We start from the raw sequence: 56,071 nt of genomic DNA, 5'->3' as shown, positions 1-56,071 counted from the left end.
AACCGATATCGACATAGACCTGCGGGTAGCTGAAAAGCAGCGCGCGCATCCGCTCGGCCATCGGGTATCCCGCATGCATCACCGAGACGCGCAGCCTGGGATGCTGCACGAGGACGGGCTCGAGCAGCAAGGGATCGCCGAGGCTGACGCGATATTCGCCGTCGGCGTAAGGCTGGCCCGGCTCGCCCGGTCCAAGGTGGATGGCGACCGGCACGTCGAGTTCTTCGGCCAGCGCCCATATCGGTTCCAGCCGCGGATCACTTGGCGAGACGCCTTCATATTGCGCCATGATCTCGCCGATGACCTGCAATTTCCCCAGGGAATGGAGCGTGCGGAGATCGGCGATCGAGCGAACACCAACATGGCTCGATCCCGATGTGCCGGGCAGCCGGTAATCGACCGCCTGGATGATACGCTTCGGCGCCGCTTGCGCCCAGCGGCCGACCATCTGCGGCTCGCCGCTGACCACGCCGTAGATGTTGAACCGCTCCATCGCCGCGATCGTATCGCGCATGACCTGATCGTCGGTGACGGCGGGCTGGATCGGATTGGGGCACGGCGCAGTGTCGAACGACATCCCCTCATAGACACCGGCTGAGTTGTCCGATCTCGGCATGATCTCGAAAGGCGCGCACATCGGCGGCGGATTCTGTCCCGAATACTCCGCCGCCCGGGCATGAAGATGCATGTCGATGATCGGCTCTGGCGCCTGTTGAGCATAGGCAGGAACCGGCAAGAGGATTGCCATGAAGAGCAGCTGGCGCATCGGCACTTTCCCTTGCTGATGACTGTGAAAGACCAGCTGCGGGTGAAACATGCCTGATGCTCACTTGTCGACCCCATGCCGGATCTCGTCGCCAGCCATGATGTCCGCATAGCTGTCCCCGGGTTCGTCGGGGTGACGGGCGCAAGGACGCGTCAGGCCTCGATCGCTGGTAGCTTGTCCTTCCACGGCCGCGCGGTTTCGAGCTGCGCGGCGAGGTGGAAGGGCAGGGCTTCGTCGCCGATCACCGGACGCAGACGATGCGATCGGTCATTGCACTTCGGGGTGGCAGTGCGTCAACGAATGTGCATTTTTTCAAACGATGATGCGGTCAACCTGGGCTTGCAGGCGCGGTCCAACCACCAAAATGGCGGGAATGACGATCGCATAGGCTGTTGCCCAGGAACGTAGCCAGGTCGCCACAAAATCCTCTGGAAAGCCAAGGTTGATGGCGAGCAGGGAAAACGAGATAATTCCTGTCGTTACGATGCCCATGAGGAGGGCGAACGCGATTTTCCGCTTCACTTGAACGTTCATTTTTCATCTCCCCGAAATTGTGCTGATCCCGCGTCGATCACTGCCCCGACAAATGCGTCCGGCGCTTCCTGGGGCAGGTTGTGGCCGATGCCGCCATTGATCGTACGATGCGCATATCGGCCGGAAAATTTCTTCGCATAGGTCTCCGGCTTGGGATGCGGGGCGCCGTTGGCATCGCCTTCCAGTGTGATTGTCGGTATGGTGATGGCCGGAAACGTCGCAAGCCGTCGCTCCAGCACGTCGTTTTCGGGTTCGCCTCTGCTCAGCCCGAGCCGCCAACGGTAATTGTCGACGACGATGGCAACATGGTCCGGATTTTCGAGCGCGCGTGCCGTGCGGTCGAATGTGGCATCATCGAAATGCCAGGTCGGCGACGCCGTCCGCCATATCAGCTTCGCAAACTCGGTCCGGTTCGCATCATATCCGGCCCGGCCCCGTTCGGTGGCGAAATAATATTGATACCACCAGGAAAGCTCGGCCGCCGGCGGTAAGGGCATCATGTTCGCCTCTTGGCTGCCGATGAGATAACCGCTTACCGACACAAGCGCCGTGCAACGTTCCGGCCAGAGTGCCGCAAGGATGCAGGCGGTGCGGGCGCCCCAGTCGCAGCCGGCGACGATCGTTTTGTCGATGCCAAGCGCATCCAGCAGGGCGATCGCGTCTGTTGCAAAGACGGATTGCTGGCCGTTCCGGGGCGTGTCCCTGGAAAGGAGGTTCGTTGTCCCGAAGCCGCGCAGATAGGGCACGATCACTCGATAGCCAGCTGCTGCCAGTGCAGGCGCCACAGCTTCATAGCTGTGAATGTCATAGGGCCAGCCATGCAACAGAAGAACTGGCTGCCCATCGCCTGGACCCTGCTCGACGAACCCGACATCGAGCCTCCCGGCATGGATTTGCTTGATCGGGCCAAAACCGGCGGCGGCAGGCGGTGGGCTGGCGAGAGCCGGAACCCGGCTGGATCCCCATGCCATACCGGCGGCGGCTGCAGTCGAGCTGAGAAAATTCCGCCGATTGAGTAAGTTCGGATATGGCATGGGATATCTCCAGTCCTGCGCCGATCAGGCGAGGTTGATCTCGACATCGATATTGCCGCGGGTCGCTTTCGAATAGGGGCAGGTCTGATGCGCCATATCGACGATCGCCTGCGCGGTTTCGCGATCGACGCCGGGCAGGCTGACATTGAGACGCGCCTGAAGCAGATAGGCATCGCCGGCCATTCCGAGATCGACCTCAGCATCGATCGCAAGATCGGCGGGGAGCTTTACATCGAGCTTCTTGGCGGCGAGACCCATGGCGCCTTCGAAGCAGGCGGACCAGCCTGCGGCGAACAGTTGCTCGGGATTGGTGCCGTTGCCTGGCCCACCCGGACTGGAGAGCTTCACATCGAGCCTGCCGTCCGAGCTTGCCGACTTGCCGTCCCGGCCTCCGGTGGTGTGGGTCTTGGCGGTGTAGAGGATTTTATCGGGCTTGTTCATGATCTTGTTCCTTTGATGCGTAATGATCGTTTGCTCAGCGCTTCTCGCGCAAGGGACGGAAGGCGGCGCGGATTTCGGCAGCGAACAGTTCAGGTTGTTCCCAGGCGGCGAAATGCCCGCCCTTGTCGACTTCGTTCCAGTAGATCAGCTTTTTGAAGCTCTTCTCGCCCCAGCTGCGCGGGGCGCGATAGATCTCGCCCGGGAACACGGTCACCGCGACCGGCACCTTACTGATCTCGATCGCGTTGAACGGACCGCCTTCGCCTTGCGCGGCATCCCAATAGCTGCGCGACGACGAGGTTCCCGTATTTGTCAGCCAATAAAGGGTGATGTTGTCGAGGATCTCGTCGCGGGTCAGCACGCTCTCGGGATTGCCGCCGCTATGCGTCCAGGTCGCGATCTTTTCATAGAGGAAGGCCGCGAGACCGACCGGCGAGTCCGACAGGCCATAGCCGAGCGTTTGCGGCCGCGTGTTCATCATCTCGGCATATCCGAAGCCCTTGCCATAGAAGGTCTCGAGGCCGGCATATGCCACTTTCTCTTCGGGCGAGTAGCTCGCGGGAACCGGCTGCTTGGCGCGGACGAGCTTGAGAACATCCGGTGGCACGGTGCCCGGCATGTTGGTGTGGATGCCAAGCAGACCTTGGGGCGCCTGTACGGCCATCACCTGCGAAATGATCGCACCCCAGTCACCGCCCTGCGACACATAATTCTTGTATCCAAGGCGCTTCATCAGCACGTCCCAGGCGCGCGCCACCCGCGCTGGATCCCATGCCTCGGTCGGTTTCCCGGAGAAGCCATAGCCCGGATAGGTGGGCATGATCAGGTCGAAGGCGTCCTCGGCCTTGCCGCCATGCGCGGTCGGATCGGTCAGCGGTCCGACTGTTTTCAACAGTTCGAACGGTGAGCCCGGCCAGCCGTGCGTCATCAGCAGCGGCATCGCACCCTTATGCTTCGAGCGAATGTGGATGAACTGGATGTCGACGCCGTCGATCGTCGTAATGAACTGCGGCACGGCGTTGAGGCGGGCTTCGCCTTTGCGCCAGTCATAGTCACTGCCCCAATAGCGAACGAGCGGTTCAAGGCGGGCGAGCTGCACGCCCTGCGATGCGTCGGCAACCTTTTCGCGGTCGGGCCAGCGCGTCTCTGCGATGCGCCGCCGAAGATCCGTCAGCGCTTCTTCGGGGATGGCGATATGGAAGGGACGGATGGACTCGTCTTGGGGTGCCACGGCGCCCGCAGCGGCCGTGGTCGCGGTTGCCGAACCAGCGCTATTGGCAAGGCTGGGGCCGGCGTGAAGTGCCATGCCTGACGCTGCGACCGAAAGGGCCGTGGCGGAAAGCAGGCGGCGAAGGGACGTTGAGTTCGCAGCGGACATCATCATCATTCTCCTGTTTGGGCGTGAAGAGGTTGGTTTAGGCTGCGACGGCGGTCCGATAACGGTCGGCCGGTTTGGTCAGCGACAGATTGGGAAGCATGGCGACCCTTGCCGCCTCGAACGCATCCCAGGCGGCAATGTCGGGAAGCGCGGGGATGGTGACGGTCTCGCCGAGGTCGAGTCCGGCCAGCGCGGCGTCGACCATTGCATCGGCCGACATCACGATCTCCGCAGGAACGCCGGAAAGCGGCACGCCGGACAGATCCCAGAACTCGGTCGCGGTGGCGCCGGGCAAAACGACCTGGACGCGGACGCCCTTGTCTGCGAGTTCCGCGTGCAGCGACGCCGTGAGGGCGACAACGAACGCCTTCGTCGCACCATAAACGCCGTTGAGCATGAATTCGGGCGCGATTGCGACAGTCGATGCGATGTTGATGATCGTACCGCTGCCCACCGCTGCAAACCGCTGCGCAACGGCGTAAGTCAGCCGGGCGAGCGCGGTGGCGTTGATGTCGATCATCGCTTCCATCTGGTCGACATCCGCCTGCCACGTCGGGACCGGGGCGCCGATGCCGGCATTGTTCACCAACATCGTGATGCGGCGGTCGTTGATGAGGCGCGCTTCGATCAGGCGCAGTTCGCCAGGGTTGGAAAGGTCGGCCGGCAGGGTATCGACATTACGGCCGGTGGCTTCGCGTATCCCCTTCGCGACCTGATCGAGCTTGGCGGCGCTGCGCGCCACCAGGATCAGGTCATAGCCCCGTCGTGACAGGCGGTCGGCATAGATCGCTCCGATTCCGGTGGAGGCACCGGTGATGAGGGCAATGCCCTTTGCTTCGTTCATCGCTCTTCCTTTCAAGAAGGTTGGGATGCCGACCGACCGATGCGATCGGGGCGACCAGAACGATTTAGAGGGTTGGGAGAATGCCGGTAGGAAGGGAAAGCGAGAGCAAGCCTCTCATTCCGCGCATGTCGGTCAGGGGCAGCCCAGTCCCGTGCACGCCGCGCGCAGGCGCGGCGAGGCCCAATCGATGAAGGCGCGCACCTTGAGCGGAAGCAGGCCTTGGCGCGGGTAGACGATATGGATGGGGCGAGGCTCGCCATCAAAATCCGGAAGGAGGCGTATGAGCGTGCCCGATTGGATATGCTCCGACACCTGATAATCGAAGAGGCGCGCGACACCCACGCCGCTGAGCACGGCCGCGAGATTTCCGGCGGCGCTGTTCACTGCAACCCGCGCACGCGGCATGCACATCAGATCCTCACCGTCTACGCGATAACCCCAGAACATGGGGAGCGGGCCGAATAGGATCCCGTCGTGGCCGGGGAGGTCTCCCGGAGTGGTCGGTGTTCCGCGCCGCCCGAGATAGGCGGGGCTGGCGCAAGTGATCAGGCGAAACTCCCCCGCCTTGACCGCGAACAGCGCGCTGTCGGGCAGATGGCCGAGCCGGATCGCGACGTCGACATGCTCGTCGACCATATGCACCAGCCGGTCGGAGGTTATGAGATTGAGCGTGACCTCGGGATATTCTTCCATGAAGGCGAGCGCGATGGGGATCACATGGCGCACACCGAATTCGATCGGCATGGTGATCGACAGTTCGCCGCGCGGCGTCTGATACTCCCCTGATGCTCGGCGCTCGGTTTCTTCCAGATCGGCAATAATGCGTCGGGCTGCCTCGACATAGTCGCGCCCTGCGTCTGTAAGTTGAATGTTACGGCTCGTCCTCACGAGCAAATTGGTTCCAAGATAGCGCTCGAGTTCGGCGACCTTGCGGCTGACACTGGGAAGCGGTGAGCCCAACGCGCGGCTTCCCGCTGACAGGCTGCCGGCATCGACGACCGCCAGAATCACCCGCATGGCGTCGAGCCGATCCATCTGCCCCTCTCCCGCGTCGACAGATGCGTAGCTGACTTTGGCTGATCAACATAGCGCCATGCTCGGGCCTGGGCCTTCGCGTTGTACGGAGAAACGGTCCACCGCGGCCCTGCTCGACACGCTAGAGGTCCGCTTGTGCGCGTTTCGGCCTGAAAGCCGACAGTCTGCAACCGGACCGGAAGTTTCCATCATAGATGCCCCCCGGGTTCGCCGGTGTGACGGATGCGAGGACGCGTCAGACCTCGATCGCTGGAAGCCTGTCCTTCCACGGTCGCGCGGTTTCGAGCTGCGCGGCGAGGCGGAAGAGCAGGGCTTCGTCGCCGAAACGGGCCATGAACTGGGTGCCGATCGGCAGGCCGGCGGCGCTGTGGAATAGCGGCACGGTCATTGCCGGGACGCCGGTGATGTTCGCCAGCGCGGAATAAGGTGCGAAGCTGGTTGACAGCGTCCGGACGTCCGCGGCGGTACCGTCCAGCGTGCCCAACGGCGCCGGCGGTTGCGCCAGCGCCGGGCTCAGCATGATCGGATACCGCGTCTGAAAGGCGGCAAGATCGCGGCTCGCTTTCTGGAAATATTGGGTCGCGCGCAGATAGTCGGCGGCGTCGACCGACTGTCCCGCTTCGACCAGTGCCGCGACATGCGGTTCGAGCTCGCCGTCCGCAGGCGCCCGGCCGAGTTGCTGTGCGCGGGCATCGACGAGCGCGCGGACGAGCGTGGCGGCCACCACTGACGAGGCAGCGGCGAGCAGTCGCCGATCGATCGGTAGGGCAGCGGGCTCGACATGGTGGCCGAGCGCTTCGCACAGCGCGGCGGCATCCTGCGCGGCGGCGCGGCAATCGGCGTGGACGGCGCCGTCATCGGGCAGATCGATGATCAGCGCGATACGGATATGGCCGGGATCGGCCCCGACTTCGCTCAGCCAGGGGCGCGCGGGCGGCGCGATGCCATAGGGCGCGCCCAGATCGGGGCCCGCCGATATGTCGAGCAAGGCGGCGCTGTCGCGAACCGAGCGACTGACGGCATGCGCCGTGCCGAGGCCCGCGCTCGATTCGCCGCGTTCCGGCCCCATCGGCATCCGGCCACGCGTCGGTTTCAGCCCGAACAGGCCGCAACAGGATGCCGGGATGCGGATCGATCCGCCGCTGTCGCTGGCATGCGCCATCGGCACGATGCCCGCCGCGACCGCCGCCGCGGCGCCACCGCTCGATCCGCCTGCCGTCCGCGAAAGATCCCATGGATTGCGCGTCGGCGCGGAGGCGGCGGGTTCGGTCGTCACGCTATAGCCGAGCTCGGGCGTGGCGCTTTTGGCGAAGATCGCGAAACCGGCACGGCGATAGCGTTCGAACAGTTCCGAACTTTGCGACGGCACATCGCCGGCCCAGAAACGCGATCCGTTCGCGGTCGGCTCGCCAGCATAGGCCATATAGAGGTCCTTCAGCACGAAGGGGACGCCGTGGAACGGGCCGTCGGGCAGGCCGGCGGCGATATCCGCGCGGGCCCGCGCCTCGAACAGATGGTTGAGCGCATGGATCCGCGGATTGACCGCCGCGGTCCGCGCCAGCGCGGCGTCGAGCAATTCGCTTGCCGAGACCTGTCTGTCCGCGACCAGCTTCGCCAGCCCGAGCGCGTCGTGCGCGACATAATCATCGTTGGTCATGATGGGCTCCGCATCGTGTTTTCATTTGGAAACAGCGCGCAATGAACGATACAGGACGGGTTCTGCTCGTTTCTGAACGCTGAGAGGATTGGCATGACGACGTCGCTCGCGCCCGCTACGATCGGCGCCCGGCTGAAGGCGCTGCGTAAACGCGAAGGCTGGACGCTGACCGAAGTCGCGGCGCGCACCGGTATCTCGCAGGGCACATTGTCCAAGCTCGAGAACGGGCTGACCAAGCTCAATTTCTCGAGCGTGGTGAAGCTTGCGAGCGGGCTCAATCTCCCGGTCACCGCCTTCACCAACCCCGAGCCCCATGTCGAGGTCAGCGGCTCGCGCCGCGCGGTGACGCGCGCCGGGACCGGCCCGCGCTTCCAGGCGCAGGACATCGAATATGAAGTGCTGGCCGACGGCCTGGCCGGCATGAACAAGGTGTTCCTGCGCGCGCGGATCAAGCAGCATCCCGATCGCGAGCCCGTCGAATTCCGCCGTCACCCGGGGCAGGAATTCATCTACGTCCTCAGCGGCGAGTTCGAGCTCCAGACCGAGGCCTATGCCCCCATCCGCCTGCGCGAAGGCGACAGCGTCGTTTTCGATTCCAGCATGGGCCATCGCTATGTCTCGATCAGCGAACCCGATACGATCCTGCTGATCGAGATGGAGGTCGCGAGCTATCCGACGGTAATCGAGGATCTGATCATCTGAGGCGCGGGACGTCCGCAATGGGGGAAGGCGGTGGTCGCATATGCGGTTCATTCGGCACCTCCCTCAGAGAATATTTTCGTAATCGAAACTTGACCGAATGGCAAGATTGCCGCAGATAATTCGCGCAATCCTGCTTCATTTCGACAGCCGTGCCCGAAGATTATTCCGAATCGATATTCGGAAACCGGGCGGTGAAAGGGTCATCATGGATATCGAAGCGCTTCACGCCGAAACCATCATCGTCGATGCCGTCTGCCCGATCACCTATGAGAAAAGATACGTCGACTGGTATCGCGAAGGCGGCGTCACCGTGGTCACGCCCACCGTGGCCTGGGTGCAGAATGCCGATTATGCGTTCAAGGCGATCGCGGGATGGCACGCCTTTGTCGCCAGCCGCGCGGACATGCGCCTGATCCGCAGCGCGGCCGATATCGTTGCGGCGAAGCAGGCCGGAGAGACCGGCATTCTCCTGCATTTCCAGGGCACCGATCCGATCGAGGACAATCTGGAGCTTATCCCCATTTATGGCGAACTCGGCGTCAAGGTGATCCAGCTCTGCTATAATCGCCGCAATCGCGTCGGCGACGGCGGCAGCGAACGGACCGATTCCGGGCTCAGCTATTTCGGCCTCGAACTGATCGCCGCGCTCAACGATGCGAAGATCGTCGTCGATTGCGCGCATACCGGCGCGCGTACCACGCTGGAGGCGATCGAAGCCTCGCGGTCTCCGGTCGTGATCTCGCACGGCAACGCCGCCGCGATCCACCCGTCGAACCGCAACGTCTCCGATGAGGTGATCAAGGCGATCGGCGCGAATGGCGGGTTGATCGGCGCGGTCGGCTTCCCCGCCTTCGTCAACGATTCCGAACGCCCGACGCTCGATCATTTCATCGATCACATCGTCCATATCGCCGATCTGGTCGGGATCGATCATGTCGGCCTGGGCATCGACTACGCATCGATGCAATGGCCGATCGTCAGCGACGAGGCCGCAGTCGCGATCTATGATCAGGCGATCGCAGCCGGGATCTGGCGCGCCGATACCTATCCCAAGCCGCCATATTATTATCCGGCCGGCATCGAGACCCCGCGGACGATGATCAATCTCACCCGGCGCCTGGCCGAGCGCGACTTCGACACGGTGTCGATCCGGAAGATCCTGGGCGGCAACTGGATGCGGATCTACGAAACCGTCTGGGAGGGCTGAGGATTCGTCTGGAGTCTGATCCAGCGAGATCAACTCATCTTGTCATTCCCGCGAACGCGGGAATCCAGCTTTTCCGTGAAGCATCAGAAAGAAGAAGAAGCGGGATTCCTGCTTTCGCGGGAATGACAAGATGGTGGTGTTTCTACTCAGATGGATCAAACTCCGGAGCATTTTGAAGTCAGGCGCAGACCTTAGCCCCGCCGCACATACAGGAAACTGCCGGATTCAATTCTGCCGGCGGAGATGCAGCAGCGGATATGGACGGCCGGCATCGTCGAGCGGCGAGCGGTCGAAACGGACAAAGCCCAGATGTTCGTAAAAGGCGAGGGCGCCTGCATTCTGCTCGTTGACGTCGACGGTGATGCTGTCGGCGCCGCGCGCCGCATGATCGGTCAGCGCCCGCCCGATGCCGCGGCCATGCTGGCCGGGCGCCACGAACAGCGCATCGATATGCGGTCCGGACAGCCCCATGAACGCGGCGGGCAGGCCCGCATCGTCGTCGACCACCCAGAGCGGCGCGGTGGCGACATAGGGGCGCACCTCCAATGCGATCGCATCCAAGTCTCCGGGCGTCAGGAAATCATGCGTCGCCTTCACCGCATCGTGCCAGATCTCGAACAGCCGGTCGGCGTCGGCGGGGGTGGATAGTCTCGGGCGCATAGGCGCTCATAAACGGGCGATATCGCGAAAGGCAATGGCGATGCACCGGGTTGTCCGCAAACCGGTCCACAGCTTTATCCACAGCCTGAGGGCCTGTCCGGAGTGGCAGGATCTGGAGTTTGATCCGTCTGCGTCGAAACACCACCCACCATGCCATTCCCGCGAAGGCGCACTGCTGTCCGGGATTTTATTCGGGATGCGCGATGGCGGGAATTTCTCCTCTCCATCGAAGATGGGGAGGGGGACCGCCGGCCAACGGCCGGTGGTGGAGGGGAACTGCGATGCTGATGCCACGCACGGTTTTCGGCGGCGTTATCTCGCAATTTCTGCTGGTTGCGGCGGGGAATGACGCATCGAAATTCCCCTCCACCACGCCGCTTCGCGTCGTGGTCCCCCTCCCCACGCTGCGCGCAGGGAGGAGAGGCTTTGCCGTATCAGCCAATCCAGCTGGACAGACTCTAACGCCCCGTCGCGCTTTCCAGGCAGCGGCCCATGCCACAGGCCAGCGATCGATCCATCGCCACGCGGACCTTCTCGATCATCGGGCAGGTGGCGCCGGGCTGCGGCGTCAGCCTGACGGTGTGGCCCGCCGCATCGGCGAGGTTCAGCGTGTCGCGGAGGCGTTCGTGCGAAGTGATCGTGCCGTTCCACAGGATGCGGTCATGCTGGTCTAGGATGATGGTGTCGGTATTGGCCGGCGCGGGTGCCGGCTTGCCGCTGGATGCGGCGATCCAGTCGGCCCGCGGCCCCGGGCATGGCGTGCCACCGCCACATGCCGACAGGGTCAGCGGGACAAGCGCGATGGCGAGCAGGCGGGGAGGGGTGATCATCGGGCTATGCCACCGCGGATTCGAGGATACGGATCGTGCCCGCGGTCGCGTCGATCTCGGCGCGGATGCCCACGGGAATGCTGAACTGGTTGGGGATATGGCCGATCAGCGCGCCCTGGAACGCCGGTACGCCGAGCGGTTCGAGATGCTGCTTGAGCACTTCCGACAGGCTGAACCCGCCATAATTGCCGCCCGAAGATCGGCAATCGGTGCATTGGCCGAAAACGACGCCGGCGACGCGACCGAGTATGCCGGACAGCGCAAGCTGGGTCAGCATGCGGTCGATCCGGTATTCGGCCTCGCCGATATCTTCCAGGAACAGGATCGCGCCGTCGAAATCGGGCAGATAGGGCGTGCCCATCAGCGCGGCGAGCACGGTCAGATTGCCGCCGAGCAGGCGGCCGCTCGCCTTGCCGGGGCGGAAGGTGCGGATCCGCCCGCTGCGCTGGACGAGGCGGTCGTCGGTCCCTTCGGGTGTCTGATAGACCGGCGTCGCGCCGTCATAGACGAGGCTCCGGAACGCATCCCAGGACAGCTTGCCCCAGGAGCTTGCGGCATTGGGGCCGTGGATCGTGGTGAAACCGGCGCGCGCGGCAAAGGCCAGGTGCAAGGCGGTGATGTCGCTGAAGCCGACGAGCAGCTTCGGATTGGCGCGGATCAGCTTGTAATCGAGATAGGGCAGGATGCGGGCGCATCCCCAGCCGCCGCGCACCGCGAAGACCGCGCGTACGCTGTCATCGGCATACATGGCGTTGACGTCGGCGGCGCGCGCCTTGTCTTCGCCGGCGAGATAGCCGTAGCGCGCCGCCAGATGCGGCGCCGGCTTGGGAACGAGCCCCATCGCCTTCACCGTGTCGACGACGAGCTGCAGGTCGAATTCGTCATCGGTGAAGCCCGCGGGTTCGATCAGGCCGACGGTGTCGCCCTGCCGCAATCGGGGCGGTTTGCGGGTGGCTGGCGGGGCGGCGGTAAGGGATTGCGGCAGGGCAAGCGCGGCGGAGAATGCGCTGAGGCCCTGGATGGCGGTTCGTCTGTCGATCATTCCCAGGGCCATAGCAGCGTTGACCGGATGCCGCGACACCCGACCAATTCTTTGGCATGTGCATCTCCGCCGCCGGCTTCGCACGGCGATCGTTTTTTTCGATCGCCGTGCGAAGAAATGCCGTCCGCGCGTCTAATGGGATACGGCCGTCTGCGAGAGGCTCATGTGATGCCGGGTGAAAGTGCGATGCCAGGGGAAAATGCCGAGCCGGGCGAACATGCCGGGCAGGGTGAAAGCGCGCGCGACGTCATCGAATTCAGCCGCGAATATCGGCCGGCGCTGATGGCGTTCTTCCTGCGCCGGATCGCCGATCATGCCGAGGCCGAGGATCTGACGCAGGAAGTGTTCACGCGGCTGGCGAGCCATCCCGATATGACGGTGCAGTCGGGCAGCGCCTATCTGTTCCAGACCGCTGCGAACCTGCTGCGCGATCGGTCCCGCCGCGCGAAAGTGCGGACCGAATATCGGCAGATGCTGGGTGAGGGCGATGCGATCGGCGTCGATCCGCTCGATCCGTTCCGCATTGCGGCCGGCCGCGATTCGATCGTCGCGATGCGCCAGGCCCTGGGCGAACTCGACGAAACGACCGAAGCGATCTTCGCACTCTACCGGCTGGAGCATATGAGCAAGGACGTGATCGCCGATACGTTCGGTATCGCGGTGCGCACGGTCGAGAAGCATCTGACCAAAGCGATGGTGCTGCTGACCGAGCGATTTGGAGACGATCGATGAGCATCTCCGTCGTCCCCACGGATCGCCAGGCGCGGCTGGAAGACGCGAGCGCATGGTGCCTGCGGCTGTCCGAGGGCGCGCTGTCGATCGACGAGCAAAGCGCCTTCGATGCATGGATCGATGCAGATCCCGACAATCTCGACGCCTTCGAGCGATCGGTGCGCGTCTGGCAGCGTTTCGGCGCGGCCGCCACCGCGCCCGAGTTCATCGAAGTCCGCGAGCGTGCGCTGGCGACCTATCGAAAGCGGAACCGGGCGCGCTGGGCGGTCCGGTCGGGACCGCGACGGGCGTTCTGGGGGATTGCGGCCTGTCTGGTTCTCGCCTTTGTCGCGAGCGTGCTGTGGTTGCAGAGCCAGCCCGACATTTATCGCACGGCGGTGGGCGAGCGCCGGATCGTCGTGCTTGCCGACGGTTCGCGCATCTCGCTCGATGCCGCCACCCGCGTCGATGTCCGGCTCGAAAAGGATCGGCGCGTGCTGGTCCTGCGCCAGGGGCGCGCGAAGTTCGACGTCGCCCACGATCCGGCCCGCCCGTTCAGCGTTACGGCGGCCGACAAGCTGGTGGTCGCGACGGGCACCTCGTTCAGCGTCGAATTGCTGCGCCGGCAGATGCATGTCGTGCTTTATGAGGGGCAGGTCGCGGTGCTCGAGCAGCGCGATCGCGGCGCCATGCCGGTGCCGGTTGCGCTCAAAGGGGCAAATGGCGCCGCGGACCGGCTGCTCAAGCCCGGTGGAGAGCTGGTCTCCAATCTCGCCCAGTCGACTGCGTCGGTCGCCGCGACCGACGTGGCGCGATCGCTGTCCTGGGAAGTTGGGCAGCTGACCTTTATCGACGAGCCGCTTGCCAGCGCGGTCGAGCGCGTCAATCGCTATTCCGCGCGCAGGATAGAGCTGGCCGATCCGAAGGCGGGTGCGCTCGAAATCAACGGCGTGTTCAACACCGGCGATGTCGATGCCTTTGTCGTCGGCGTTCGCGAGACTCTGCCGGTCCGCATCGCCGGCCGTGACGGCGCGATCACGATCGCTTCATCGGATCGCTGAGCCGCTTTCAGAAAATTTCGCGTCCGGCGGGCGGAGATTGGCGGATGATGCGTCTAATCCCCAACGGCCGGGTTCGCCGGGCATGATTGGGGGATTATACGGGTATGTCGCGTCACATTTTTCTCTGGGCGGTTTCCGGGGCGGTTCTGGCGACGGCAATGGCCGCGCCCGCTTGTGCGGCAGCGCAGCAGCAACAGCAGCAGACCTATTCCTTCGACATTCCCGCACAGGATCTTGCATCGGCGCTACGCACGTTCGCGCGCACCTCGCGCCAGCAGGTGACGTTCAGCGGCACGATGGTCCGCGGCCGCAAAAGTGCGACGCTGAAGGGCAATCACGCGGTCGACCGCGCGCTCGACATCCTGCTGTCGGGTACGGGGTTCAAGATCCGCCGCGCCGATCGCGGCGTGCTGGTGCTGGTCGCGCCGCAGCCGGCTCGAGTCAGCGCCGCGGCGCCTGTCGCGCAGGAAGTGCCCGCCAGCGTTCCGACCGATGATGCCGGAGACGACGCTCCGAACGCCGAGATCCTGGTCACCGGTTCACGCATCGACCGCGCGGGTTTCAGCGCGCCGACGCCGACCACGGTCGTCAGCGGTGCCGATCTGCGCATCGGCAATCGGCCGAGCATCGCGCAAGTGCTCAACGATCTGCCCCAGTTTCGTGCCAGCACCTCACCGGTCACCAATTTCTCGGGCACGGCATCGGGATCTTCGCCCGCCGATCTTCGCGGCCTTGGCAGCACGCGCACGCTGACCCTGCTCAACGGCCGCCGCTTCACCGGCGCGGGTGACCTCAACACCGTGCCGCAGGCGCTGGTCCAGCGCGTCGAGGTCGTGACAGGTGGCGCCTCCGCCGCCTGGGGCTCGGGCGCGGTCGGTGGTGTCGTCAATATCCTGCTCAACGAAACGCTCGACGGGCTGACGCTCGGCGCGACGGCCGGTGTTTCGTCGCGCGGGGATGCCGAGCGTTACGGGTTCGAAGGCAGCTTCGGCACCAGCTTCGCCGGTGGTGCCGGCCATTTCATGATCGGCGCCCAATATCTGGACGACAAGGGCGTGCTCGACCGCGATTCCCGCCGCAATCTGGGCAGCACCACACTCTACACGAATCCTAACGGCTCTGCGCACACCTATGTCATCGCGCGCGACGTCAACTATGCCGATGCCAGCGTCGGCGGCCTGATCATGTCGGGTGTCCTTGCCGGCCAGACCTTCAACAATGACGGGACGCTGCGCCCGTTTCGCTTCGGTACCAAGGGAAAGCCCAGCGATTCGGTGATGATCGGCGGCGAGGGCACCAGCCTGCGCGACGAAACCGCGCTCGCCGCGCCGCATGAGCGGATCAACGTCTATGCGCGCGCCAGCTTCGAAGTGGGCGATGCGAAGCTCTGGATCGACGGCAGCTATTCGCGCATGTCGGCGCAATATCCCTTCTACGCCGAGAGCAACCGCAACAACATCACGGTCTCGCGCGACAATCCCTTTCTGCCGCAGGCGGTCCGCAACCAGTTGATCGCCGCGGGCCAGACGAGCTTCGTGATGGGGCGCGTGTTCGAGGATTATGGCTACCGCACCTTTGGCTATGTGCGCGACACGATCGACGCGGCGATCGGCATCGACGGGTCGTTCGGCGACGGCAAATGGCGCTACAGCGCCTATTACGGCCATGGCGAACTGGGCGACGATCGCGGCTATCTCAACCAAAAGGTCGCGACCAATTTTGCGCGCGCGATCGATGTGGTGGCGAACCCGGTCGGCGGCGCCCCGATCTGCCGCATTGCACTGACCGATCCGAATACGGCCTGCCGCCCGCTCAATATCTTCGGCGAAGGCAATGCCGATCCGGCGGCGGTCGCCTATGCCTTTTCGAACGCGGCGCATGTCAAGAACACCACCAAGCTCGACACGGCGGGCGTCAGCCTGCGCGGCGATCCCTTCTCGCTCTGGGCGGGGCCGGTCTCGATCGCGGTCGGTGCTGAGGCGCGCTGGGAATCGATCACGTCGAGCGGTCTCGATCCGCTCTCGGCGGCGCGTGCTTTCACCACCTTCAACTTCTCGAACCTCGAAGGCGCTTTCAACGTCAAGGAAGGGTTCGGCGAGGTCGCGATCCCGTTGCTCGATCAGGATTTCAGCAAGCTCGAATTCAGCGCCGCCGCCCGCTACAGCCATTACAGCAATACCGGCAGCGTCTGGTCGTGGAAGCTGGGTATCACCGATCGGATCTTCGAAGATCTGCTGATCCGCGTCTCGCGCTCGCGTGACATCCGTTCGGGCAGCCTGTCGGAACTGTTCACGCTGCGTACGACGACGCGCTCGACCATCGCAGATCCGGTCACCAAATCGTCGTACGAAATCATCACCTATGGCGGCGGCAATTCGGTGCTCGACCCTGAGATCGGCCAGACGACCACGATTGGCGCTACATATTCGCCGTCCTTCATTCCGGGGTTGAACCTGTCGGTCGATTATTTCGATATCAGCATCAAGGGCGCGATCGCCACGCTTGGCGGGCAGGACATCGTCAGCCGATGCTTCAACGGCAATACGGCATTGTGCGGCCAGATCGTGCGCGGCGGGCCGAACAATAGTGTGACCGAAGTCTATGCCACTTTCGTCAACCTTGCCGAATACAAGACGCACGGCGTTGATTTCGAGGCATCCTATTCGCTGCCGATGGAGACTATCTCGTCGTCGATGCCGGGCTCGCTGCGCTTCCGCGCGCTGGCGACCTATGTGCCCAGCCTGACGACCTATGACGGCATCACGAAGATTGAATATGTCGGCGATGTCGGTGAGGCGGTGCCCTTCGGCACGCCGAAATGGCGCGGATCGTTCAGCGTCGCCTATAATGACGAGGCGTTCAGCGCCGATGCCCGCCTGCGCTATGTCGGCGGTGGCGTGTGGAATCATCAGCTCGATATCGCGAACAACGCGATCTCGGCGCGGACCTATCTCGACATCGGCGCGCAGGTGAAGGTGGACGGTTTCACGCTGTTCGGCAGCATCAGCAACGTCTTCGATCGCGATCCGCCGCTCACCACCACGGGGCAGGTCCATTACGACCAGATGGGCCGCTATTTCACGGCCGGGGCAAAAGTGAAGTTCTGACGCGGATGAGCGCGGCCTGATCACGTCAGGCCGCGCTCATTGGAACACTCGATCGCATGTCTCGTTGAAGCCGGCAAAGCCGGGCGGAAACGTCCGGCTCTGGCTTGAGGAGAAACATGCCATGGAAGCGCAGGAACTGCATCGCGGTCGGCTGATCGACCATATCCAGCTCGTCGTCGCCGATCTGCCCGCCAGCCGCCGCTTCTACGAAGCGATCTTCGCCGCACTCGATGTGCCTATCGGCGGCAGCGCCGACGATTATTTCTGGGTGGATGAATTGTTCGTCTCGACCGCCGACAGCGCCGCCGCGCAGGGCCGGCTCACCGGGCGTCACCATCTGGCGTTTCAGGCGATCGATCGCGCCATGGTGGATGCGTTCCACGCGACCGGGCTGGCGCATGGCGGCAAGGACAATGGCGCGCCCGGCGACCGACCTTATCACCCCGGCTATTATGCGGCTTTCCTGATCGACCCCGACGGCAACAATATCGAAGCCGTTTATCACGGCGAGGCCGAGCGGAGCACCCCTTCGATCACGATCCGCTTCGACGCCTGAGGGAGGTCTGACCGGACGGCGGCCGCCTGTCTATTTGCTGAGCGCGAAAGGGATCGCGCGACCGATCTGCGAGGGCAGGACCGAGAAATGATCTTCCTCGGGGAACTGGTCGTAGCGGACTTTGAGCCCCTTGTCGGTCAGGATCCTGGCCATGTCGCGGGCATTGTCGACCATATGGTTTTCGCGGTTGTGCGCGCTGGTCATATAGGTTTCGACGCTTTCGCCGCCGAGCGCCCTGGGATCCTTTGTGACCGAGGCACGAAGGCTCGCCTCCATTTCAGCGACATAGGCGTCGGTCTTGTACTCCTCGAGTTCGCCGATGCCGATATAGATGCGGGCGGCGCGCTGTGCCGGGCTAGGGGACAGCGCCAGCGCTTCCTTGATCAGCGCGGCATCGTGCCACCAGATCGATGGGCTCAGCGCCAGATAGGTCTGGAACCAGTCGGGATGATTGATCAGCGTGCGCAGGGTGAAAAGGCCGCCCAGTGAATGGCCGGCGAGTGCCTGGCGGTTGCGATCGATCGGGAAGCGCTTCTCGATATCGGGTTTCACCCGTTCCTGGACGAAGCGGATCATCGCCTCATACCCGCCGCTGTCCTTGGGGATTACCTTGCTGACAGGGCGAGGCAGGTCCGATCGGGTGGTCAGGTCGTGCGGCCGACGCTTCATGTCGAACGCGCCGTCGATGGGATAACCGATGCCGACCACCACCGCAGGTTCCACCTTGCTGCGCAGGCCGAAATCCAGATTGGTGCGGATCACCTCCGCCGCCATCGGCGTCCAGGCATTGCCGTCCATGATGTAGATCACCGGATAGCCCGCCTTGGGCGCCGGGCCTGCCGGCGGTGCGACGATGATGCGATAGCTCAACCCTTCGGCCGAGGTCAGATCGTGCGATGCGATCGGCAGGAAAGGCTTGTTTGCCTGGGACGGCGTGTTGGCGAGCAATGGGCTCGTCGCGGCGGACGTTGCCGCCAGGAGCAGCGCAACGGATGAGATAGATCTCATGACTGGTCTCCGGAAAATCCTGGGAAGCCGCGCGCTCATTTGCGCAGCGCGAACGGAACGGCGCGGCCGAATTCGGACGGCAACACCGAGAAATGGTCCTCTTCGGGGAACAGGTCGAACGTGACCGTCACGCCCTTGTCGCCAAGCGCCTTCGCCATTGCGCGGGCATTGTCGACCATATGCTGTTCCCGGCTGCGCATCATGGCGACGAAGCCTTCGACATTCACATCGCCCAGGGCCTTCGGGTCCTTCGCAACCATGGTACGGGCCGTCGCCTCCACTTCCGCCAGATATTTGGCCGTCGCATATTCCTCGAGTTCGCCGACGCCGATATAAACCCGTGCACGGCGCTGCGCCGGACTTGGCGACAGCGCCGCCGCCTCCTTGAGCAGCAGGGCATTGTTCCACCAGATCGACGGGCTGAGCGCGAGATAGGTCTGGAACCAGTCCGGATGATTCATCAGCGTGCGCAATGCGAACAGACCGCCCAGCGAATGGCCCGCCAGCGTCTGGCGCGTCTTGTCGATCGTGAAGCGTTTCTCGATATCGGGTTTCACCCGATCCTGGATGAAGCGGATCATCGCCTCATAGCCGCCGATCGTGCCGCTGCGCGCATCCGACGGCACCGGTGATGGCGTCGTCAGGTCGACATCGCGCCGCTTCATGTCGAAGGTCCCGTCGATCGGATAGCCGATGCCGACCACCACCGCCGGTTCCACCTTCGCCCGCGTGCCGAAGTCGAGATTGGTGCGGATCACTTCCGACACGAAGGGCGCCCAGGCATTGCCGTCCACCACATAGATGACCGGATAGCCAGCCGCCGGCGAGGGACCGGCCGGCGGCGGGACGATCATCCGGTAGGTGAGTCCCTCGGCCGATTTCAGATCGTGCACGGGGATTGGCAGGAACGGCTCATCGGCGTGCGCCGGCGTCACCGCTGCCAGACCCGCCGCCAGGGCAAATGTCAGGAATCGGATGGATTTCATGCCTTTTCTCCAGAAAATCTTGCCTGCCGGCATGGGTGCCGCCGCGCCACCCGAGGAAGAGCCGGCACTCATTTGCGCAGCGCGAACGGAACGGCGCGGCCGAACTCCGACGCCAGCACCGAGAAATGATCCTCTTCCGGGAAGAAATCGAAATGTACGTCGAGCCCCTTTTCACCGAGGATCTTCGCCATCTGCCGGGCATTGTCGACCATCTTGCCCGAGCTTTTGCGGACTTCCGCCATATAGGCTTCGACGCTCATACCACCGAGCGAGGCAGGATCGGCAGCGGCTTTGGCACGCAAGCCGGCCTCCATCGCCTGAAGAAATTGCGGCGTATAATATTGCTCGAGCTGGCCGATGCCGAGATAGACGCGCGCCTTGCGCTGGGGGGAGGACGCACCCAAGGCCGCCGCTTCCTTCAGCAACGCGGAATTGTTCCACCAGATCGACGGGCTGAGGGCCAGATAATTCTGGAACCAGTCGGGATGGTTCATCAGCGTGCGCAGAGTGAACAGCCCGCCCAGCGAATGACCCGCCAGCGTCTGGCGCGCGCGATCGATCCGGAAGCGCTTCTCGATATCGGGTTTCACCCGATCCTGGATGAAGCGGATCATGTCCTCATAGCCGCCGATCTCGCCGCCGCGCGAATCCGAGGGCGCAGAAGACGGCGTCGTCAGATCCCAGGTGCGCCGTGTCAGATCGAAAGCACCGTCGATGGGATAACCGATACCGACGACCACCGCCGGCTCCACCTTGGCCTGTGTCCCGAAATCCAGATTGGTGCGGATCACCTCCGACGCCATCATCGTCCAGGCATTGCCGTCCACGATATAGATCACCGGATATCCCGCCGCCGGCGCGGGGCCGGCGGGCGGGGCAGTGATGATGCGATAGGTCAATCCCTCGGCGGAGGTCTGATCATGCGTCGCCGCCGGCAGGAACGGCTTGTCCGCCTGCGCGACGGCGGGCACCGACAGCGCCGCCGCCATGCAGAGCGCGATGAGCGAGAAGACTCTCATGTTCGGTCTCCCTCCGCACCCATCAGAATTTCACGTCGAGCGCGAGGCCGAAGGTGCGCGGCATCATCAGGATGCCGCGATTGTCGAGGCCCATCGATGCCAACTTGTGGCTGTCGGTCACGTTGCGGATATAGGCGCGCGCCGTCCAGCGATCGTTGGAGATCGATGCGTTCAGATCGCCGATGGCATAGCCGGGAATGCGCATGTTCGTCGGATCGTCGCGGAACTCCGACCAGCTGTGGCTGGACCAGCGGATGCCGCCACCCAAATGCAGATCCCAGTCGCCGCCCAGCGGTACCGCATAATCCGCCAGGAACGATCCGCTCCACGATGGTGTGGCCGGCGCTCGATCGCCCGCCCGCGCACCGACATCGGGTAGGTCCTGGCGAAGCTTCAGGCCGAAATAGGCCGCGGTCGCGGTCAGTGTCAGGTTCCGCACCGGGCGCAGCGTGCCGGTGAATTCCAGGCCGCCGCCATTCGCCTTGCCGCCATTGGTCGTGAAGCCGAACACCCCATCGGGCGTCTGGCCGAACACGAACATGTCGGTCCAGTTCAGATAATAGACGGTCATGTCGATCGATGCGCGATCGTCGAGGAAATCGGCGCGCACGCCGGCTTCGTACGAGATCATGCTGTCATTGTCGTAACCGGCGGGTACGCCCGGCCAGCTGTTGTTGGGATTGGTGCTGCCGGCGCGGAAACCGGTCGCGATGCGCGCGAACATCATCAAATCGTCGCTGGCGATATAGCGGGTGCCGAGCGACCAGGTCGTCGCGCTGTTCTTCGTGCGCGACGAATCGCTCGTCTCGCCGGTTGGGAAGAATACGCTTTCCCCGCGACTGTTGAACCTGTCGGAAATCCACGAGTGGCGGATCCCGCCCGACACGTCCCACTTGTCGGTGATCTTGTAAGTCGCGTTGGCGAACAGCGACTTGTCGGTATAGCGGGCATCGATGTACGAATTGAAGATCGGCGGCAGGCTGGTGATCGGCGATCCGTCCGCATTTTGCGGGATGGTGAGCGCCTTTCCGTTGGTCTTCTCGACCGTATAATAACCGCCGACGACCCAGGTGAGCGGCTGATCGGCCGACGAGGCGAGCCGGATTTCCTGCGTATATTTCCTGGTCTGGTTGGGTGCATCGAAGACGCCGAGCGCGTCGGTGATGGCGCCCCCGGTATAGCCCGCGACGAAATCGCGCACGAAGAAAGTATAGTCCGCCGTGAAGCTTCGCACGACTTTCGAATAGCCGCTGACCGAGGTCAGGTTGACCGGCCCGAAATCATAGCGCGCGGTGAGCGAACCGAGTTCGAAATCCTGCGCGGTCGGCTGTGCGACCGGCGAGAAATTGACGTAGTCGCCGTAGAGCGGCGTTGCCGTGCCGGGCACGAGCTGGGTCATGGCGCGATCGCCGGATTCGAATTTGGTCTTCATCCACTGGGCGTCGATCGTGAAATCGTCGCTGGGTGTCAGCCGGGCCGCGATGCGCACGCCGTGCTGCTTCACCCAGTTGGTGCCTTTGTCCCCGGTCGCGATATTGGTCTGGAAACCGGGTGTCTCCTGATAGAAGCCGCTGACGCGCAGGCCGAGCAGGCCGGGCACGACCGGCACGTTGACCGCGGCCCGCGCGCCGAGCCCGATGCCCTCGCCGCCGTCGACCGCGGTGCCCTCCACGCCGGCGGCGGCGGAGAAATCGTCCACATCTCCGCTCCTGGTGACGTATTTGATCAGGCCGCCGATCGTGCTGTCGCCATACAGCGTGCCCTGCGGACCGCGCAGCACTTCCACCCGATCCACGTCATAGGGAAACAGGTCGATCGCCTTGAAGGTGGCCGCGCCATTGGCGCCGTGCACCGTGGTCGGGATGTCGTCGATATAGATGGCAGTGCCCGAAATCGGTGAATTCGATTGGGAAACGCCGCGGATGTTGAACCGGCTTTCACCGGCCGCGCCGCTGGTGCCCGGCTGATAGGTCAGGCCCGGAATATAGCCGGCGATGTCGGAGAAACGGGTCGCGCCCTGACGCTCCATCATGTCGCCGGTCACCGCGCTGATCGAGATCGGCACGTCGCGCAGCTTTTCCTCGCGCTTCTGCGCGGTGACGATGATCTCGTCAGATGCCCCGGCGTCCGTGCCATTGTCCTGCGCGAATGCCGCATTGCTGGTCATCGCCAACGCCGCAAGCGAAAGACCTGTGAACCATTTGGACTTCATTGCTCAATCCCCCCTGATGAAGTGAATGCGGCCAAGCCCGGTTCGTCCGGGGCGTGTTGCCTTGAGCGCAGTCTTCCGCAGCTCAGAACTCAAGAATATGGGGGTAGATCGTTGATGTGTTTTAGCTGAGCTAAACGATCTGAGCGCGATCGAACCATATGCCGCCGCCAAACACCAACGCCGCGAAAAGCGCCTCGCTTGGGGCCTTTCGCGGCGTCATGATGTGCCGGTGCGGATGATGGCGTTGCGCCGGACCTACTTGCCCAGCACGATGTCCGCGATGCTCCAGAGGCTTTGGCCGGCGGCGCCATCGGTGTTGGCGAGCACCACGATCGTCGTGCGGCGGTCCGGGAAGGTATAGAGGCCGCTGGCGAAGCCGTTGATCGCACCGCCATGACCGATCACGCGGCGGCCGTCGCGCGTGCCCAAGGCGAGGCCCAGGCCATAGTCCATCGGCGGATTGCCCTTGGCGTCGGGCTTGCGCGCTTGGCTGGTCGTCCGACCGTCGTTGAGCCTGGCGGGTTCTGTCATCACCGTCAGGCTTTCGGGCTTCAGCAATTTTCCGCCGAACAGTGCCTGATGCCAGCGCAGCATGTCGGTCGCGGTGGAACGGATGCCCCCGGCACCGCCCGAAATGCTGACCGACAATGCCTCGGCATTGGCCAGCTTGCCGTTGCGCAGGCCATAACCCTTGGCGCGGCGTGGCACGATCGTGATCTCGTCGTCATAGGCGGTGTCGACCAGCCCCAGCGGTTTCACGATCATCTCGTCCAGCGCGACCGCATAGGGCTTGCCCGTCAATTTCTCGACCAGCGCGCCCGCCATCACATAAGCGGAATTATTATAACGATAATCGGTGCCGACCGGGAAATCGGTGAGATTGTCCTGTGCGGCGATGCCGGCGACCAGTTCCGGCATGGTATGAGCGCGCCACATACGTACGCCCAATGGGCTCTTCGCCCCCCAAAATGCCTCATCGGTATAGCCGTGGATGCCCGAAGTATGGTTGAGCAGGTGGCGAACCGTGATCCCATCCGCATGTGGAAAATCGGGGAAATATTTGCTGATCGGATCGCTGAGCGACAATTGGCCGCGCTCGACGAGCATCAGCAGCATCGCGGACGTAAATTGCTTGGTGATCGAACCGATGCGGAAGATCGTGTCGGGCTTCACCGCCTGGCCGTCTTCCAGATCGGCCATGCCATAGCCTTTGACCAGGGCGATCCTGCCATCCTTCATCACGCCCACCACGGCGCCGGCCAGCTTGCCCTTGGCAAGCTCGTCCGCCAACACCTTGTCGATGGCTTTGCCATCGACCGCCACCGCAGCCGTGCGGGTTGCGCCCTGATGGGCGGCCGGCGTGGCGCTGCTCTGCGCGAAGGCTGTGCCGCCGGCAGCCGTCAGCGCCACAGCCGAAAGACCCGCAAACCATTTCGATTTCATCATCCAATCCCCGCTTCCTGATCTCGACACGCTCGTCGCGTTCGCGTGCCTGCAGCTTCCAGCTTTCCGCAGGACGAGGCTCAGGAATATGGGTGCAGATCGATAATGTGCTTTAGCGGAGCTAAACGATCCACCCGACCGGCGACTTCGCTACTTCCTTTTGGCCGCCGCTTCCGCCTGAACCGATCCCTGACCCGGCAGCACGACGGCGCCGTCATCGCCCAGCGTCACCGACACCACCGGCGCCTCCGTGCTGCCATCGGCATGATCGAGCGTCAGCGTCGCCGCTTTGGCGCCGGCGCTCTTGTTGCGGAGGATCGCGGTCACGCTCGCCCAGCCCTTGCCGGTCTGGAGCACGCCCAGCCTGTCGGCGGTCCAGACCCGGCCGGTCTTCGCATCGGTCAGCTTGACCGTGCCGGTGGCATGGCGCTGGCCGCTGCCCTGCGCGGCCTGAAAGCTGACCGTGTAATCGGCCGATTTCGCGGTCGCGGTGACCGAGCGTGCGTCGGTGGCCGGGTTCATCGGCCGGCTCGGCATATGGGTGTCGCGCAGCAATAGCGCGCCCGATTTGAGGCCTGTCGCGGCACCGTCGGACAGGGCGGTGACGCCGTTGACGATGACATGGCGGATGCCGTCCGATTTGAGCGTCGGCGCGTCGAAGGTGGCATGATCGCGCACCGTCTTCGGATCGAACAGAGTCACGTCGGCGCGCATGCCCGGCGCGATGCGACCACGATCGACCATGCCGATGACGGCGGCGGGCAGCGCGGTCATCTTGCGCACCGCATCCTCCAGCGTGATCGCGCCCACGTCGCGGGCATAATGGCCGAGCACCTTGGGGAAGCTGCCATAATAGCGCGGATGGCCACGATTGGGGATCGCCGCCCCGCAATCGCAGGCGACCGCGGTGTCGGGATATTTGAGGAAGGTGATCACATCGTCTTCCAGCCCGAAGGTCATGTTGGCGGTGATGAAGGGATCGCGCTCCAGCGTGCGGAGCACCGCTTCGCCGGCGCCGACCTTCTCCTCAGCCATGATGTCGGTCAGCCGCTTGTTGATGCCCGGAAGCGAAATGCCTTCCGCGCCGCCCAGCCGCGTCGCCATCGCATATTCCGCAGCCTGGACCAGTTGCGGCCTGAGTTTGGGATCCTTGAAGCGGGCGAGCATTGCGTCGCTCCCGCCATCGGCCGCCCAGCCGGGGACGAGGAACGCCTGGAGCGCGGTCTGGCCGGCGAGATAGGGATAGATGTCGATCGCAGTCCAGGTGCCGCGTGCGGTGGCGGCGGACACCATCTTGAGCACATTGGGGGCGTTGCCGCGTTCCTTGCCCGCGCTCTTGATATGGGTGATGACCGGCGTCAGCCCGGCTTGCTCAGCGACCGAAACCGTTTCTTCCATACCCTTGAACGAGCTGAGATTATCCTCGGGGCGCAGCCGGTCATGATTGGGGAAGTTGGTCCGCCAGGGCTTGGCGACCGAAACGATGCTGATCACTTCCTCGGGCTTGGCATAATAGGTCGGGCGATAGTCCAGCCCCGATGCCACGCCCCAGGCGCCGGCCTTCAGATTGGTCTCCAGCCCCGCGCGCATTGCGGAAATCTGTGCGTCGGTCGGCCGCTGATCGCGCTCCCCCATCGCGTTTTCCCAGATCGCGTTGAAACCGACATATGCGCCGATATTCTCGGCGAGCCCGTTGGACGCATAGGTCCGAAGCTGGCCGGCTATGTCGATCTCTCCGCTGCCATCGGCATTGATGATCTCGGTGGTGACGCCTTGCGTCAGCATGTTGACCGCGGTCGAGACCGCGTCGGGTTCGGCATGGCTATGCAGGTTGATAAAGCCGGGGGCGACGACCAGCCCCTTGGCGTCGATCGTCTTCGCAGCGCGTGCGGGGCCGACATCGCCGACCGCGACGATATGCCCATCGGCGATCGCGACATCGCCCGGATAACCGGGCAGGCCGCTGCCGTCGACGATGGTACCGCCGCGAATGACGATGTCATAGGCCGGGGCGTCCTTTGCCGAGGCCGGCGCAAGCAGTGCCAGCGCCAGCGCCGATGTCGTCACCGAAAAACTACAGACACTGCGCATTCTGAACATCATGGTCACCCTCAACCTTGTTCCACTCACCCGAGCGGTACGTCATATTCCAAGTCCTGTAGCCGGGGTGCGGGCGCCGGCAAATCCTTATGGTCGCAGGCACGCATCGACCAGCATGTCGAAGCAAGCGCCGCCCCGTATCGGGTCGGCGACAGGCAAGCCCAGCCGCTCGCTTTCGTCGCTCATCAGGCGAAGCGCGGCATCCTTGCCCAGCGCGGACGTATTCAGGCTGACCCCGGCGCACCGGATGGCGGGGTTGGTGCGCCTGCCGAGCGCGAGGCTGAGATCCATCACCTCGCGCACATCGGGAACCGCAAAGCCCGGCAGGCCCGCCATGCTGGTTCGGCCCGGTTCATGGCAGACGACGATCACGTCGGGCTGGCTGCCATGGAGCAGGGCGGCCGACACGCCCGCATATGATGGATGGAAGAGCGATCCTTGCCCCTCGATCAGATCCCAATGGTCGGCCGGCGCGTCCGGGCTGATCGTCTCCGCGGCGCCGGCGGCGAAGTCCGATACGACCGCATCGATCGGCAGGCCAGAACCCGCGATCATGATGCCGGTCTGCCCGGTCGCGCGGAAATCCGCATCGAGACCACGTGCATGGAACGCCCGCGCCAGAGCGAGCGCGGTGTACTTCTTGCCCAGCGCACAGTCGGTTCCGACGGTGAGCAAGCGCCGGCCCGATCGCCGCCGGCCGGTTGCGATCGCGATCCCCTCGGGCGGAATCCGCACATCGATCAGGCGGCGACCGAACCGCACCGCGGCTTCGGCCAGATCTGCGCGATCGGACAGGCGGCCATGCATGCCGCTGACGATGTCGAGGCCTGCCTCCATCGCCTGCAGCAAGGGGGCGATCCAGGCATCCGGGATGAAGCCGCCCAGATTGACAACGCCGATCACCATCGAGCGGGCGCCCCGCGCATAAGCGGCCTCCGGCGTCAGGAACGGAAGGCCGGTGGTGATCGCGGCGCCGCAGCCGAATTCGCCGAGACAATGTTCGGGCGCCCAATCCTTCAGCCCGAACGCGGTCTTGGCGTGGTTAGCGGCGGGGGCGTCCCCCAGGAACAGCAGATAGGGTGGCGCAAGCGTCAGCACGGCGTCGTCAGGATGGTCATGAAATATGTGATCCGGGCGAGAGAAGGGGGTGGGGGCCAACCATCTGGATTTCATGACCTGGCCTCCCATGCGTTGGCCCGGCTTTCCCGGGCGCATCGCCGAACCGCAGTTTTCCGCAGAAGCAGGCTTGAGACTATAGGGCTGGAGCTGTTATATTCTTTAGATCAACTAAATGATCGAGCCGATGACAGAACCTCTCCAGCGCACCATGGCCCCATTGCGCGCCGTGCAGGCATTCGAAGCGATCATGCGGCTGGGAACGGTGACCCGCGCCGCCCAGGAACTGGGTGTTTCCGCGGGTGCGCTGAGCCAGCAAATCAAGGTGCTCGAAGGATTTCTGGGCGTTCAGTTGCTGGAGCGGAGCGGGCGGGGCGTGGTGCCCACTTTCTGGGGCCAGAAATACCTGCCCGGCGTGGCTGAGGGGTTTGCCGCGCTGCGCCGCGCCCAGAAGATCGTGCAGCAGCAGAAGCACGATACGGAGATACGGATCAGCGCCCCCGCGTCGATTTCGACGCGCTGGCTGGCCGGCCGGTTGTTCGAATGGTCCAGCCGTCACCCCAAGAGCGCCTTTCAGCTCCGCGCGTCGGATGCCGAGCCCGATCTCCAGTCGGGCGAGGCGGATTTTCGCGTGACCTATGGCGATCATGTCGTCGTCCACGCGCATTATGCCGAGCTGTTCGTGGATGCGGTGACGCCGGTCCTGAGTCCGCGGCTGGCCGCACAGGCCCTGACCGAACCCGCGCAGCTTCTCGACTATCCGCTGATCGGCGTCGACTGGGGGCCGGAGATCGACGCGCCGCCGCCCGGCTGGACGGACTGGCTGACCCATAACGGCGTGACGGCCGCGCCGAGCCGTGCCGCCTTGACCTTTTCGCTTTCCAGCACTGCCGTCGATGCGGCCGTCAGTGGAAACGGGATCGCGCTGGCCCAGTTGTCGATGGTCGGGGAGGATCTGGCCGCCGGTCGGCTCGTCGCGCCCTTTCCCGACAGGACACTTGCCATGCCCAAGCCCTATTATCTGGCCTGGGGCGCTTCGGCGCTGGCGAAGGCCGGATGCAAGGAGATGCAGCGTTGGCTGATGCGCAAGGGCCGGGCCGACTGACCGAAAAGGTGCGCCGGGCGATCCACCATTGCCTTGCCGCGATCGGGGTGCATATCATCGCCCGCCGATGGGGAAGGGGATGATATGACGCTCGAGACATGGTGGCTGCTGGTCGCAACGGTTTTCCTGATGGCGGGTACGCCGGGGCCGAACATGCTCCACGTCATGAGCCGCAGCGCCGAGTTCGGTGCGCGGCGCAGCCTTGCGGCGATGGCGGGATGCCTGATCGCGCTGCTCGCCATCCTCACCGCATCCGCGGCGGGGCTGACGGCACTGCTGATGGCGATCCCCGGCGCGTTCGAGGTGCTGCGCTATCTGGGTGTCGCCTATCTCCTCTATATCGGCATCCAGGCGTGGCGGGCCGAGGTGGAGCCGGCCGATCCCGCCGATGTGGCGCCGCAGCGCCGAATGTCGGCGGCGAAACTGTTTCGCGGCGGGCTGGCGATTGGGTTGAGCAATCCCAAGATCCTGCTGCTCGTCACGGCCTTTTTGCCCCAGTTCATCGATCCGAAAGCGCCGCAGGCGCCGCAGTTCGCGATCATCATCGTGACCTTGGCCGCGGCGGAGTTGTTCTGGTATGTCGTCTATGGCCTGGGCGGGCATTCGCTGTCGCACTATCTGAGCCGTCCCGCGATCAAGCGCGCCTTCAACCGGTTGACCGGCGGGCTGTTCATCGGCTTTGGCCTCGCCCTGCTGCGGACGCGCCCGGCCTGAGCCCAGGCCAGGCGCCCTTGCTGATCGTCAGGGCGTCAGGCCCAATGCGATCCGTTCGATCCGCCTGGCGATCTCGCCCGCGCCGACTCCCTTGCCGATCGTGTTGGAGAGAACCACGACGGTCACCCGATCCTGCGGGAACTCCGCAAGGCTGGCGGAAAAGCCGTCGATGCCGCCGCCATGATCGACCTTGCGATGTCCTTCGACGATCGAGGTCTCAAGGCCGAAGCCATAGTCGCTCGCCGTGCCATATTGCTTGAGGATGACCGGGCCGGTGCTTTGCCCGTTCGCCAACCTGCCGGGAGCGATCATTGCGGCGAAGGTCGCGGGCTTCAGCACCTTTCCACCGAACAGCGCGGCGTTCCAACGCGCCAGATCGCTTGCCGTCGATCGCATCGCGCCGGCACCGCGCGGAACGGTCATCGAAATGAATTCGGCGTTCTTGAACTTGCCGGGGCCGTCGCCGTCATAACCATGCGCTCGCCCGGGCACGATCTCGCTTTCGTCGTCGAGCGCGGTCTGCGTCATGCCGAGCGGCACGAAGAAGCGCCGCTTGAGCACGGTCGCAAGTTTTTCGCCCTCCACCTTCTCCACGATCGCGCCGAGCAGGAAATAGCCGGCATTGCTGTACGACCAGCTCGATCCCGGCGCGAAGTCGCTGCCCTTGGGCCTTGCTCCGAGATAAGCGACCATTTCGTCAGTGGACCGGGGCAGGATTTTCACGGTTGCATCGGCGGGGTTGGGATAGTTGGACAGACCGGAGGTGTGCTGGAGCAGCTGACGGACCGTGATTCCGATCGCGCCGGGAAAGCTGGGAAGATATTTGTCCAGCCGATCGTCGACGGACAGCCGGCCTTCCTCCTGCAATTTCAGAATGGCGACGGCGGTGAACTGCTTGGTGACCGATCCGATGCGGAAAACCGAGCTGTCGGTTACCGGCGCGGGCTGCTCCAGATCGGCGGAGCCGTAGCCCTTGACGAGCAACGGGGCGCCCTCCTTGAAGACGGCGACCTGCAATCCGGGGCTGACGCCGTCGGCTACCGCGGCCTGGGCGGCCCGGTCGATCGCGGCCGCCACCGCCGATCGATCGGCAGCGAAACATGGCGTGGCGACCGTCGCCAGCATGGTGACGGCCGCAAGGCCGATTTTCGTGAGCTTCATCATTGTCTTCCTGACTTGCTGTCCGTCCGTGAGGCACTTCATGCCAAGGCTATTGGATCATGAAGTGCGTCACCTGGTTGCCTGCCGCCACGCCGTAGCTCACCTTGGCGCTGCGCCCGGCGAACGTCGCGCTATAGACATAGTCCACATCGTCGCCCTTCTCGTCGCGTTCGATCAGGTCCAGCGACTTCAACGCCCCCGCGCCTGCGAGCAGATCCTTCATTGCTGTGTTGTACATCGGGACATATTCGGCCGGGAACAGCGGCATGTCCGCCGGCGTCAGGCGACCGGCGCGAGCGGTTTCGATCAGCGCCGACACCTTGCGCGCGATGGCGGGTTCGGGCTTGGGCCTGGGGGGCGGCGCGGTGAGCTTCGCATCCCAGAGCGCAACGATGCCGTCGTTGAACTTGTCGGGGCTCGCTCTACCCGAATTGGTCAACACGATGACCGCCAGTTCATCACCCAGATAGCGCGAATAATAGGTTCTGAAACCCTGCCAAGCCCCGCCATGATGATAACGCGGCGCACCGCCGGCCTGCGTCACGCTCCAGCCGAAACCATAGGGATAGGGCTTGCCGCTGTTGAGCTTCACCGGTGTCCAGACCTGTTTCCAGCCGGCCGCGCTCAGCACCTTGCCCTGCTCGATGCCGCGGTTCCACGCGATCATGTCCTTGATCGACAGATAGAGTGCGCCGTCCCCCGTGGCGTTCAGATTGGCGTAGGTGAAATCCTGGTTCTTCACGACGCCGTCGACAAGCTTGTAGCCGGCGGCGCGGTTCACCACGATATCGCTGTCATTGAGCGGGCGTGCAGTGGCCATGCCCAGCGGACCGAACACTTCGGTCGCCAGCACGTCGAGATAGCTGCGGCCGGTGGCTTTTTTCACCAGGATGCCGAGCAGGGCATAGCCGGTATTGCTGTAGTTCCAGCGCGCGCCGGGCGCGAAGTCGAGCGGTTTGGCAAAGGCCTGTTTGATATAGGTCTCGTCGCTGAAATCCTTGCCCCCGTAGAAGTCTCCGCCCAGATTGGCGACGCCTGAGGTGTGGGTCATCAGATGGCGGACGGTCATGGTGCGCCAGGCGACCGGCGCGCCGGGCAGATATTTCGAGACCGGATCGTCGAGTCCCATCCGGCCCTGTTCGACCAGCCGCATCACCGCGACCGATGTGAACATCTTGCCCACCGATCCGGACTGGAACAGCGTGTCGGTGGTGACCGGCACGTCGAATTCCAGCGTGGCGCGGCCATAGCCCTTCGCCATCACGATCTGGCCTTGATAGACCACGGCCACGGCGGCGCCGGGAACCTGCTCGGCCTTCATCTGGCCTTCCATGAACCGGTCCACATTCTCGCGGAATTCGTCGGGGTTAGGAGCCGCCATGAGGGCCGGGACGGAAACCGCCATGGTCACCACAGCGCACAGCATCATTCTCATCATTTCATACGATCCTTGGGGTCTTCGGGTTCATCACTTTTCGGCGCGCATGGTGCTCGGTCAGAATTTCATGTCGAACGCGACACCGATCGTGCGCGGATTCATCTGCACGCCTTCGTCCTGCGAATTCGCCGACAGGACGGTCCTGTTGTTGGCGAGGTTGCGGACATAGCCGCGCACCGTCCAGCGATCGTTGGAGATGGCTGCGTTCAGGTCGATCGCCGCATAGCCGCTCAGCCGCACCGCCCGGGGATCGTGGATGAAGCGCGTATAGCTGTGGCTGGCCCAGCGGAGCCCGCCGCCAATGCCGAAATTCCAGCCGCCCGCCAGCTGCGCGCTGTAATCCGCCAGGAACGATCCGGACCAGGCCGGGCTGATCGGCGTGCGATCGCCCGCCTCGGCGCCGATCGTCGGCAGATCCTCGCGCACCTTCAACCCCGAATAAGCCGCGGTCGCGATGAGCGACAGGCCCCTTGCCGGACGCAGCGTACCGGTGAATTCGGTACCGAAGCCGTTCGCCTTGCCGCCATTGGTCTGATAGCCGAAGGCGAATTCATCGGGCGTGTAGGCCAGGATGAACAGATCCCTCCAGTCGAGATAATAGACCGTCAGGTCGATGCTCGCGCGGTCGTCCATGAAATCGGCGCGGATACCGGCCTCGTAGCTGGTCAGGCTGTCCGGATCATAGCTTTTCTCGGCGCCCGGCCAGGTATAGTTGATACCGCCGGCACGAAATCCGCTCGCCGCGCGCGCGAACATCATCAGATCGTCGTTCGCGACATAGCGCGTGGTGAGCGACCAGGTCGTCGCTTTGTATTTGGTCGAGATGTCGTCGAAATAGGGCACGGTCGCGCTGCCCGACAACATGAGCCCCGTCGCCTTTTCATGGAAGTCGTCGGTGATGCGCGAATGCCGGATGCCGCCCGAGACTTCCCATTTGTCGGTGATCCTGAAGGTCGCATTGGCGAAGGCCGAAAGGTCGGTGTAGCGCGACTGGACCTCGTCCCGGTAAGTCTCGATCAGGTCGCTGATCACCGTGCCGTCGGCGCGGAAGGGCACATATCGCTGGAGCGTATCGGTATCTTCACGCGTGTAATAGCCGCCGATCTGCCAGCTCAGTCGCTGATCCGGCGACGAGGCGAGCCGCACTTCCTGCGAGAATTTCTTGTTGGTGGTGAGCCCCTCGAACAGGGCGATGCCGTCGGTGATCGCACCCCCGGTCAGCATATCGATCCAGCTGCCGACGGCGCTGCTATTGTCGCCGTTCAGCTTGCTGTCGGAATGCGTATAGCCGGTGACCGACGTCAGGTTGACCGGCCCGAAATCATAGCGCGCCGTGGCGGAGAGCAGGTCGAATTTCCGCGATGACGGCTCGGCGATGCGAAAGCTGTGGCGATCGTCGCCCCCAAGCGGATGCGCCGTGCCCGGTTCCAGGAGCGTGCTGGCCCGGCCATCGGCCTCGATCTCGCTGTGCAGCCATTGGGCGTCGATCGAAAAATCGTCGCTCGGCGCCAGGCGGGCGGCGACGCGCAGGCCGCGCTGATCGGTCTCGTTGGTGCCTTTCCTGCCGTTCACGATGTTGGTGATGTAGCCGGGATTCTTCTGATAGAATCCGCTGACGCGCACGCCGAGCACCCCCGGCGCGATCGGCACGTTGACCATCGCCCGCGCACCGCCGCCAAGGCCGTGGCCTCCCTTGACCGCGATGCCCTCGACCCCGGCCGCCCCGGAGAAATCGTCGATATCGGCGGTCTTGGTGACATATTTGACCAAGCCGCCGATCGTGCTGTCGCCATAGAGTGTGCCCTGCGGGCCGCGCAGCACTTCCACCCGCTCGAGGTCATAGGGAAACAGGTCGACCGGGGTATAGGCGCTGCCGCCCCAGGTGCCGTGCGTGGTGGTCGCCACCTCGTCGATATAGATGGCGGTCGATGCGCTCGGGCTGGTCGCCGTCGTCACGCCGCGCAGGTTGAGCTGGCCGCCGCCGGGGGTTCCGCTCGGCGAATAGGACAGCGCCGGGATATAGCCGGCATAATCGGAAAAGCGGCTGGCGCCCTGGCTGGTGAGCTGGTCGCTGGTGACCGCGCTGATCGAGATCGGCACTTCGCGCAGCTTTTCCTCGCGCTTCTGCGCAGTGACGATGATGTCGTCGGTATTTTCGCTGTAATTGCCGTCGCCTTGCTGCGCCGCGCCTTGGCCGGTCTGCGCCGCGGCGCCCGTCGAACAGGCGAGTGCGACTGCCAAAGCCAGGCCGCTGCCGGCGCGCGCCAGAGGCGTTCCCCCGAGTTTCGGATTCATTCTCATCATGCCTGCCCCCCAATTTGATCCACGGAGTCGCTAGCGCTCCGTCTGCTGCCTTTAATTCGTCAGAATTCTGTCTTAGTGTCAATACATGTGATTTTTATAACCATTGTCGGGGAAGACGGAGGTCGTGCTGGCATGGACGGAACGGCTATTCTAAACATCGCAACCACATGAAATGTGAGGAGAGAGCATCCGTGGACGGAGGAACCGAGACATCGCTCGACCTGTTGCAGCGGCTTGAGGGCAACCTTCAGAAACTCTCGCCCGCGGAACGGTCGATCGGCAATTTCATCCTGACCAATCGCGGCGGAATCGCGTTCGAGAGCGCCGATTCCATCGCCGCGAAACTGGGGGTGAGCGCGGTCACCGTCGGGCGCTTCTCACGCAAGATGGGCTATCGTCATTTCAAGGATCTGAAGGCCGATCTGCGTACGACGATGTCGGGTGCGCCGTGGCTGGTGGGCAACCAGGTGGCCCAGTATTTCGACGGGCGCGGGAAGAACCGCCACAGCAAGCAGAGCCTGGAACTGGAACTCGCCGCGATCATCGAAGTCTATGGCATGGCCGAAAGCGAGGGCTGGAGGGAGATCGTCGCGCTGCTCGCGCATAGCCGCCATGTCCATGTCGCCGGCTTTCAGACCGAGCGCGCGGTTGCGGCGGCACTGGCATATCAACTGCAATATGCACGGGAGGGCGTCAGCCTGGTCGACGGATCGGCGGGCAATTATCATGAGATATTCGCGGGCGACCCGGCGGACCGCTGTCTCGTCCTCGTCGATTTGAGGCGTTATTCCGAACAGTCGCACGACCTGGCGGCGCAGGCGAGCGCGGAGGGCATTCCGGTCGTGATGCTCACCGACAAATTCTGCGACTGGATCCGCAAGTTCAGCAGGCACATCATTGCGGTATCGACGGAAGTCGAACTGTTCTGGAGTTCGCAGGTCTCGATGGGATGTGCGGTCAATCTTCTCGTCAACGACGTGATCGCGGAACTCGGCCCACCGGTGGAAACGCGCCTCGCGCGGCTCGCCCAGCTCTATCAATCCTATACCGGCCATGTCGGCAGCCCGGTGGCGCGCAAGCCCGGCAAATCATGAGTGTCCGAAGGAAGCAATTCGGCGATGGCCGTCGCGACGTGTCGATGCCGTCCGGCTCGCTTGCAAGGCCCCAGCCGGGCGCCTAACGCCGTCCTGGCAGAGGCATCAGGGAGCCGGTTCGTGCCCGATCGATCCGCAACGCTGACACGCCACGCCCGGCAGGCGATCGTGGCGCGCGTGCGGCGGGTGTTCAACGATCAGGCGCGCGGCGAGCAGCCGGTGGTGCGCAGTGCCGACGGGCTGTTCGGGCCGGATACGGTGCTGTGGCGCGTGCATGGCGACGTGACGACGATGATGGTCGGCGGCGTTGCCGCCTTGCTGCTCCAGATGCTGCATCCCGCGGTGCTGGCCGGGGTGTGGGATCATTCGAATTTCCGTCACGACATGCTTGGTCGCCTGCGGCGCACGGCGCGCTTCATCGCGCTGACCAGCTATGGCGCGCGCGAGGAGGCGGAGGCCGCGATCGATCGCGTGCGCGCCGTCCACGAAATGGTGCGCGGTACCTTGCCCGACGGCACGCCCTATACCGCCGACGATCCCGAACTGCTGGCCTGGGTCCATGTCACCGAGGCGGTGAGCTTTCTCGATGCCTGGATCCGCTATGGCGAGCCGGCAATGCCGATGACCGATCAGGATCGCTATTTTTGCGAGATGGCGCGTATCGCCGAAGCGCTGGGCGCCGACCCCGTGCCGCGAACGCGCAGGGAGGCCGAGCAATTGATCCGGGCGATGCGCGGCACGCTTGCCGTCAGCGCGCGAACCCGCGAGGTCGCACGACTGGTGCTCGACCAGCGTCCGCCCAATCTGTCGGCGCTGCCGATCCAGGCGATGACCTTTCAGGCGGCGGTCGATCTGCTGCCCGACTGGGCAAGGGCGATGCACGGATTGACCGGCCCGACGCTGACGCGCCCGCTGGTGCGTGCGGGAACCGCGGGGTTGGCGCGAACGCTGCGCTGGGCGTTCGCCGGCTAGAGCGATTTCGAGGCAGGCAGGATCACCTGCCGGCCCGGAAATCGCGGCGCCGAATGGCGGAAAAATCGGGGGAGCCGAGGTTGATCCCGACTGCGCGCGCCGGATGTTTTTGCTATCGGGAATTGCCGACACTTGGCTCGCGGACTGAAGGAATGTCGATCCATGGGTAACAATCTGACCATCTGGACCTATGATTGGGTGCCGGAGGGGCCGCGCGGGTTCGTCCGCGACCTGCGTTTGCGTTGGGGCGCCGAAGAAGCGGGGCTTGTCTACGAGGTCGGCACGGTTCCTTTCGAGAATCGGCAGCCAAGCCATTTCGAACGGCAGCCGTTCGGACAAGTGCCCTTTCTGACGGATGATGGGATCTCGATCTTCGAGAGTGGCGCCTGCCTGCTTCATTTGGCGCGCAAGAGCGATATCCTGATGCCGCGCAGCGCGAGTGGCGAAGCCGAAACCTCTCAATGGGCGATCGCCGCGCTCAACTCGATCGAGATGGTCAGCGTTCCCTGGTGGTTCCTCGGGCTTTCGGGGGATCGTGAAAATGGCCTGTCCGGATGGCTGGACAGCCGGCTCGCGCACATGGAAGCCATATTGAGCGACCGCGAATGGCTGGTGGAAGACCGGTTCACCGCCGCCGATCTCTTGATGGCGGATGTGCTGCGCATTCCGGCGGTTCGCGCCCGTGGCGACCGCCCCGCAACCGAGGCCTATATTCAGCGTCTTGTCGCCCGGCCCGCTTTCAAAAAGGCGCATGCCGACCAATTGGCGCATTTCGCGGCAGGCGACGAAAGCCGGCGCTAGAACAAGCTGCACGAAATGTGAATCGTGCAGCTTGTTCTGAATGTTCTTGATCGATCGGCTGACGGCTGTGCGGCCGCGGCACATTGGCCCGGCTCGGGTTTTCGACCTGATTCCCGTCAGTCCAGATGTTGACGGGCCGAGCCTCGTCAGTTCGGTTTGGCTTCACCGCCGACGGGAGCGGGGGCCGGAGTGGTGGCCGCAACCGGTGCGGCAGCGGGCACGACCATCGGTTCCGGCGCGGGTGCCTGTGCGAAGGCGATCGTCAGATCCTCGTCGAGAAACGCCACGACCGGCGCGCCGAGCGGAATCTTGGCGCTGGTCCCGGTGGTGAAAAAGCCCGCGACCGGAATCAGCGCGATTGCCGCGACGACGCCTGCCGTGCCCGTCACGCCCTTGTCGTCCAATTGTCCGGTCAGGCGGATCTGGCGGCCGTTGACGCGGACATAGAGCGCGCGTGCGTTGATGCGGCCGGATTTGCCCCACATGCCCTTGTTGCGCACATCGGTCACTTCGCCGACGGCGGGACTGCCGGTCGGGATGACGGTGTGGCCATTCAATACCACGGCTTCGGCGACTTCCATCTGGAAGCGTTGTCCGACCCTGAGCTTCTTGCCTTCGGTCGTCAGGCCTTCGGCCATTCTGAGTGGCACCTTGGTTCCTGCGCGCAGGATATTGGGAACATCGGCGTTCACGATCACCGCGCTTGTCGCGGTGGAAGGCGCCTGTGCCGGCACAGGCGTGCCCGGCGTTGCCTGACCGGATGCTGCCACCGACCATGTCGCGACGATCGCGCCCGTAAGCGCGAGAACCTTGTTTTGCATTGCCCCTCCCGAATCGACCACCCCAGTCGATCGGAGACGGAGATGATTTTACGATACGGGAGTCAAGAAAAATGCAATGTTAGATTCGAAATCGGCCAGGCTATCGCTTCGCCAATTCGTGATCTCGAACCGATCGCATGATGTATATGGCCATGTTATTGGGCAGAGCCCTGGAGATTTTGGGCGTTATTCGACCCCAATTCGACAGCCGGCAAATGACGCTGCGGCGCGCGCCGGGTAGATTCATGAAATAAAGGGGCGGCGAGTCGATCGCCACCCCTTGTCACTCATGCTTTGGACGTTGCGTGTGCCGCCTTAACGGCAGCGCACATTGTTGCGTTCGATCGCGCGACCGGCCAGCGCACCGCCCGCTGCGCCGAGAATGGCGCCGAGCGTGTTGTTGTCGCCGCGTCCGATCGTGTTGCCGACCAGTCCGCCCGCCACGCCGCCGATGATGAGGCCGGTCGTGCCGTCCGGCCGGCGACAATAATAGCGGTCGTCATTGCCGCGATAGATGCGGTCGTTCATGCTCAGGCGACGGGTCTGATAGCTGTTGCCGCTGCGGTAATAGCGTGCCGCGTCATAGCGGCTGGTGCCCGGCTCCATACGGTTATAGTCGTAGTTGCGATAACGGCGCCAATCTCGGCGGGTTTCGCGCGCATTGCGCTGATATTCCCTACGGGCCTGGCGCGCCTCGCGTGGATTGTCGGCATCGCGCATATCCTCGCGATATTCGCGCTGGTCCTCGCGGATATCCTGCGCATGCTCACGGTGATCGTTCCGGGACTGCGCCATTGCGGGGGCAGCGGTGATGGCCAGCGCCAGCATGCTGGCGCCCAAGATCAACTTTTTCATGATTATACTCCTGGCCTCGATGGAGGTCAGGTAATAAACGAAGTCGAAACTGTTAAGTTTCGTTCCTTAAAAATAAAACTTCGTTCATGATTGGGAAATATTATTATATAGATCGTAAGTTGTGATGCAAGGGAATTCATAAGTATTTCGATGGCTTAGGTGAGGGTGAATTGTTTCGCCCATTTAGCCCGCCGAAATTGATTTTTTGAGTGTCATGATGTCCGCGCCTGTCGAGGCGTGAAGGTTGCACGCGTGACCGTGACGCTCATGCCGTTCGCGTCGGACGTGACCTCCATGCGTGCATCCAGCTGTTTGGCCAGCGCCTTGACGATGACGGTACCGAGGCCGCTGGCGACGCGTGGCAGCGGATCGGCTTTGCCCGCGCCATTGTCGATGACGCTGAGTTTCCAGTCGAGCTTGTCCACTTCATAGCTAATCAGGATGCGGGCATCCGGTCTTGGCTTGGGAAAGGCGTATTTGATCGCGTTGATGACCAGTTCGGTCACGATCAGGCCAAGGCTTACCGCGTTGGCGGATATGATCGTTCCCTCGTCGGCGACGACGTCGATCGCGATCGGTCTGTTTTCGCCGACCATCGACGATGCCAGCCCGACACCGAGTTTCTTGAGATAGGAACTGACTTCGATCTGATCGATGCCGTCCGATGTGTGAAGGTGGTTCTGCACCGCGGCAACCGACATCACACGCTGATGGGCGTCCTCGAGATGATGGCGTGTCTCTTCTGACGTGACCGCACGTGCCTTCAGAACAAGAATGCTGGCGATGATCTGCAGGCTGTTCGCGACGCGGTGCTGCATTTCCTGGAACAGGATCTGCTGCTGCTTCAACAGATTCTCGGTATGTTCGAGCAGGTCCTGCTTGTCCTTCTCGATCCGACGGCGCTCGGTGATGTCCTTGAATGCCAGCAGGATATTCGATGTCGCCTTGTCGGCAGGTCACCATGCGCGCGTTGAGCAGCATGGTCTTGCGCCCGATCTCCGGAAAATCATGCTCGACCTCGAATCCCTCCATCGCGGTCTGCTGAGGAATGATGGTTTCGAGGAGAAGGCGAAGGGCGGGAATATTCCACTGGCCGTCGCCCAGCGCGTAAAGAAGGCAGCCGTGCGTATGGGCCGCATCGACCTTGAAGGTCTCGTAGAAGGAACGGCTGGCCGCGAGCACGCCGAATTTCGCGTCGAGCACCAGAAAGGGTTCGGGAATCGTCTCGATGATCGCGAGCGCGAGCGTCTGTGCGTCTTCAAGGTCAGTGAGCTGTTTCAGAGGACGGCGCTCCATCGGGCGGGAGCATGCGCATCTCTCAGCCATCGGCGAGCCATGACGACCGATGATCTGCTGACCATAGACCAGAATGCGCTTCGCGCCTAATGTCCGATGGGCCGCTTCAGGCACTGCCGGCGCCGCGTTAGGCCACTCGAACTTTCGGTGTTATACCGGCGTTCATCACCCGATTTCCCCGCAGGCATCTCGTGACCGGGGGACCATCGCGCTCTCGCCTGCCAGTGGAGACGAGCCGTGAACATGAACGATCAGGATTTCGACGCCGTGCGCGGCATTTCCGACATCGATGCACCTCAACCCTTTGGCGGCTGGCTGCTTGCGCAGCAGGCGCGGGCCGGATGGGTCGGCGATCTGGCCAAGGCGGCAAAGGCCGATCGCGGATTCCCGCGCGACGGCAGTCCCGATGCCGTGCGCCGGCGGCTCAACGAGATGCAGGCCGAAAGCGACATGTTCGAAGCGGTCGACGCCGCCGAGAGCGAATGGCTCGGCGGCGGGCAGGGCGACGCGTGAACGGATCGCATCCCGACCGGATCGCCATCATCGGGGCCGGGCATGTCGGTTCGACCGCTGCTTATGCGCTGATGCTGCGCGGCCTGTTTCCGGAGATCGTTCTCGTCGACGACAATGTCGATCTCGCGCGTGCCGAAGCCGCCGACCTTTCCGACGCGAATGCGCTGGCACGGCCGGCGCGGATCTGGGCAGGGTCATATGACGACGCCGCATCCGCCGGGATCGCGGTGATCACGGCCGGCGCCGCCACACGCGGCGCGGAGACACGCCTGTCGGTCGCGGCGCGGAGCGCCGATATCGTCCGCTCATGCATGACGGCCTTGTCCGCGGCAGGCTTCAACGGGGTTGTCCTGATGGCTTCGAACCCCGTCGACCTGATGGCAATGATGGCCTTTCGATGTTCGGGCCTTCCGGCCAGCCGGGTCATCGGCACCGGCACGCTTCTGGATTCAAGCCGTTTGCGCGCATCGCTTGCCGCGCGGCTGGATGTCGCGCCCGGCGCGCTGGAAGCGCTGGTGCTCGGCGAGCACGGCGACAGCGAGGTTGCGCTGCTTTCCGGCGTGCGTATCGGCGGCGCGGCACTCGAGCATTATTCCGAAGCCGCGCGAGCGCTGGATCGGCGGGAACTGGCGAGCACCGTGCGCAGTGCGGCATATGAGATCATCGCGGGCAAGGGTTATACGTCCTTCGGAATCGCGACTGCGATCGTCCGGATCTGCGAGGCGATCGTGCGTGACGAGCATGCCGTGCTGCCGGTCTCGTCGCTGCTCGATGGGGCGCTCGGCCTGTCGGGGCTCTATATGAGCATGCCTTGCGTCATCGGGGCGTCGGGCGTCGAACGCATGCTGGTGCCCGAGATGAGCGACGAGGAGGCATCCGGCCTCGTCGCTTCGGCGGCGATCCTCCGCGCCGCGTTTGACGAACTGGAGCGCGGCATCGTGCAACCCCCGAAGGAGACGAAGGCGGCGACATGAATCCGGAGGGATTTGCCCCGAGGCGGAACCAATCGCCGTGCACGGACGCTACGCCGTAATGGAAACACGATTGATCATTGCATATTCGCTGATCGGACTGATCGTCGCCACCGCGATCGTCAGCTATATCATCTTCAAGCGCCGCCAGTCAGCGCAGTTTCGGAACGACAGACGTTGGAAGTGAGGCCGGAGAAGTGAGGCCGGCCGGGTGCCGAGCGAAGCCAATCCCCCGGTAGAGGATATTCGGCATTGATGAATGCCGGGCACAGATGCTTGTCCCGATCGTCAAATAGTCCCGAGGCCTTGCCGTCCCTACATGCGGGGCCACACGCATCGGAGACATATCATGGACCTGCAACTCGACGACAAGACCGCCCTCGTCACCGGCGCGACCGCCGGCATCGGCCTGGAGATCGCCCGCACATTGGCGCGCGAGGGCGCGAAGGTGATCGTGACCGGGCGGACGCAGGCAAAGCTCGACGCGGCGGTGGAGGATATCCGCGCTTCGGGCGGGGCCCAGGTGAGCGGCGTGCTTGCCGATGTCGCGACGGCGGCGGGCACTGCGGTGCTTGTCGGGCTGGTCGATCGTGTTGACATCCTCGTCAACAATCTCGGCATCTATGAAAGCAAGGCGTTCGGCGAGATCAGCGACGACGACTGGAACCATCTGCTCGAAGTCAATGTGATGAGCGGTGTCCGCCTGTCGCGCAGCTATCTGCCCGCGATGATCGAGCGAAACTGGGGGCGGATCATCTTCATATCGAGCGAATCCGGCCTCGCCGTGCCCGCCGACATGATCCATTACGCCACCACCAAGACCGCCCAGCTTTCGATCGCGCGCGGCCTTGCGCAGTTGACGCGCGGCACGAGCGTCACCGTCAATTCGGTGATGCCGGGGCCGACGCGTTCGGAAGGGATCGAGGATTTCCTGCGCAGTCAGGCCAAGGACCCGACCGCGCCGATCGCAGAGATCGAGGCCGACTTCTTCGTCAGTGCGCGGTCGTCCTCGATCATCCAGCGCATGATCGAGGCGGAGGAGATCGCGAACCTCGTGGCCTATCTCGCCAGCCCGCGTTCCTCGGCGACGAACGGCGCCGCGCTGCGCGCCGAAGGTGGGCTGGTCAACACCATCGCATGATGTCGGCGACTGCAACATATGGACATCTCCCATACATGTTGCCTCGCTAACCTCGCGCGATGATCCCGATCGACAGGATGTGCCGCCAAGCGGCATCCGTGCTGGCCGCCGCCATGTTTGCGGCGGTGGCCGCGCCTTTCGCCCAGGCGGAAACCCCGCCGCAAACGCAGACCATCGAAATCGTCGTGTTCGGCAACGACCCTTGCCCGCAATCCGACGATCCGGAGGAGATCGTGGTCTGCGCACGGTTGCCGGAGGGGGATCGGTTTCGCATCCCCAAGCGGTTCCGCGACCAGAAGCCCGAAGACGCGCCGGCGGAGATGGCCTGGGGCAGTCGGGTGGACGCGATGAACACCATGACCCGCTTCACGCGCCCCAATAGCTGTTCCGCGGTGGGATCGGGCGGCCAGACCGGCTGCACCGCGGCGATGCTCAGCCAGTGGTTCGCGGAGCGCCGCGCGATGAAGGCGACGGAGAATGAAGGCAAGGTGCCCTGAGCCCCGGGCACGCTGCCGCATGAACAAAAGGTCATGCGGCAGCCAGCATATGGTGCGCGCGCGATTGTCATGATGCCGGCCTCACCTGGATTGTCCAGGCGATCACGGAGGACCCCGATCATGACGTTGCACCGCATATTCCGTTCGACCGCGATCCTGTCCGGCATCGCGATGCTGGCGCTTACCGGAGGCGCTGCCAGTGCCGCGCAATGCCGCGACGCGCATGGCAAGTTCATCAAATGCGCCACCGCCAAGGCCGCGCCGACCAAGCGCTGCCACGATGCGCACGGCAAGTTCGTCAAGTGCCCGCCTGCCACGGCGCATTGAGTCATCCGTCACCGCAACTTATGAGCATCGACGTCCGCGCCGTCCGCGCGGGCGTCGTTTGCGTCGCCGCGGCGTAGCGACAAGCATGAAGCGGGAGTATCGATGACGGCGATCCACCCGCTCTATTCGCTGGCCGGCCTGTTCGTCGGCATCCTCGTCGGTATGACCGGGGTGGGCGGCGGATCGCTGATGACCCCGATCCTCGTGCTGCTGTTCGGATTCCATCCGGCCGTCGCGGTCGGCACCGACCTGCTCTATGCCGCGGTCACCAAGAGCGTCGGCAGCATGGTTCATGGCTGGCGCGGCTCGGTGGACTGGCGGATCGTCGGCCGGCTTGCGGCGGGCAGTCTGCCGGCGGCGTGCCTGTCGCTCCTGCTGCTCTCCTATATGGGGCGCCCTTCGGCGGCGACCGCGCATCTGATCACGGTGGCGCTGGGGCTGGCGCTGCTCGTCACGGGGCTTTCGCTGGTGTTTCGCCGGCAGATCCTGGCCTGGTCGGCGGCGCATCGGATCGATCGCAGCGAAGGCCGGACCCGGATCCTGACCGTCATGCTGGGCGTGGTGATCGGCGTTGCCGTGGCGCTGACCTCGGTCGGTGCCGGCGCGATCGGGGCGACGGTGTTGCTGGCACTTTATCCCAAGCTGTCGGTCCGCCGCATCGCGGGCACCGATATCGCCCACGCCGTGCCGCTCGCGCTGATCAGCGGCATGGGCCATTGGTGGATGGGCAATGTCGATGTCTCGCTGCTGGCGTCGCTACTGATCGGCTCGGTGCCCGGGATCATTATCGGCAGTCTGCTCGCTTCGCGGGTGGATGACGAGAAATTGCGGCTGGTCCTGGCGGCGACGCTGATCATCGTCGCAATACAATTGCTGATTTGATGGACGGATATGGGATGAACGATCCGATCGCTTACAAAATACTGCTCGCGGACCAATTGACGGCGCTCGAAGCCGATGGGCATTTCGATGGCGCGCCGATCGATATCGCCGATGGCTATATCCATATGTCGACTGCGGCGCAGCTTGCCGAAACCATCGACAAGCATTTCGCTGGACATCACGATCTGACCATCGCGGCCGTCGATCTGGCCGCGCTGGGTGGCGCGGTACGGTGGGAACCGTCACGCGGCGGGCAGTTGTTTCCGCACCTCTATGCACCGCTGCCGCTGAGTGCCGTGATCGCCCATGGGCCGCTCGAACGAGAGGCCGATGGCACGATCCGGTTGCCGGTCGCGGGCTGATCCCGTGCGCCGCGGGGCCGTTCAGTCCACCAGGCCGCGGTCCTTGAGAAAAGTCAGATAATGGTCGTCTTCGGACACGAAGATATCCGGGCCGGCAGTGCTATGCGCGAACAGCAACAGTTCGGCGGCGCGATCCTTCTCACCGTCGTCGAGCAGGATCTGGCCGAGCCGGAAGCATAGAAAGGGGTGTTTAAGACCCTCTGGACATTTCATCGCATGTTCGATCGCCTGGCGGGCCACGACGCGTTTTCCGGACAGGAAGCAGGCATCGGCCAGTGCGCCCAGAACCCAGACCGATTCGGACCAGAGAGTCTGCGGGCTGGGAATCAGTGCCCAGGCCTGTCGGTAGTTCACGATCGCTTCGTCATAATAACCGCCCGCAGCGAATGTATCGCCTTCCACGCACATGGCGCGGATGGCGTCGCGGAGGCCGGTGGGCAGCGGTGTGGCTCGTTTCTTGATTGTGTCGGTTCCTGATCCGTACGGATTCACAGTCTAGCGCAAAGGCCATCGAATTGCACCGGATCAACCCTCGGAGGGGCGCGATCGAAAGCCAAGCATTCAACCTCACTATGAGCATCGAATTTTCAGATCAGGACAAGTTGTTCCGGCAGGTAAATAGGGGTTTTTTGTCGATTTGTACCGATTTTTTAGCGTGTTTTGGCCAATAAGAAAATTATTGCCTGTGCAGAAAAATCGTGATTAGCTCGGTATGAGCGATGCGCAGCGATCGCATGACAGCGGAGAGTCGATAATGGCGGGAAAGACGAAGTTTGCAACGATCCTGCGCTGGCTCAAGCGCATCGGCATCGGCCTGGCCGGATTGCTGGTCGGGGCCGTCGTCATCGGCACGATCTACGAACAGCTTGCGCGGCACCGCGCGGCGCGTGACTATCCGCCGCGCGGGCAACTGGTCGATATCGGCGGCCGCAAGATGCATATCGACTGCCGGGGCGAAGGTTCGCCGACGGTGATCTTCGAAACCGGTCTGGACAGCGCCGGCTCGCTGAGCTGGGACCGTGTGCATGATGCGGTCGCACAGACCACGCGCGCCTGCGCCTATGACCGCGCCGGCGTGATGTGGAGCGATCCGACGCCGGGCAAGCAGGATGGGGAAACGGTTTCCGACGATCTCCATGCCACGCTGAAGGCGGCGGGCATCACTGGGCCGCTGGTGATGGTCGGCCATTCGCTGGGCGGGCCGTACATCATGAATTACGTTCGAAAATATGGCGATCCGGTGAAGGGCGTGGTGTTCGTCGATACCTCGCACCCCGATCAGGTGAAGCGGATGGCCAATCCCAAGATGGACGCATCGGGCAGCAATTGGGTGCAGGATCTGGTGATCTCGACCTCATGGACCGGGTTGCTGCGCGCGGTTGCGCCAAAGTCGGATATTCCCGGCATGTCGGAGCGCACCAGGACGGTCGGTGCCGCCTATCAGCCGCAGACCCTGGCCGGGTCGATGAAGGAAGCGGCTTCGCTCAACGATATATTCGCGCAGGCCGGCAAGCTGCGCACGCTGGGCGATCGCCCGCTGGTGGTGCTGACCGGCGCCGAGCCCTATCCCGACTCGATGCTTGCGATGACCGGCCTGACCCGCGCCGAAGCCGACAAGATCCAGGCGGTATGGAAAGTGCTGCAGGCCGAGGAGGCCAGTTGGTCGACGCGTTCGCGGCATGAAATCGTGAACGATTCCGGCCATTTCATCCAGGACAAGCGCCCCGATCTGGTGATCAAGGCCGTACGCGAAGTGGTCGATCAGGTGCGGGCCGACGAGAAGAAGGCGGCGTCGGGGAGCTGATGCTCCCAAGATTCGAGATTCCCGTTCGGACTGAGCCTGTCGAAGTCCTGCTCTTTCCTTCTGCATCGAGCGTGAAGAAGGACAGGGCTTCGACAGGCTCAGCCCAAGCGGTCTTTTAGGCCCGATCGTTGCGCGATCAGGGCGCGGTCTGAAGGAAAGCCTCGATCGCATCACGTGCCGCCGGCTCGTCGAGCCAGGGCGCATGGCCGACGCCGGGCACCTCCGCGAACGCCATATGTGGTGCGGTGCGGCGCATGCGCGCGGCGATATCGGCGGAAATCAGATCGGACAATTCGCCACGCAGCAGCAGCATCGGGCGACGGCGCGCGATCAGGCGGAACAGCAGCCAGCCGAACGGCACGCGCCGTGGTGGCGGGCGTCGGGCAAAGGGCACGGCGATGTCGGGATCATAGTCGAGGATGGGCTTGCCGGCTTCATCCTCGATAAAGCTGCGTTCGGCGACCGCGCGCCAGTCGCCATCGGTGAAATCGGGAAAGGCGGCGGCGCTGGTGCGTTTGAGATAGGCGATGGCGTCGTTCCAGTCGGCGATCGTCACCGGCTTGCCTGCATAGCCGGCAATCCGTTCGACCCCTTGCTGCGCGATCTCCGGTCCGACATCGTTGAGCACCATGCCGGCCACCGCGCGCGGCCGGATCATCGCGGCGGTCATCGCGATCAGGCCGCCCATCGAGGTGCCGACGAACAGCGCGCGCGCCATGCCGAGCGCGTCCATCAGCGCGAACATGTCGCGCGCATAGATTGCGGGGCGATAGCGCATCGGATCGGGTGAGCGATCCGATCGCCCGCGTCCGCGCACGTCAACCGCCAGTACGCGGCGACCCTGTCCGGCGATCCAGGGCGCGACGTTCGCGAAATCCTTCGAATTGCGCGTCAGCCCATGGATGCAGATCACCGGCAGGCGGGCAGGGCCGGCGGCGGCGGGATAATCGCGTGCGTAAAGCGACAGTCCGTCGCCCGCCCGCCAGCGCCGCTCGGTGAAATCCGCCACGCTCAGAACCGGTATTCTGCCGAAAGCCGGAAGGTCCGCGGCGGCCCGTAGAATCCGATCACCGACTGGGCGAACTGGTTGGACGGGAAATTATAGCCGCCGGTGCGATAGGCGACGTCGAACAGGTTACGGCCATGCGCGCCCAGCCGCCAATGCGTGTCGGGCGAGGTCCAGGTGATGCTGAGATCGGCGAGGGCATAACCGTCCTGGTCGATCGACGGGATCGGGATCTCGAACAGATTGACGTCGCTGCGGAAGGAGAGCGACGGCACCACGGCGAGCCGCCCGCCCGCCAGATCGGCTTGCCAGTTGAGCGAGACGCTGCCGTTGAATTCGGGCGTGTTCTGGAACCGGCGCTGATCGGCGACGTCGACATATTTCCCGCTGACGAGATCATAGACCAGGAATTCGTTGAACTTGGCGTTGATGTAGCCGAAGCTGAAATTGGCGCTGAAATTGCGGCTCAGCACCGCCGTCGCCTCGATCTCCGCACCATAGATGCGCGAGCTGCCGACATTGTCGACAAAGCTCACCACGCCCGGCGGCGGCGTCACCTTGGGCACCTGCGTCGTCACCTGCTGGCCCTGATAATCGGTGTAGAAGAGCGCGGCGTTGACCCGGAAGCGGCCATCGAGAAAATCGCCCTTCAGGCCGATTTCATAGGAATCGACGATTTCGGCATCATAGCCGTTCTTGGTGTCGGGGGTCGCGACGGCATCGCCGCGCATGTCGAACCCGCCCGATTTGAAGCCGCGGCCATAGGCGGCATAGAGGTTCACCGCATCGCTCGCTTCCCAGGTGAGGCTGATCCGCGGCGTGAATTCGCTGAAGGTCCGTTCGTTGGTATAGTCGGTCAGGATCTGCGGCACGTTGAACGGCGCGGGCAGGGCGGGGACATAGGGCTTGAGCAGCGGACTGCCGATCGTGCCGAAATAATTGGCCTTGAAGACCGTGCCTTCCTTCTTGTCGCGCGTCCAGCGTGCGCCGGCCGAGATCTTCAGCCGGTCGCTGATGTCGAAATTCAGATCGCCGAAGATCGCGAAGCTTTGCGTGTCGACCGATCCGCTGGTGAGCTGGGTCAGCGCGGTCGCCGCGCTTGGTGCGGGGACAAGCGCCGCTTCGGGCACCAGCCCGCGCCCCAGGATCGTGTCGAACGCGCCGCTGGCGCGGGCATCGAGATAATAGACGCCGAGCACGCCCTGCAGCCGATCGGCCTCGATCAGCGCCTGGAATTCCTGGCTGAACTGGCGGTCCTTGTAGACGGTGCCGGCGGCGGCGACGTCGAGATAGGGCTTGGGCGTGCCGTCGAAATCGATGCCGGTGCCGCCCGAATGGCCGTCGCGCCAGGCGGTGATCGACTTGAGCGTGATCGCCTTCGATACTTGCCATTCGCCGGTCAGCGAAACGCCCTGCGTCACCACCTCGTTCGCGTCGCCGAGCCCGGCGAGCGTATCGTAGCGGCCCGGCAGGACAGCGGTGTTGCTGTTGGGCTCGCGTACTTCGCGATGGCCGTGATTGGTGTTGGACTTGTCCTCGGTCCGATCGGCCGCGAGCCGGATGAAGATGGCGTCGCTCGGTGTCAGTTCCAGCGAGAGCCGGCCTGACAACACGTCCTTGTTATTGGTCTCGGCGCCGGTGAAGCGGTTCTTTCCGTAACCGTCGCGATTATACCAGGCGATCGCTGCGCCCAGCGCGACGCCGTCGGCCAGCGGCACCGCGACTGATCCGATCAGATTATACTCTTTGTAGGTGCCGAGCTCGCCGCGGATCTTGCCGCTGAATTCATCGCCCAGCCGCTTGGTCACATATTTGACCGCACCGCCGATGGTGTTGCGACCGTAGAGAGTGCCCTGAGGCCCGCGCAGCACCTCGATCCGCTCGATATCGAAAATGTCGAGCACTGCGCCCTGCGGCCGGGCGACATAGACATCGTCGACATACAGGCCGACGCCGGGCTCGAACCCCCAGAGCGGATCCTGTTGGCCGATGCCGCGAATGAACGCAGTCAGGGTGGAGTTGGTGCCGCGCGAGACCTGGAGCGTGAGGTTCGGCGTTGAGCGCTGCAATGCGGTAATGTCCGGCGCGCCCTTCAGGTCGAGGCTGTCGGCGGTGAAGGCAGTGACCGAAATCGGCACGTCCTTCAGGCTTTCCTCACGCCGGCGCGCGGTGACGACGATATCGTCGGTCTCGGTTACGCCCGGCGTTGCGTCGGCCGGTGTGGTCTGGGCGAAAGCGGGAAGGGTGCCCGCCGCCATCCATAGCGCCGAACCCGTCAGAAAAACGCGCCGCAGCGCCGATCGATCACAGGACATCATCCTTTCCCCCATTTCTCGGCTCGTCACTCATCTGATTCGATGCCGTATGAGATAAAGCTAGGATCAGTTTCAACATTGGTCAACTAATGCTGGAATCGTCCGTATAATACGTACTTATTGGTATGATATATGTGCATGCACGTTGACCTTTTTCCATGCTGGTCCTAGGCCAGCGCCATGCCAGTCCGGGATCGATCGTGAAGCCACTTCCATCTCTTCCTTTGCAGCCGGAAATCCCCGGCGTGCCGGTCAAGGCGCGGCCGGGACCCAAGCCCAAGCTCAGCGCCGAGCGCTGGTTCATCGCCGCGCTCGAGATATTGGCGGTGGGCGGGATCGATGCCGTGCGGGTCGAGGGGATTGCTGAGGCACTCGGCGTCACCAAGGGCATGTTCTATGTGCGCTTCGAATCGCGCGACGCCTTTCTGGAGGCGATGATGGATTATTGGCGCCAGCGCACGACCACCGGGCTGGTCGCAGAACTGGGTGCGATGGACGCGAATCCGCAGGATCGGCTGGCACGGCTGTTCACCATTTCGCAGACCGACCGCGCCCGGATCGGGGCATCCATCGAACTGGCGATGCGCACCTGGGCGCTGACCGACGATCGGCCGGCACGCGCGCTGGCGGAGATCGACCGCCAGCGGCTGGCCTATTTCGAGTCGGTGGTCATCGCGAATGGCGTGCCGGCGGAACAGGCTCCGGCGCGCGCTTTCATGATCTACACCTATGCGATCTGTGATACGTTGCTGCCGGGAAATCGCGATGCCATGCGCGACATCTGCCGGAGCTTTCTGTCCGGAAATACCGACTGAGCATCGGCTTGCGGGCCTTGTCCGGCAAGGCGCTTGACCCTCCACTTGGTGGAGACGGTAGTGAGTCGGCATGGGTGTGAAGACGTACACGATCGGTGAATTGGCCAGGCTGTCCGGACTGTCGGTCCGGCGGATCCGTTTCTATTCGGACAAGGGCCTGTTGCCGCCGACCGGACGGACCGCGAGCAATTACCGGCTCTATACCGATCTGGATCTGGCGCGGCTGGATCTGATCCGTGCGCTGCGTGCCGCCGGGGTGGCATTGGGCGCCATCGGCAAATTGCTCGCACGGCGCTTGTCGCTTGCCGATGTGCTGCGTGCCCGGCTGGAGGTGCTCGAGACCGAGATCGCCGCCAAGCGCCGGACCGCGGCCGTACTGCGTGCCACGCTTCACTCCCATGATCCCACCGATGCGGAACTGAGGAGATTATGGATGATGACGACTCTTTCGAAGGCGCAGATGAGCATGCTGGTCGAGCGTTTCGTAGGCGAGATCGCGGATGGCGCGGCGATCGACGATGCATGGCGGCGGCGCATGGTGGAAGTCAGCACGCCGGAATTGCCCGACGATCCGACGCCTGGGCAGATCGAGGCATGGAACGAACTCGCCGAAATGCTCGCCGATCAGAGCTTCGTGGCGGAAATGCAGGCCGAAATGGCCGGGATGTGGAATGACGATTTCGATCCTGCAGCCTATCGCGCTGCTGCCGAGCACATTCATGAAATTGTGCGCGACGCCATGGCACGGGGTGTCGACCCCGTCTCGGACAGGGGAAGGGCTATCGGCCGGGATTGGCTCGAACGCTCGGCGATGGCCATGCGGGGAGCTCCCGATGCCGATTTCCTCGGCTGGCATCTCGCCCAATATGGCAAGCATCACGGCCGAACCGCGCGGTATCGGGAATTGCTTGCGATCCTGCACGGCCAGTCCGCGGAACCTTCGTCCGCGAACGAATGGACATGGATGAACGACGCCCTGGCCGCACTCCGGCCTGAATTCGTCTGAAGCATGGCGAGGCGGCTCGATGGGCCGCCTCGCCGGTGCGCGGCCATGCGGAGGGGCACGAACTTGCCCTGATGGAACAGCCTATGGCCCATTTGCACCAGCGACCGACCTTTCGGTCGCCTATCCTTTCGCGATGGAATGCCGATCCGAAGAATGGGCCGATGGGGTCCGGTCGCGACGTCGCGACCGGGTGGACGGGCTGCGATGACGTTGCGGACGGCGCTGACGCGCTGGCACCGATGGGCTGGTCTGGCCGTCGCGGCCTTCTGGTTCGTCCAGGCGCTGACCGGGGTGCTCATCGTTTTCCATTGGGAGATTGAGGACGCGATGATCGCAGGCGCGCATCGCGCCACCGACTTCGATGCGATCGAACGGCGCGTCGCCGAACTCGCGCCGCCGGGATCGGGGATCAGCATCGGTTCGATCTGGACCACGGCGGGCACGCCCGATCGCTATGATGTCGATGTCCAGGCAGAGGCGCCGGGCATATCCCGGAGCGTTCGTATCGACGGCGCCGGCGATGTCCTGCGCGACACTGCCGCCGATGGAGCGACGGCGAAGGGCGGCTGGGTCGGCACGCTCGTCACGATCCATCATAATCTGCTCGGCGGCGACGCTGGAAGCTGGATCGTCGGGATCAGCGGCATCCTCCTGATCACCAATATCGGCACGGGCCTCGCCATTGCCTGGCCGAAGCGCCGGCAATGGCGGCGATCGCTGTTTCCCGCTCGCGCCGGCCCGCCCGTTGCGCGGCATCACGGCTGGCATCGCGCGCTTGGCCTGTGGGTCGGAATCCCCGCGCTGGCGATGGTCGGCGCAGGCGTGTTGCTGACATTCGAAAACAGTGTCGACGCGGCGGTCGCGCCGCCGGCGGTGGAGGCGCCTGCCGACAGTCCGGCCGGGCCGGCCGCGATCGGGCTGGCGAGCGCGGCGCGGACGGCGCTCTCCGCCTTTCCGGGCGCAGCGCTCGCGGCGATCTATCCGCCCGACGGCGACCGGCCGGTCTGGCACATTCGCGTCACCCAGCCGGACGAAGCGCGCCGTGCCTATGGCGCTACCCATGTCTTTGTGAGCGCGGTCGATGGCCGTGTCCTGGCGCGCTTCGACGCGTTGCGGGCCCCGCCCCGCCGGGCATTCATGGACGGGCTCTTTCCCTTTCACACCGGTGAGATGGGCGGACTTGCCGGCCGGTTCGCCGTCGCTGCGATCGGGATGTGGCTGATGACGATGATCGGTGTCGGACTGGCACTTTGGATGACGCGCCGTCGCACGCGCAGGGGGAAGAGATGAGCCGTTTCGTTCCGCATGATCCGGCCGATGTGCCGGCATTGGTTTCCACGCATCCGCTTGCCTGGATCGTATCGAACGGGGCGGGCGGCTTCGCGGCCACGCCCTTGCCCTTGCTCGCCGAACTGGATGAGGAGGGACGCGTTGCCGCTTTGTTCGGGCATTTCGCGCGGGCCAACCCCCATGTCGATGCGCTTATGGCCGATCCGCGCGCGATGATCCTGATCCAGGGGCCGCAGGGCTATATCTCGCCGCGCCTGGTCTCGAACCCGAGCTGGGGCCCGACCTGGAATTATGCGGTGGTCAGGTTCGCGGTCGAGATCGCCTTTGTGCCGGAAGAGACGCGCGATGCGATCGTCCGTCTCGCCGCAGCGCTTGAGGGCACTGGGCCGGATGCCTGGACGATCGAGCGCATGGGCGCGCGGATCGATCAGCTTCTGCCTCATATCATCGCCTTTCGCGCCCGCGTCGTCACCGAGGATGCCCGTTTCAAACTCGGCCAGGACGAAGCGTCGGGCACGTTCGACGAGATCGTCGCCGGCCTTGCCGACGGCGCACTGGCCGATGCCATGCGCCGTGCGGTGGGCCGTCCGGCCGTGCAGACCGAACCGGCCAAGCCGACGCACTCCGTCCGGGCATAAGAGGGAATTGGTCGATGGCACGCACGCCTATCCGGTATCTGATCCGCAAACCCCTTGCCGATGTCCGCGAGGACAGTGAACATCATGGCTTGCGGCGCGTGCTGGGGCCCGTCCATCTGGTGCTGATCGGCATCGGATGCATCATCGGTGCCGGCGTCTATGTGATGACGGGCACTGCCGCCGCGAACTATGCCGGGCCGGCGGTGATGATCTCCTTCGTGATCGCGGGTGTCGCCTGCGCTTTTACCGGGCTGTGCTATGCCGAGCTTTCGTCGACGCTTCCGGTTTCGGGCGCTTCGTACAGCTATGCCTATGCCGCGCTGGGGGAAGCGTTCGCCTGGGGGCTCGGCTGGATGCTGATGCTCGAACTGGGGCTTGCGGGATCGGCGCTGGCGGTCGGCGTCTCGGGCTATCTCGTCAGCCTGCTCGGCGATTTCGGTCTTCATGTCCCGGCGATGATCTCCACCCCGTTCATGCGGCCGGAAACCGGCGAGGCGGGCATGCATTTCGTCACCGGGGGCGGGGTCAATCTGGTGGCGACGGCCGCGCTCGCCTTCTTCGCCTTCATCCTTGTGCGCGGCGTTTCGCAATCGGCGACGATCAACGCGATCATGGTGACCGTGAAGGTCGGCGTGCTCATCGCCTTCATCATCTTCGGCGTGCCGCATATCGATCAGGCCAATTGGCATCCCTTCGTGCCCGAAAATCAGGGCGGCTTCACTTATGGCTGGCAGGGGGTGCTGCGCGGCGCTTCGATCCTGTTCTTCGCCTATCTGGGGTTCGAGGCGGTGGCGACCGCCGCGCTCGAGGCGCGCAAGCCCCAGCGTGATATTCCGATCGGCATCCTCGGCGCGCTCGCGATCGCGACTTTGGTCTATATGGCGGTCGCCGCGGTGCTGACCGGACTGGTCTCCTATCGCCTGCTCAACGTGCCCGATCCGGTGGCGGTCGCGGTGGGAGCGATCGGGATACCGATGCTCAGCATCGTGATCAAGGTCGGTGCGCTGACCGGCCTCTGTTCGGTGCTGATGGTCAACACCTATGCGCATTCGCGCGTATGCTACGCCATGTCGCGCGACGGGCTGCTGCCGCCTTTGTTCAGCCGCGTCCATGCGCGTTTCCATACGCCGCACCAGGGCACCTGGTTCGTCGCGCTGGTCGCGGGCGTCGCGGCTGCCTTCCTGCCGATCTCGATGCTGGGCGATCTCGTCAGCATCGGCACGGGTTTCGTCTTCATCACCGTCGCGATCAGCGTGATGTGGCTGCGCACCACCCAGCCGGATCTGCCGCGTCCTTTCCGCGTGCCCTTCGGCGGCGTGCGTATCGGCGGCATCTGGGTCGGGGTCGTGCCCGTCCTCGCGCTGCTCTTCTGTCTGCTGATGGTCGGTCCCGTCTTCCTCGACATCATCCACAAGGCCATTGTCGGCGAGTGGGTGCCCGCCATTATTTTGGGAGTGTATCTGTGCTTCGGTCTGGCTTTCTATCTGTTCTACGGTGTTCCGAACTCGCGCCTGCGCCGCACGCTCGCCGAGGCCTGACCAATGCGTGACGGGGCTGAGACCATCGACGATCTCGATCCCGACATTCGCCGTTTCCAGCGTGAAATGGCCGCCGCCTATGGCCGCTATTCCGACTTTGATCGCCTCCCGCTCGCGCAGCGGCGGCGCGTTGCCGAGGATGTGCGTGCGCCCTGGACGATGGGTGGCCCGGCGATGGTCGCGACCGAGGAACTGCAGGTCGGTCCTCACGCGGTGCGCATCCGCATCCACCGCCCCGACGATCGGCCGCATGCGCCGGTCCTGATCTATGTCCATGGCGGCGGCTGGACGATGTTCAGCCTCGACACGCATGACCGGCTGATGCGCGAATATGCCGCGCGGACGGGCGCGGTGGTGGTGGGGGTCGATTACAGCCTGTCGCCCGAGGCGAAATTTCCGGTGGCGCTCGACGAGATCGTCTCGGTGATCCGCTGGCTCCGGGCGGAAGGGCAGGGACATGGCCTCGACCCGCAACGCATCGCCATCGCCGGGGATTCGGTCGGCGGCAATATGACGATCGCTGCCAATCTCCGCCTGCTCGCCACGGGCGAGCCGGTGCTGGCCGCCATGCTGGTCAATTACGGCGCACTCGACAGCCGGCCGGAGTATGAGAGCTATCGGCGTTACGATGGCCCGGACTACAATCTTACCGCCGCCGAGATGGCGGTCTTCTGGGCGAATTATGCCCGCGATCCGGCGGATCTCGACGATGTTTTCGCCTGTCCGATGCGCGCCGACCCGACAGGCCTGCCGCCTGCTTTCTTCGCCATCGCCGAATGCGACATCCTGGCCGACGAGAATCGCGCGCTCGCCGCGCGCATTGCCGGTGCCGGCACGGCGGCGGTGGTTCGCACTTATTCTGGTGCCACGCACAGCTTCCTCGAAGCCGTCTCGATCTCACCGCTCGCCGATCGGGCATTGGCCGAGGCGTCCGCCTGGCTTGCCGAGGCGCTGGG

General features: G+C 64.0%; 53 protein-coding genes (2 of these 53 running past the window's edge). 26 read left to right on the top strand and 27 right to left on the bottom strand.

Features of this window, described 5'->3' with window-relative positions; translation table 11 throughout:
* The 8 genes from AC3WN8_RS04380 to AC3WN8_RS04345 form a co-directional block, all read right to left on the bottom strand.
* On the bottom strand, nt 1–766 hold the 5' portion of the coding sequence (locus tag AC3WN8_RS04380) for an amidohydrolase family protein (RefSeq protein ID WP_492668168.1). 251 nt of this gene lie to the left of the window's left edge; 766 of the gene's 1,017 nt are visible here — the first part of the coding sequence; its start codon is at nt 764–766; its stop codon lies off the left edge, out of view.
* A 312-nt stretch (nt 767–1,078) separates the two neighbouring features.
* Nucleotides 1,079–1,300, bottom strand: coding sequence for a DUF2798 domain-containing protein (locus tag AC3WN8_RS04375; RefSeq protein WP_492668167.1), 222 nt, complete (start codon nt 1,298–1,300; stop codon nt 1,079–1,081).
* Nucleotides 1,297–2,334 (bottom strand): alpha/beta fold hydrolase, encoded by a 1,038-nt coding sequence (locus AC3WN8_RS04370; protein ID WP_492668166.1) that lies wholly within the window; start codon nt 2,332–2,334, stop codon nt 1,297–1,299. Before AC3WN8_RS04370 ends, AC3WN8_RS04375 begins: the two co-directional genes overlap by 4 nt.
* A 24-nt stretch (nt 2,335–2,358) precedes the next feature.
* Nucleotides 2,359–2,775: an organic hydroperoxide resistance protein gene (locus tag AC3WN8_RS04365; protein ID WP_492668165.1), complete on the bottom strand. Its 417-nt coding sequence runs from the start codon at nt 2,773–2,775 to the stop codon at nt 2,359–2,361.
* A gap of 34 nt (nt 2,776–2,809) precedes the next feature.
* Nucleotides 2,810–4,081 (bottom strand): epoxide hydrolase family protein, encoded by a 1,272-nt coding sequence (locus tag AC3WN8_RS04360; RefSeq protein ID WP_492668164.1) that lies wholly within the window; start codon nt 4,079–4,081, stop codon nt 2,810–2,812.
* 109 nt (nt 4,082–4,190) lie between these two features.
* Nucleotides 4,191–4,997 (bottom strand): SDR family NAD(P)-dependent oxidoreductase, encoded by an 807-nt coding sequence (locus AC3WN8_RS04355; RefSeq protein WP_492668163.1) that lies wholly within the window; start codon nt 4,995–4,997, stop codon nt 4,191–4,193.
* Nucleotides 4,998–5,129: 132 nt separating this feature from the next.
* A complete protein-coding gene (locus AC3WN8_RS04350) occupies nt 5,130–6,032 on the bottom strand; it encodes a LysR family transcriptional regulator (protein ID WP_492668162.1) in 903 nt (300 codons plus the stop codon).
* Nucleotides 6,033–6,267: 235 nt separating this feature from the next.
* Nucleotides 6,268–7,689 carry an amidase gene (locus AC3WN8_RS04345; RefSeq protein WP_492668161.1) on the bottom strand — a complete coding sequence of 474 codons (1,422 nt, stop codon included), beginning with the start codon at nt 7,687–7,689 and terminating at the stop codon, nt 6,268–6,270.
* A gap of 93 nt (nt 7,690–7,782) precedes the next feature.
* Between AC3WN8_RS04345 and AC3WN8_RS04340 the strand changes: the two genes are divergently transcribed.
* On the top strand, nt 7,783–8,391 hold the full coding sequence (locus tag AC3WN8_RS04340; protein ID WP_492668160.1) for a helix-turn-helix domain-containing protein: 609 nt from the start codon (nt 7,783–7,785) through the stop codon (nt 8,389–8,391).
* Nucleotides 8,392–8,596: 205 nt separating this feature from the next.
* Nucleotides 8,597–9,598: a dipeptidase gene (locus AC3WN8_RS04335; RefSeq protein ID WP_492668159.1), complete on the top strand. Its 1,002-nt coding sequence runs from the start codon at nt 8,597–8,599 to the stop codon at nt 9,596–9,598.
* Nucleotides 9,599–9,823: 225 nt separating this feature from the next.
* Here AC3WN8_RS04335 and AC3WN8_RS04330 read toward each other — a convergent pair whose 3' ends face one another.
* From AC3WN8_RS04330 to AC3WN8_RS04320, 3 genes are all read right to left on the bottom strand, one after another.
* On the bottom strand, nt 9,824–10,258 hold the full coding sequence (locus AC3WN8_RS04330) for an acetyltransferase (protein WP_492668158.1): 435 nt from the start codon (nt 10,256–10,258) through the stop codon (nt 9,824–9,826).
* A gap of 458 nt (nt 10,259–10,716) precedes the next feature.
* Nucleotides 10,717–11,088: a hypothetical protein gene (locus tag AC3WN8_RS04325; RefSeq protein WP_492668157.1), complete on the bottom strand. Its 372-nt coding sequence runs from the start codon at nt 11,086–11,088 to the stop codon at nt 10,717–10,719.
* 4 nt (nt 11,089–11,092) lie between these two features.
* Nucleotides 11,093–12,130: a S66 peptidase family protein gene (locus AC3WN8_RS04320; protein ID WP_492668156.1), complete on the bottom strand. Its 1,038-nt coding sequence runs from the start codon at nt 12,128–12,130 to the stop codon at nt 11,093–11,095.
* A 186-nt stretch (nt 12,131–12,316) separates the two neighbouring features.
* Between AC3WN8_RS04320 and AC3WN8_RS04315 the strand changes: the two genes are divergently transcribed.
* From AC3WN8_RS04315 to AC3WN8_RS04300, 4 genes are all read left to right on the top strand, one after another.
* Entirely contained in the window at nt 12,317–12,862 is a 546-nt protein-coding gene (locus AC3WN8_RS04315; protein WP_492668155.1) for an RNA polymerase sigma factor, read from the top strand.
* On the top strand, nt 12,859–13,902 hold the full coding sequence (locus tag AC3WN8_RS04310; RefSeq protein WP_492668154.1) for a FecR family protein: 1,044 nt from the start codon (nt 12,859–12,861) through the stop codon (nt 13,900–13,902). The genes AC3WN8_RS04315 and AC3WN8_RS04310 overlap by 4 nt, the downstream gene beginning before the upstream one ends.
* A gap of 104 nt (nt 13,903–14,006) precedes the next feature.
* The gene (locus AC3WN8_RS04305) at nt 14,007–17,009 is read left to right on the top strand and encodes a TonB-dependent receptor (RefSeq protein ID WP_492668153.1); all 3,003 of its coding nucleotides are present in this window, start codon (nt 14,007–14,009) and stop codon (nt 17,007–17,009) included.
* A gap of 121 nt (nt 17,010–17,130) precedes the next feature.
* Entirely contained in the window at nt 17,131–17,565 is a 435-nt protein-coding gene (locus tag AC3WN8_RS04300; protein WP_492668152.1) for a VOC family protein, read from the top strand.
* 30 nt (nt 17,566–17,595) lie between these two features.
* Here the strand turns inward: AC3WN8_RS04300 and AC3WN8_RS04295 are convergent, their stop codons facing one another.
* The 7 genes from AC3WN8_RS04295 to AC3WN8_RS04265 form a co-directional block, all read right to left on the bottom strand.
* Complete coding sequence (locus AC3WN8_RS04295) at nt 17,596–18,573, bottom strand: alpha/beta hydrolase (protein WP_492668151.1); 978 nt, start codon at nt 18,571–18,573, stop codon at nt 17,596–17,598.
* Nucleotides 18,574–18,608: 35 nt separating this feature from the next.
* Complete coding sequence (locus tag AC3WN8_RS04290; protein WP_492668150.1) at nt 18,609–19,559, bottom strand: alpha/beta hydrolase; 951 nt, start codon at nt 19,557–19,559, stop codon at nt 18,609–18,611.
* A 68-nt stretch (nt 19,560–19,627) separates the two neighbouring features.
* Entirely contained in the window at nt 19,628–20,578 is a 951-nt protein-coding gene (locus AC3WN8_RS04285) for an alpha/beta hydrolase (protein WP_492668149.1), read from the bottom strand.
* 22 nt (nt 20,579–20,600) lie between these two features.
* Nucleotides 20,601–22,790 carry a TonB-dependent receptor gene (locus AC3WN8_RS04280; RefSeq protein ID WP_492668148.1) on the bottom strand — a complete coding sequence of 730 codons (2,190 nt, stop codon included), beginning with the start codon at nt 22,788–22,790 and terminating at the stop codon, nt 20,601–20,603.
* A gap of 255 nt (nt 22,791–23,045) precedes the next feature.
* A complete protein-coding gene (locus AC3WN8_RS04275) occupies nt 23,046–24,233 on the bottom strand; it encodes a serine hydrolase domain-containing protein (RefSeq protein WP_492668147.1) in 1,188 nt (395 codons plus the stop codon).
* Between the two features lie 150 nt (nt 24,234–24,383).
* Complete coding sequence (locus AC3WN8_RS04270) at nt 24,384–26,324, bottom strand: N-acyl-D-amino-acid deacylase family protein (protein ID WP_492668146.1); 1,941 nt, start codon at nt 26,322–26,324, stop codon at nt 24,384–24,386.
* Nucleotides 26,325–26,420: 96 nt separating this feature from the next.
* Nucleotides 26,421–27,506 (bottom strand): N-acetyltransferase DgcN family protein, encoded by a 1,086-nt coding sequence (locus tag AC3WN8_RS04265; RefSeq protein WP_492668145.1) that lies wholly within the window; start codon nt 27,504–27,506, stop codon nt 26,421–26,423.
* Between the two features lie 130 nt (nt 27,507–27,636).
* On the opposite strand from AC3WN8_RS04265, the gene AC3WN8_RS04260 reads away from it, so the two are divergent.
* Both AC3WN8_RS04260 and AC3WN8_RS04255 read left to right on the top strand, forming a co-directional pair.
* A complete protein-coding gene (locus AC3WN8_RS04260; protein WP_492668144.1) occupies nt 27,637–28,554 on the top strand; it encodes a LysR substrate-binding domain-containing protein in 918 nt (305 codons plus the stop codon).
* A gap of 84 nt (nt 28,555–28,638) precedes the next feature.
* Complete coding sequence (locus tag AC3WN8_RS04255) at nt 28,639–29,268, top strand: LysE family translocator (protein WP_492668143.1); 630 nt, start codon at nt 28,639–28,641, stop codon at nt 29,266–29,268.
* 27 nt (nt 29,269–29,295) lie between these two features.
* On the opposite strand, the gene AC3WN8_RS04250 is transcribed toward AC3WN8_RS04255, so the two are convergent.
* From AC3WN8_RS04250 to AC3WN8_RS04240, 3 genes are read right to left on the bottom strand one after another with little or no spacing between them, the layout of a single operon-like run.
* Entirely contained in the window at nt 29,296–30,429 is a 1,134-nt protein-coding gene (locus AC3WN8_RS04250; RefSeq protein ID WP_492668142.1) for a serine hydrolase domain-containing protein, read from the bottom strand.
* Between the two features lie 49 nt (nt 30,430–30,478).
* A complete protein-coding gene (locus AC3WN8_RS04245; protein ID WP_492668141.1) occupies nt 30,479–31,867 on the bottom strand; it encodes a serine hydrolase domain-containing protein in 1,389 nt (462 codons plus the stop codon).
* 57 nt (nt 31,868–31,924) lie between these two features.
* Nucleotides 31,925–34,171 (bottom strand): TonB-dependent receptor, encoded by a 2,247-nt coding sequence (locus tag AC3WN8_RS04240; protein WP_492668140.1) that lies wholly within the window; start codon nt 34,169–34,171, stop codon nt 31,925–31,927.
* A 191-nt stretch (nt 34,172–34,362) separates the two neighbouring features.
* Between AC3WN8_RS04240 and AC3WN8_RS04235 the strand changes: the two genes are divergently transcribed.
* The 3 genes from AC3WN8_RS04235 to AC3WN8_RS04225 all read left to right on the top strand — a co-directional run bounded on the left by AC3WN8_RS04235 (nt 34,363) and on the right by AC3WN8_RS04225 (nt 37,038).
* Nucleotides 34,363–35,265, top strand: coding sequence for a MurR/RpiR family transcriptional regulator (locus AC3WN8_RS04235; protein WP_492668139.1), 903 nt, complete (start codon nt 34,363–34,365; stop codon nt 35,263–35,265).
* Nucleotides 35,266–35,385: 120 nt separating this feature from the next.
* On the top strand, nt 35,386–36,237 hold the full coding sequence (locus AC3WN8_RS04230) for an oxygenase MpaB family protein (RefSeq protein WP_492668138.1): 852 nt from the start codon (nt 35,386–35,388) through the stop codon (nt 36,235–36,237).
* A 162-nt stretch (nt 36,238–36,399) separates the two neighbouring features.
* Nucleotides 36,400–37,038 (top strand): glutathione S-transferase family protein, encoded by a 639-nt coding sequence (locus AC3WN8_RS04225; RefSeq protein WP_492668137.1) that lies wholly within the window; start codon nt 36,400–36,402, stop codon nt 37,036–37,038.
* A gap of 146 nt (nt 37,039–37,184) precedes the next feature.
* Here the strand turns inward: AC3WN8_RS04225 and AC3WN8_RS04220 are convergent, their stop codons facing one another.
* The 3 genes from AC3WN8_RS04220 to AC3WN8_RS04210 all read right to left on the bottom strand — a co-directional run bounded on the left by AC3WN8_RS04220 (nt 37,185) and on the right by AC3WN8_RS04210 (nt 39,562).
* Nucleotides 37,185–37,859 carry a hypothetical protein gene (locus AC3WN8_RS04220; protein ID WP_492668136.1) on the bottom strand — a complete coding sequence of 225 codons (675 nt, stop codon included), beginning with the start codon at nt 37,857–37,859 and terminating at the stop codon, nt 37,185–37,187.
* Nucleotides 37,860–38,174: 315 nt separating this feature from the next.
* A complete protein-coding gene (locus AC3WN8_RS04215) occupies nt 38,175–38,714 on the bottom strand; it encodes a glycine zipper 2TM domain-containing protein (RefSeq protein ID WP_492668135.1) in 540 nt (179 codons plus the stop codon).
* 212 nt (nt 38,715–38,926) lie between these two features.
* Nucleotides 38,927–39,562 (bottom strand): sensor histidine kinase, encoded by a 636-nt coding sequence (locus AC3WN8_RS04210; protein WP_492668134.1) that lies wholly within the window; start codon nt 39,560–39,562, stop codon nt 38,927–38,929.
* 31 nt (nt 39,563–39,593) lie between these two features.
* On the opposite strand from AC3WN8_RS04210, the gene AC3WN8_RS04205 reads away from it, so the two are divergent.
* From AC3WN8_RS04205 to AC3WN8_RS04170, 8 genes are all read left to right on the top strand, one after another.
* Nucleotides 39,594–40,100: a hypothetical protein gene (locus tag AC3WN8_RS04205; RefSeq protein WP_492668133.1), complete on the top strand. Its 507-nt coding sequence runs from the start codon at nt 39,594–39,596 to the stop codon at nt 40,098–40,100.
* Nucleotides 40,101–40,253: 153 nt separating this feature from the next.
* A complete protein-coding gene (locus AC3WN8_RS04200; RefSeq protein ID WP_492668217.1) occupies nt 40,254–40,523 on the top strand; it encodes a hypothetical protein in 270 nt (89 codons plus the stop codon).
* On the top strand, nt 40,520–41,497 hold the full coding sequence (locus tag AC3WN8_RS04195; RefSeq protein ID WP_492668132.1) for an L-lactate dehydrogenase: 978 nt from the start codon (nt 40,520–40,522) through the stop codon (nt 41,495–41,497). The genes AC3WN8_RS04200 and AC3WN8_RS04195 overlap by 4 nt, the downstream gene beginning before the upstream one ends.
* Nucleotides 41,498–41,843: 346 nt before the next feature.
* On the top strand, nt 41,844–42,635 hold the full coding sequence (locus AC3WN8_RS04190) for an SDR family NAD(P)-dependent oxidoreductase (RefSeq protein WP_492668131.1): 792 nt from the start codon (nt 41,844–41,846) through the stop codon (nt 42,633–42,635).
* A gap of 98 nt (nt 42,636–42,733) precedes the next feature.
* Nucleotides 42,734–43,132, top strand: coding sequence for a hypothetical protein (locus AC3WN8_RS04185; RefSeq protein ID WP_492668130.1), 399 nt, complete (start codon nt 42,734–42,736; stop codon nt 43,130–43,132).
* Nucleotides 43,133–43,252: 120 nt separating this feature from the next.
* A complete protein-coding gene (locus tag AC3WN8_RS04180; protein ID WP_492668129.1) occupies nt 43,253–43,459 on the top strand; it encodes a hypothetical protein in 207 nt (68 codons plus the stop codon).
* A gap of 102 nt (nt 43,460–43,561) precedes the next feature.
* Nucleotides 43,562–44,341 (top strand): sulfite exporter TauE/SafE family protein, encoded by a 780-nt coding sequence (locus AC3WN8_RS04175; protein ID WP_492668128.1) that lies wholly within the window; start codon nt 43,562–43,564, stop codon nt 44,339–44,341.
* Between the two features lie 14 nt (nt 44,342–44,355).
* Nucleotides 44,356–44,703: a DUF952 domain-containing protein gene (locus AC3WN8_RS04170; RefSeq protein ID WP_492668127.1), complete on the top strand. Its 348-nt coding sequence runs from the start codon at nt 44,356–44,358 to the stop codon at nt 44,701–44,703.
* A 21-nt stretch (nt 44,704–44,724) separates the two neighbouring features.
* Here AC3WN8_RS04170 and AC3WN8_RS04165 read toward each other — a convergent pair whose 3' ends face one another.
* Nucleotides 44,725–45,195, bottom strand: a complete 471-nt coding sequence (locus AC3WN8_RS04165) for a tetratricopeptide repeat protein (RefSeq protein ID WP_492668126.1) — start codon at nt 45,193–45,195, stop codon at nt 44,725–44,727.
* A 262-nt stretch (nt 45,196–45,457) separates the two neighbouring features.
* On the opposite strand from AC3WN8_RS04165, the gene AC3WN8_RS04160 reads away from it, so the two are divergent.
* Nucleotides 45,458–46,507, top strand: a complete 1,050-nt coding sequence (locus AC3WN8_RS04160; protein WP_492668125.1) for an alpha/beta fold hydrolase — start codon at nt 45,458–45,460, stop codon at nt 46,505–46,507.
* A 136-nt stretch (nt 46,508–46,643) separates the two neighbouring features.
* On the opposite strand, the gene AC3WN8_RS04155 is transcribed toward AC3WN8_RS04160, so the two are convergent.
* Both AC3WN8_RS04155 and AC3WN8_RS04150 read right to left on the bottom strand, forming a co-directional pair.
* Nucleotides 46,644–47,516 carry an alpha/beta fold hydrolase gene (locus tag AC3WN8_RS04155; protein WP_492668124.1) on the bottom strand — a complete coding sequence of 291 codons (873 nt, stop codon included), beginning with the start codon at nt 47,514–47,516 and terminating at the stop codon, nt 46,644–46,646.
* Between the two features lie 2 nt (nt 47,517–47,518).
* Nucleotides 47,519–49,828, bottom strand: a complete 2,310-nt coding sequence (locus AC3WN8_RS04150; protein ID WP_492668123.1) for a TonB-dependent receptor — start codon at nt 49,826–49,828, stop codon at nt 47,519–47,521.
* Between the two features lie 200 nt (nt 49,829–50,028).
* Between AC3WN8_RS04150 and AC3WN8_RS04145 the strand changes: the two genes are divergently transcribed.
* The 6 genes from AC3WN8_RS04145 to AC3WN8_RS04120 form a co-directional block, all read left to right on the top strand.
* Complete coding sequence (locus AC3WN8_RS04145) at nt 50,029–50,643, top strand: TetR/AcrR family transcriptional regulator (protein ID WP_492668122.1); 615 nt, start codon at nt 50,029–50,031, stop codon at nt 50,641–50,643.
* A gap of 70 nt (nt 50,644–50,713) precedes the next feature.
* Nucleotides 50,714–51,649: a helix-turn-helix domain-containing protein gene (locus AC3WN8_RS04140; protein WP_492668121.1), complete on the top strand. Its 936-nt coding sequence runs from the start codon at nt 50,714–50,716 to the stop codon at nt 51,647–51,649.
* A gap of 204 nt (nt 51,650–51,853) precedes the next feature.
* Nucleotides 51,854–52,939, top strand: coding sequence for a PepSY-associated TM helix domain-containing protein (locus AC3WN8_RS04135; RefSeq protein ID WP_492668120.1), 1,086 nt, complete (start codon nt 51,854–51,856; stop codon nt 52,937–52,939).
* The gene (locus AC3WN8_RS04130) at nt 52,936–53,577 is read left to right on the top strand and encodes an FMN-binding negative transcriptional regulator (RefSeq protein WP_492668119.1); all 642 of its coding nucleotides are present in this window, start codon (nt 52,936–52,938) and stop codon (nt 53,575–53,577) included. Before AC3WN8_RS04135 ends, AC3WN8_RS04130 begins: the two co-directional genes overlap by 4 nt.
* A 14-nt stretch (nt 53,578–53,591) precedes the next feature.
* Nucleotides 53,592–55,115, top strand: coding sequence for an amino acid permease (locus AC3WN8_RS04125; protein WP_492668118.1), 1,524 nt, complete (start codon nt 53,592–53,594; stop codon nt 55,113–55,115).
* A 3-nt stretch (nt 55,116–55,118) separates the two neighbouring features.
* Nucleotides 55,119–56,071: the 5' portion of an alpha/beta hydrolase gene (locus AC3WN8_RS04120; protein ID WP_492668117.1), read on the top strand. 49 nt of this gene lie beyond the right edge of the window; 953 of the gene's 1,002 nt are visible here — the first part of the coding sequence; its start codon is at nt 55,119–55,121; the stop codon falls past the right edge of the window.

It is taken from the genome of Sphingobium sp. FW305-3-2-15-F-TSA7, assembly GCF_058787155.1.
Note: the sequence above shows the minus strand (reverse complement) of the source record. Positions and strands in the feature narration are given on the sequence as shown.

What these genes read in the sequence shown, in the direction of transcription:
- AC3WN8_RS04375 (WP_492668167.1), bottom strand. Translation starts at nt 1,300, where the DNA reads ATGAACGTTCAAGTGAAGCGGAAAATCGCGTTCGCCCTCCTCATGGGC.
- AC3WN8_RS04370 (WP_492668166.1), bottom strand. Translation starts at nt 2,334, where the DNA reads ATGCCATATCCGAACTTACTCAATCGGCGGAATTTTCTCAGCTCGACT.
- AC3WN8_RS04365 (WP_492668165.1), bottom strand. Translation starts at nt 2,775, where the DNA reads ATGAACAAGCCCGATAAAATCCTCTACACCGCCAAGACCCACACCACC.
- AC3WN8_RS04360 (WP_492668164.1), bottom strand. Translation starts at nt 4,081, where the DNA reads ATGGCACTTCACGCCGGCCCCAGCCTTGCCAATAGCGCTGGTTCGGCA.
- AC3WN8_RS04355 (WP_492668163.1), bottom strand. Translation starts at nt 4,997, where the DNA reads ATGAACGAAGCAAAGGGCATTGCCCTCATCACCGGTGCCTCCACCGGA.
- AC3WN8_RS04350 (WP_492668162.1), bottom strand. Translation starts at nt 6,032, where the DNA reads ATGGATCGGCTCGACGCCATGCGGGTGATTCTGGCGGTCGTCGATGCC.
- AC3WN8_RS04345 (WP_492668161.1), bottom strand. Translation starts at nt 7,689, where the DNA reads ATGACCAACGATGATTATGTCGCGCACGACGCGCTCGGGCTGGCGAAG.
- AC3WN8_RS04340 (WP_492668160.1), top strand. Translation starts at nt 7,783, where the DNA reads ATGACGACGTCGCTCGCGCCCGCTACGATCGGCGCCCGGCTGAAGGCG.
- AC3WN8_RS04335 (WP_492668159.1), top strand. Translation starts at nt 8,597, where the DNA reads ATGGATATCGAAGCGCTTCACGCCGAAACCATCATCGTCGATGCCGTC.
- AC3WN8_RS04330 (WP_492668158.1), bottom strand. Translation starts at nt 10,258, where the DNA reads ATGCGCCCGAGACTATCCACCCCCGCCGACGCCGACCGGCTGTTCGAG.
- AC3WN8_RS04325 (WP_492668157.1), bottom strand. Translation starts at nt 11,088, where the DNA reads ATGATCACCCCTCCCCGCCTGCTCGCCATCGCGCTTGTCCCGCTGACC.
- AC3WN8_RS04320 (WP_492668156.1), bottom strand. Translation starts at nt 12,130, where the DNA reads ATGATCGACAGACGAACCGCCATCCAGGGCCTCAGCGCATTCTCCGCC.
- AC3WN8_RS04315 (WP_492668155.1), top strand. Translation starts at nt 12,317, where the DNA reads ATGCCAGGGGAAAATGCCGAGCCGGGCGAACATGCCGGGCAGGGTGAA.
- AC3WN8_RS04310 (WP_492668154.1), top strand. Translation starts at nt 12,859, where the DNA reads ATGAGCATCTCCGTCGTCCCCACGGATCGCCAGGCGCGGCTGGAAGAC.
- AC3WN8_RS04305 (WP_492668153.1), top strand. Translation starts at nt 14,007, where the DNA reads ATGTCGCGTCACATTTTTCTCTGGGCGGTTTCCGGGGCGGTTCTGGCG.
- AC3WN8_RS04300 (WP_492668152.1), top strand. Translation starts at nt 17,131, where the DNA reads ATGGAAGCGCAGGAACTGCATCGCGGTCGGCTGATCGACCATATCCAG.
- AC3WN8_RS04295 (WP_492668151.1), bottom strand. Translation starts at nt 18,573, where the DNA reads ATGAGATCTATCTCATCCGTTGCGCTGCTCCTGGCGGCAACGTCCGCC.
- AC3WN8_RS04290 (WP_492668150.1), bottom strand. Translation starts at nt 19,559, where the DNA reads ATGAAATCCATCCGATTCCTGACATTTGCCCTGGCGGCGGGTCTGGCA.
- AC3WN8_RS04285 (WP_492668149.1), bottom strand. Translation starts at nt 20,578, where the DNA reads ATGAGAGTCTTCTCGCTCATCGCGCTCTGCATGGCGGCGGCGCTGTCG.
- AC3WN8_RS04280 (WP_492668148.1), bottom strand. Translation starts at nt 22,790, where the DNA reads ATGAAGTCCAAATGGTTCACAGGTCTTTCGCTTGCGGCGTTGGCGATG.
- AC3WN8_RS04275 (WP_492668147.1), bottom strand. Translation starts at nt 24,233, where the DNA reads ATGAAATCGAAATGGTTTGCGGGTCTTTCGGCTGTGGCGCTGACGGCT.
- AC3WN8_RS04270 (WP_492668146.1), bottom strand. Translation starts at nt 26,324, where the DNA reads ATGCGCAGTGTCTGTAGTTTTTCGGTGACGACATCGGCGCTGGCGCTG.
- AC3WN8_RS04265 (WP_492668145.1), bottom strand. Translation starts at nt 27,506, where the DNA reads ATGAAATCCAGATGGTTGGCCCCCACCCCCTTCTCTCGCCCGGATCAC.
- AC3WN8_RS04260 (WP_492668144.1), top strand. Translation starts at nt 27,637, where the DNA reads ATGACAGAACCTCTCCAGCGCACCATGGCCCCATTGCGCGCCGTGCAG.
- AC3WN8_RS04255 (WP_492668143.1), top strand. Translation starts at nt 28,639, where the DNA reads ATGACGCTCGAGACATGGTGGCTGCTGGTCGCAACGGTTTTCCTGATG.
- AC3WN8_RS04250 (WP_492668142.1), bottom strand. Translation starts at nt 30,429, where the DNA reads ATGAAGCTCACGAAAATCGGCCTTGCGGCCGTCACCATGCTGGCGACG.
- AC3WN8_RS04245 (WP_492668141.1), bottom strand. Translation starts at nt 31,867, where the DNA reads ATGATGAGAATGATGCTGTGCGCTGTGGTGACCATGGCGGTTTCCGTC.
- AC3WN8_RS04240 (WP_492668140.1), bottom strand. Translation starts at nt 34,171, where the DNA reads ATGATGAGAATGAATCCGAAACTCGGGGGAACGCCTCTGGCGCGCGCC.
- AC3WN8_RS04225 (WP_492668137.1), top strand. Translation starts at nt 36,400, where the DNA reads ATGGGTAACAATCTGACCATCTGGACCTATGATTGGGTGCCGGAGGGG.
- AC3WN8_RS04220 (WP_492668136.1), bottom strand. Translation starts at nt 37,859, where the DNA reads ATGCAAAACAAGGTTCTCGCGCTTACGGGCGCGATCGTCGCGACATGG.
- AC3WN8_RS04215 (WP_492668135.1), bottom strand. Translation starts at nt 38,714, where the DNA reads ATGAAAAAGTTGATCTTGGGCGCCAGCATGCTGGCGCTGGCCATCACC.
- AC3WN8_RS04200 (WP_492668217.1), top strand. Translation starts at nt 40,254, where the DNA reads ATGAACGATCAGGATTTCGACGCCGTGCGCGGCATTTCCGACATCGAT.
- AC3WN8_RS04190 (WP_492668131.1), top strand. Translation starts at nt 41,844, where the DNA reads ATGGACCTGCAACTCGACGACAAGACCGCCCTCGTCACCGGCGCGACC.
- AC3WN8_RS04180 (WP_492668129.1), top strand. Translation starts at nt 43,253, where the DNA reads ATGACGTTGCACCGCATATTCCGTTCGACCGCGATCCTGTCCGGCATC.
- AC3WN8_RS04175 (WP_492668128.1), top strand. Translation starts at nt 43,562, where the DNA reads ATGACGGCGATCCACCCGCTCTATTCGCTGGCCGGCCTGTTCGTCGGC.
- AC3WN8_RS04170 (WP_492668127.1), top strand. Translation starts at nt 44,356, where the DNA reads ATGAACGATCCGATCGCTTACAAAATACTGCTCGCGGACCAATTGACG.
- AC3WN8_RS04160 (WP_492668125.1), top strand. Translation starts at nt 45,458, where the DNA reads ATGGCGGGAAAGACGAAGTTTGCAACGATCCTGCGCTGGCTCAAGCGC.
- AC3WN8_RS04150 (WP_492668123.1), bottom strand. Translation starts at nt 49,828, where the DNA reads ATGTCCTGTGATCGATCGGCGCTGCGGCGCGTTTTTCTGACGGGTTCG.
- AC3WN8_RS04140 (WP_492668121.1), top strand. Translation starts at nt 50,714, where the DNA reads ATGGGTGTGAAGACGTACACGATCGGTGAATTGGCCAGGCTGTCCGGA.
- AC3WN8_RS04135 (WP_492668120.1), top strand. Translation starts at nt 51,854, where the DNA reads ATGACGTTGCGGACGGCGCTGACGCGCTGGCACCGATGGGCTGGTCTG.
- AC3WN8_RS04130 (WP_492668119.1), top strand. Translation starts at nt 52,936, where the DNA reads ATGAGCCGTTTCGTTCCGCATGATCCGGCCGATGTGCCGGCATTGGTT.
- AC3WN8_RS04125 (WP_492668118.1), top strand. Translation starts at nt 53,592, where the DNA reads ATGGCACGCACGCCTATCCGGTATCTGATCCGCAAACCCCTTGCCGAT.